Origin of the sequence: Herbidospora galbida (assembly GCF_005233835.1) — a bacterium.
In the GTDB taxonomy this organism is placed as follows: Bacteria; Actinomycetota; Actinomycetes; order Streptosporangiales; family Streptosporangiaceae; genus Herbidospora; species Herbidospora galbida.
This window is the reverse complement of sequence record NZ_SZQA01000032.1, coordinates 1-56,555: the sequence shown is the minus strand read 5'-3', so window position 1 is coordinate 56,555 and position 56,555 is coordinate 1. Positions and strand designations below refer to the sequence as shown.

Here is a 56,555-nt window from a genome sequence, read left to right as displayed (position 1 = left end):
TCGCGAACGGGCTGATCTCCGAGATCGGCGCCGGGCTCGGCGGCGACACCGTCATCGAGGCCGACGGGCTCATCGCCCTGCCAGGGCTCGTCGACCTGCACACCCACCTGCGCGAGCCCGGCCGCGAAGACGCCGAGACCGTCGAGACCGGCACCCGCGCCGCCGCCATCGGCGGGTTCACCGCCGTCCACGCGATGGCCAACACCTCACCCGTCGCCGACACGGCCGGCGTGGTCGAGCAGGTCTGGCGGCGCGGCCAGGAGGCCGGCCACTGCGACGTCCACCCCGTCGGGGCGGTGACGAGCGGGCTGGAGGGCAAGCACCTGGCCGAGCTCGGCGCGATGGCCGACTCCCAGGCCCGCGTACGGGTGTTCTCCGACGACGGCAAGTGCGTCAGCGACGCCGTGCTGATGCGGCGGGCGCTGGAATACGTGAAGGCCTTCGACGGCGTCGTGGCCCAGCACGCCCAGGAGCCGCGCCTGACCGAGGGCGCGCAGCTCAACGAGGGCGAGGTCTCGGGGCGGCTCGGGCTCACCGGATGGCCGGCGGTCGCCGAGGAGGCGATCATCGCGCGTGACTGCCTGCTGGCCGCCCACGTCGGGTCGCGGCTGCACGTCTGCCACGTGTCGACCGCCGGTTCCGTCGAGATCATCCGGTGGGCCAAGTCCAAGGGCTGGAACGTGACCGCCGAGGTCACCCCCCATCACCTGCTGCTGACCGACTCCTGCGCCGAGGCGTCGCCGGTGGGGCCGTACAACCCGATCTACAAGGTCAACCCGCCGCTGCGCACCCACGACGACGTCACCGCCCTGCGCGAGGCCCTCGCCGACGGCACGATCGACTGCGTCGCGACCGACCACGCGCCCCACCCGGTCGAAGACAAGGAGACCGAGTGGGCCGCGGCGGCCATGGGCATGATCGGCCTGGAGACGGCGCTCAGCGTCGTCCAGGAGGCCATGGTCGAGACCGGCCTGCTCGACTGGGCCGGCGTCGCCGACCGCATGTCGACCCGCCCCGCGCGCATCGGCCGCCTGTCGGGCCAGGGCCTGCCCCTGGAGGTGGGCTCGCCCGCGAACATCACCCTGTACGACCCGGCCGTCCGCACCCCGGTCGACCCGACGGCGATGGTGTCCCGCAGCCGCAACACGCCCTACGAGGGCCTCACCCTGCCCGGCCGCGTCGTCGCGACCTTCCTGCGGGGCCGCCCCACTGTTCTGGATGGGAAGCTGGTATGACCGCGCTCTTGGTTCTGGAAGACGGCCGCGTCTTCGAGGGGGCGCCCTACGGCGCCGTCGGGGAGACGTACGGGGAGATGGTCTTCAACACCGGCATGACCGGTTACCAGGAGACCCTCACCGACCCCTCCTATCACCGTCAGATCGTCGCGATGACCGCGCCGCACATCGGCAACACCGGCGTCAACGACGAAGACCCCGAGTCGGGCCGCGTCTGGGTCGCCGGGTACGTCGTCCGCGAGCCCGCCCGCGTCCACTCCAACTGGCGCGCGAACCGGTCGCTCGACGACTACCTGCGCGAGCAGGGCGTGGTCGGGATCGCCATGCGGGGCACCCGTGCCCTCACCCGCCACCTGCGCGAGCGGGGAGCGATGCGGGCCGGGATCTTCTCGGGCGGCGCGCTGCCCCCCGTACCGGAACTGGTCGAGAAGGTGCGGCGCAGCCCCGAGATGACCGGAGCCGACCTCGCGGCCGAGGTCGCGACGACCGAGGCCTACGTGGTCCCGGCGATCGGCGAGAAGAGGTTCACCGTCGCCGCCGTCGACCTCGGCATCAAGGGCATGACGCCGCACCGCATGGCCGAGCGCGGCTGCGAGGTGCACGTGCTGCCCGCCACGGTGACGGCCGAGGCCCTCCTCGCGCTCGACCCCGACGGCGTCTTCTTCTCCAACGGCCCCGGCGACCCCGCCGCCGCCGACCACGCGGTGGAGACCCTGCGAAAGGTCCTGGACGCCGGGAAGCCGTTCTTCGGCATCTGCTTCGGCAACCAGATCCTCGGCCGCGCGCTGGGGCTCGGGACCTACAAGCTCCGCTACGGCCACCGCGGCGTCAACCAGCCCGTCCAGGACCGCCGGACCGGCAAGGTCGAGATCAGCGCCCACAACCACGGCTTCGCCGTCGACGCCCCCCTCGACGGCCCCTTCGACACCCCCTACGGGCGGGCCGAAGTGAGCCACGTCAACCTGAACGACGACTGCGTCGAGGGCCTGCGCCTGCTCGACCGGCCCGTGTTCAGCGTGCAGTACCACCCCGAGGCGGCCGCCGGACCCCACGACGCGGCCTACCTGTTCGACGAGTTCTGTGAGGTCATGGGTGCCTAAGCGGACGGATATCCAGTCGATCATGGTGATCGGCTCCGGGCCGATCGTGATCGGGCAGGCCTGCGAGTTCGACTACTCGGGCACCCAGGCCTGCCGCGTGCTGCGCGCCGAGGGCTTCCGGGTGATCCTGGTCAACTCCAACCCGGCCACGATCATGACCGATCCGGAGTTCGCCGACGCCACGTACGTCGAGCCGATCACCCCGGACATCATCGAGAAGATCATCGCCAAGGAGCGCCCCGACGCGCTGCTGCCGACCCTGGGCGGCCAGACCGCCCTGAACGCCGCCGTCGCCCTGCACGAGAGCGGCGTGCTGGAGCGCTACGAGGTCGAGCTCATCGGGGCCAACTTCGACGCCATCCAGGCCGGCGAGAACCGCGAGAAGTTCAAGGAGATCGTCGCCAAGGTCGCGGCCGAGCGCGGCCTGAACGCCGAGTCGGCCCGCAGCGTCATCTGCCACACCATGGACGAGTGCCTCGCGGGCGCCGAGGTCCTGGGCTACCCCGTCGTGGTCCGGCCGTCGTTCACCATGGGCGGCGCCGGCTCCGGCTTCGCCCACGACGAGGCCGACCTGCGCCGCATCGCCGGGGCCGGGCTCGACGCCTCGCCCACCACCGAGGTCCTCCTGGAGGAGTCGATCCTCGGCTGGAAGGAGTTCGAGCTGGAGGTGATGCGCGACCGGGCCGACAACGTCGTCATCGTCTGCTCCATCGAGAACATCGACCCGATGGGCGTGCACACCGGCGACTCGGTCACCGTCGCGCCCGCGATGACGCTGACCGACCGCGAATACCAGAACATGCGCGACGTCGCCATCGCGGTCATCCGCGAGGTCGGCGTCGACACCGGCGGCTGCAACATCCAGTTCGCCGTCGACCCGGCCACCGGCCGCATGATCGTCATCGAGATGAACCCGCGCGTGTCCCGGTCGTCGGCGCTGGCGTCCAAGGCCACCGGCTTCCCGATCGCCAAGATCGCCGCGAAGCTGGCCGTCGGCTACACGCTCGACGAGGTGCCCAACGACATCACCAAGGAGACCCCGGCCTCGTTCGAGCCCTCGCTCGACTACGTGGTCGTCAAGGTCCCGAGGTTCGCGTTCGAGAAGTTCGCCGGGGCCGACCAGACCCTCACGACCCACATGAAGTCGGTCGGCGAGGCGATGGCCATCGGCCGCTCCTTCCCCGAGGCGCTGCAGAAGGCGCTGCGGTCCCTGGAGAAGAAGGGCTCGCAGTTCTCCTGGACGGGGCCCGTCGCCCCCAAGGAGTCGCTGCTCGCCCAGATGCGCGTCCCGCACGACGGCCGCCTGCGCACCATCCAGCAGGCCATCCGCGCCGGGGCCACCCTGGAGGAGCTCTTCGACGCCACCAAGATCGACCCGTGGTTCCTCGACCAGCTGTTCCTCATCCACGAGGTGGCGACGGAGATCCGGGAGTTCGACGGGCCGACGCTCAAGAACGCCAAGGAGCACGGCTTCTCCGACGTCCAGATCGGCGAGATCCTCGGGCTGGAGGAGTCGCGGGTCCGGGACCTGCGGCACGCCCTCGGGCTGCGGCCGGTCTACAACACGGTCGACACCTGCGCGGCCGAGTTCGCGGCCAAGACCCCCTACCTCTACTCGACCTACGACGAGGAGACCGAGGTCCCCACGGGCGACCGGCCCAAGGTGATCATCCTCGGCAGCGGGCCGAACCGCATCGGGCAGGGCATCGAGTTCGACTACGCGTGCGTGCACGCCTCCTTCGAGCTGGCCGCGGCCGGGTTCGAGACCGTCATGGTCAACTGCAACCCCGAGACCGTCTCGACCGACTACGACACCTCCGACCGGCTCTACTTCGAGCCGCTCACGCTGGAGGACGTGCTGGAGGTCGTGCACGCCGAGCAGGCCACCGGCCCCGTCGCGGGCGTCATCGTGCAGCTCGGCGGCCAGACCCCGCTGGGCCTGGCCCAGGCGCTCAAGGACGCCGGGGTGCCGGTCGTCGGCACGCCCCCCGAGAGCATCCACCTCGCCGAGGAGCGCGGCGCGTTCGGCCGGGTCCTCGCCGAGGCGGGCCTGCCCGCCCCCCGCCACGGCACCGCCCTTTCCGTGGACGAGGCCCGCACCATCGCCGAGGAGATCGGCTACCCCGTCCTCGTGCGGCCCAGCTACGTCCTGGGCGGCGCCGGGATGGCCATCGTGTACGACGACGACACGCTCACGACGTACATGGGCAAGGCCGCGACCGACCACCCGGTGCTCATCGACAAGTTCCTCGACGACGCCATCGAGATCGACGTCGACGCCCTGTACGACGGCGAGGAGCTCTACCTCGGCGGCGTCATGGAGCACATCGAGGAGGCCGGCATCCACTCCGGCGACTCGGCCTGCGCGCTGCCCCCGATCACCCTCGGGAGCTTCGACATCAAGCGCATCCGCACCGCCACCGAGGCCATCGCCAAGGGGGTGGGCGTGCGCGGCCTGCTGAACGTCCAGTACGCCATGGCGGCCAACGTCCTGTACGTCCTGGAGGCCAACCCCAGGGCCAGCCGGACCATCCCGTTCGTGTCCAAGGCCACCGCGGTGCCGCTGGCCAAGGCGGCGGCCCGGGTGATGATGGGCGCCACCATCGCCGGGCTGCGCGAAGAGGGCATGCTGCCCGCCACCGGCGACGGCGGCACCCTGCCGATGGACTCGCCGATCGCGGTCAAGGAGGCGGTCCTGCCGTTCGACCGGTTCCGCGGCGTCGACATCGTCCTCGGCCCCGAGATGCGCTCGACCGGCGAGGTCATGGGCGTCGACGCCGGGTTCGGCTCGGCCTACGCCAAGTCGCAGCAGGCGGCCTACGGAGGCCTGCCCACCAAGGGCAGGGCGTTCGTGTCGGTGGCCAACAAGGACAAGCGGGCGATGATCTTCCCCGTCAAGGCGCTGGCCGAGCTCGGCTTCGAGATCCTGGCGACGGAGGGTACGGCCGAGGTGCTGCGCCGTAACGGCGTCCATGCCAAGATCGTGCGAAAGCAGAGCGACGGTCCGGGCGCCGACGGCGAGCCGACGATCGTGCGGCGCATCCTCGACGGGGAGGTGGACCTCATCGTGAACACGCCCTTCGGCAGCCCTGGCCAGTCGGGGCCGCGGCTCGACGGCTACGAGATCCGCACCGCCGCCGTGCTGCGCGGAATCGCGTGCATCACGACGGTCCAGGGGCTGGCCGCCGCAGTGCAGGGCATCCAGCACATCGTCCGCGGCGACGTGGGCGTGCGGTCGCTGCAGGAGCACGCTCAGCGCCTCAGGGGCTGACAAGGGAGTACGACGTGGCCGGGAGCCCGGTGCAGGTGACGGGGACGGTGCTGACCATGCGCCGGGTCGACGCCTACCACGCGTTGACCGTCGTCGCGCCGGGCATCGCCGACCGCTTCCGGCCCGGCCACTTCGTCACCGTCGCCGTGGGCGGGCCGCGCACCTCCACCCTCACCCGCCGGGCCTTCGCCGTCCACGACGTGAAGCCCGACTACGGCGGCACCGTCGAGCTGGTCTTCACCGTGCGCGGCGCGGGCACCGCCTGGCTGGCCGATCGGCGGGCCCGTGATCCCCTGGATCTCATCGGCCCGCTCGGGCGGCCCTTCCCGCTCCCGCGCGACCCGGCCTCCTGCCTGCTGGTCGGCTCCGAATACGGTGCCGCCGGCCTGTTCGCCCTGGCCGACGCGCTGCAGCAGCGCAACTGCCGGGTCGACTTCGTGCTGGGGGCGGCCTCCTCCGACCGCGTCTTCGGCGCCCTGCGCGCCCGCCGCATGGCCGAGACGGCGACCCTCACGACCCGCGACGGCTCCCTGGGGGTGCGTGGGTCGGTGGTCGACGTCCTGCCCGGAGTGATCGCCGACACGCACGCCGACGTCGTCTACGCCTGCGGGCCGATGGCCACGCTGGGCGGCGTGACCGCCGTGTGCGCCGAGTTCGGCATCCCGGTGCAGGTGAGCGTCGAGGAGCTGATGGCGTGCGGCATCGGGCTCTGCATGACCTGTACCGTTCCCGTGATCGGCGACGACGGCGTCACCCGCATGACCAGGGCGTGCGTCGACGGGCCGGTCTTCCGGGGCGAGCGGGTGCGCTTCGACGACGTCGGCACGATCCCCTTCGACGCCCACGGGGCGCCGGGAGGCGACCGTGCCCGCTGACATGCGCACCTACCTGGCGCACGTCGAGCTGCCCAACCCGATCCTGACCGCCTCGGGCTGCGCCGGGACCGGCCGCGAGCTGGCCCCCTTCGCCGACGTGACCCGTCTGGGGGCCCTGACGACCCGTACGATCACGATGGCCGCCCGGGCGGGTCGTCCCACCCCCCGCATGGCAGAGACGCCCTCAGGGCTTCTCAACGCCGTCGGGCTCCAGGGGCCGGGGGTCGACGTCTTCCTGGCCCGTGAGCTGCCCTGGCTGGCCGAGCGCGGCGCCCGGACCGTCGTGTCGATCGGCGGCGGCAGCGTCGCCGAGTTCTCGGCGCTGGCCCGCAAGCTCACCGACGCCCCCGGCGTGACCGCGCTGGAGGTCAACCTGTCGTGCCCCAACGTCGAAGACCGGGGCCGCGTCTTCGGCCGCGACCCGTCGGCCGCCGGCGAGGTCGTCTCGGCGGTCCGCACCGCCGCCCGCTACGACCTGCCCGTGATCGCCAAGCTCACGCCCGACGTGGCCGACGTCGTGGCCATCGCCAAGGCGTGCGTCGACGGCGGCGCCGAGGCCCTCTCGATGATCAACAACCCGGTCGGCATGGCCATCGACGTCGACCGCATGCGCCCGGCCCTGGCCGCCGGCACCGGCGGGCTGTCGGGCCCCGCGATCCGGCCGCTGGCCGTCAAGTGCGTCTGGCAGGTGCACGCCGCCCTCCCCGGCACCCCCGTCATCGGCATGGGCGGCGTCACGAGCGGGCGCGACGCCCTTGAGCTGGTCCTGGCCGGAGCCTGCGCGGTCGCGGTGGGTACGGTCCTGTTCCACGACCCCTACGCCGGTCACCGCGTGCTCAGAGAGCTGGAGGAACTCCTCCAGGAGCGCGGGTTCGACCGGCTCGCCGACGCGGTGGGTCTGGCCCACCGGCCGTCCCACCGCACCGACCGTGAGGAGAGTTCCCTGTGACGCCCGCACCCATCGCCGTCGCCCTGGACGCGCCCGACCTGGAGACCGCGGCCCGCTGGGCGAGCCTGGTGACCCCCCACGTCTCGACCGTCAAGGTCGGCCTGGAGCTCTACCTCCGCTACGGGCCCGACGTGATCGCCTCCGTCCGGGGCGCCAGCGGCGTGCAGGTCTTCCTCGACCTCAAGCTGCACGACATCCCCAACACCGTCGCCGGGGCCACCAAGGCCGTCGCCCGGCTCAAGCCCGCCTTCCTGACCGTCCACGCGGGCGGCGGGGCCGCCATGATCCGCGCGGCCGTCGAGGCGGCCCCTCAGACGCGCATCGCGGCCGTCACGGTGCTCACCTCGCTCTCGGAGACCGACCTGGCCGTCATCGGCCTCCAGGGGCCGCCTCAGGACGCCGTACGCCGCCTCGCCGCCCTCGCCGTGGGCGCGGGGGCCCAGGCGCTCGTGTGCTCGCCCATGGAGGTCGCGGCCGTCCGGGCCGAGGTGGGGGAGGGCATCACCCTCATCACCCCCGGGGTGCGCCCGGCGGGCGCCGCTTCACAGGACCAGGCGCGCGTCGCGACCCCCGAGAGAGCGCTTGCCGACGGCGCCGACCTCCTCGTGATCGGGCGTCCGATCACCGGTTCGGCCGACCCCGGCGCGAGCGCCGCGGCCATCGCCGCGGCACTGAGGCGCACATCACTGTCCCGCCCCTGATGAGGCCGTTTTCATCGACGGACAGTTAAATTGCGATTACTGGGCGTAGTTTATTTGGATTTCTTTGCTAGAAACAGGTCTTGACGTTGCCGGAAGGGGCAAGGACCAGCTAATTTCCCATCCCGTCCGAGTACATCGACAGAAATTCGAGGTGACCCGGCGTGGCTCTTCCTCCCCTGACCCCCGAGCAGCGCGCCGCAGCACTTGAGAAGGCTGCGAAGGCCCGCAAGGAGCGTGCTGAGGTCAAGAACCGTCTCAAGCATGGCGCGGTGTCTCTTGCCGAGGTGCTCAAGGATGGGCAGACCGACGACGTCATCGGCAAGATGAAGGTCTCGGCTCTGCTTGAGTCGCTCCCTGGCGTGGGCAAGGTCCGCGCCAAGCAGCTGATGGAACGTCTTGGTATCGCCGAATCCCGCCGCGTGCGCGGACTTGGCGCCAACCAGCGCGCTTCCCTGGAGCGCGAATTCGGTGGCGCGGAAAGCTGAGGCGTACGCTTTCGGCCATCCCCCGGGATGGCCGGGGATCGCGTGACACCAGAGGGGCATTGAGTTGACCACGACGTCCTGGTCCGACGGCGGCACGGCTCACGAGGCCGCGGAAACCGGAGGGGACGGGGCGCGATACGGTGGCTCCATGCCTCTGACACGCCTGACGGTCCTGTCCGGGCCGTCCGGCGTCGGCAAGTCCACGGTCGTCGCCGAGCTCCGGCGGGCACACCCAGAGGTGTGGCTGTCGGTCTCGGTGACCACCCGGAAACCCCGCCCCGGAGAGATCCACGGGGTCGAATACTTCTTCGCCGACGACGCCGAGTTCGACCGGCTCATCGCCGGCGGAGACCTGCTGGAGTGGGCCGAGTTCGCCGGCAACCGCTACGGCACCCCGCGTGTCGCCGTCGAGGAACGCCTCGCCAAGGGTGAACCCACCCTGCTCGAGATCGACCTCCAGGGGGCGCGCCAGGTCCGGTCCAGCATGCCCGAGGCCCTGCTCGTCTTCCTCGCCCCGCCGACGTGGGAAGAGCTCGAACGCCGCCTGCGCGGACGCGGCACCGAACCACCCGACGTGATCGCCCGCCGGCTCGAGGCCGGGCGAGTCGAGATGGCGGCCGAGAAAGAATTCGACCTCACCCTTGTCAACACGTCGGTGCAAGAGGTATGTCGGCGGCTGATAGATTTGATGGCCGACGATCCGACTAGCTAGGGGACCCCTACTGTGACCACCAGCTCCGCCTACGCCGAGGGCATCACCAACCCGTCGATCGACTCGCTGCTCGACGTGGTCGACAGCAAGTACAGCCTGGTCATCATGGGCGCCAAGCGTGCTCGTCAGATCAACGCCTACTACTCCCAGCTCGGCGAGGGCCTGCTCGAATACGTCGGCCCGCTGGTCGAGACCCACGCCCAGGAGAAGCCGCTGTCGATCGCGCTCCGCGAGGTGTCCGAGGGCCTGCTGACCTCTGAGCCCATCGAAGGCGCTGTGTAGTCTGCGCGTGCTTCGCACGCGCCGCTCGGGCGCGCCCGAGCGGGCACCATATGAGCGATGCTTGATTGATTGCCGTGGGAATTTTGTGTGGCCTGGGGGATGCGTCCTTCAGGCCCTTTTGCTGTTCCGGTACGTCTTGTTCAGGCCTCAAGCGATGGCTGCTGCCGACGGGATCGTCGAGAAGGTCGCCGTGCCCTGCTGGTGAGCGATGGCCGCATCGCCCGCCCTTGCTGGCCGACGGCGGGGTGTTGGTCAGGTGTGTTGTCGCTGCTCACGGGCTGATTGACCCTGCTGGTCTGAGTCGGCCGAGCTAGCCCGTGTGGTCGGTTTCGTCGCCGTTGTGGTCCGGGTTGGTTGTGCCGGCTTCGGTGATGGCCGGGCGATGCGCGCATCGCCAGAATGGCTCTCTTCGAACTGGCCGCGCGCTGGCTCGTTGCGGCGGGATGGTGGGGCGGGGGTTGCCGCCGGGTGCGGGGCTGGCTGGCGGCGGCGGGGGTGTTGGGGTGGGCGGAGCCGTAATGGAATAGAAGAAGGTTCTTGTTCTTGGGTGGGGGTGCGCTGAATGGTGTGAGGGGGGTCGGTAGGGTTTCTGTGTGGCGAATCGGGTGGTGTTGGGGGTTTCCGCGGGGATCGCGGTCTATAAGGCGTGTGAACTTCTTCGGTTGTTTACCGAATCGGGGCATTCTGTCCGTGTTGTGCCTACGCGGGATGCTTTGCGGTTTGTGGGGGAACCGACGTGGGCGGCGCTTTCCGGGAATCCCGTTTCGGCTGAGGTGTGGGATTCCGTGGAGGAGGTGCCGCATGTGCGGATCGGGCAGAGTGCCGATCTTCTCGTCGTGGCGCCGGCGACCGCCGACATTCTGGCCAAGGCCGCTCATGGGCTGGCCTCCGATCTGCTGACCAACACGTTGCTGACCGCGCGGTGTCCTGTGGTGTTCGCGCCCGCGATGCACACCGAGATGTGGGAGCATCCGGCCACCCAGGCCAACGTCGCGACCCTGCGGGCGCGGGGGGCCATCGTGATCGAGCCCGCCGTCGGGCGGCTGACCGGGGCCGACTCCGGGAAGGGGCGGCTGCCCGATCCCGCCGCGATCTTCCAGGTGTGTCGGAGCGTTCTCGCCGGCGCGGGCGCCGATCTCGCGGGGCGGCGGGTGGTGGTCTCCGCCGGGGGCACCCGGGAGGCCATCGATCCCGTCCGGTTCATCGGGAACCGGTCGTCGGGGCTGCAGGGGTACGCGCTGGCGCGCGTCGCGGCCGCGCGGGGGGCCTCCGTCACGCTCGTGGCGGCCAACGTCTCGCTGCCCGACCCGGCGGGGGTGGACGTGGTCCGGGTCGAGTCGGCGTTGCAGCTCAGGGATGCCGTGATCGACGCCGTGGCCGACGCCGACGCGGTGGTCATGGCGGCCGCGGTGGCGGACTTCCGGCCGGTGGCCCCTCGTCTTACCAAGATCAAGAAGACCGGGGACGAGCCCGAGGCCATTCATCTCACCAAGAACCCGGACATCCTGGCGGAACTCGGAGAGCGGCGCCGGGCGGGGGAGAAGTCGCCCAAGGTGATCGTCGGGTTCGCGGCCGAGACCGACGACGTGCTGGCCAACGGGCAGGCCAAGCTGGCGCGGAAGGGGTGCGACCTGCTCGTCGTCAACCAGGTGGGGGAGAATCTCGCCTTTGGAACCCCCGACAACGCGGCGACCGTCCTAGTGGCGGGGGGCGAGGCGGTCGAGATCCCGCGCGGGCCCAAAGACGACCTCGCCGGGGTCGTCTGGGATCTGATCGCCGCAAGGCTGGTGTAACGCGCCGGTTCGCTGGACAAAGAGGGAATGGGGCCCACAAAAGGCTCGTTTGGCCCTCCGGGACGGGCCCTCGACTCCGGGCACATGAAGGAGATGGCCATGCCCGTGTCCGCCGCGATCCGGGAACGCTGCCGCGCCCTGCTCCCGCCGGGTGAGGACCTGCGGTACGTCTTCCCGGCCCACGCCAACGGCGCCGGCTATCTCGTCGTGGTGACCGACCGGTCGATCACGGTCCTGGCCACCAAGGTGTTCGGGCGGCACGAGCCCGCGTCGGTGTGGGCCCGCCATCCGCGGCGCACCCGGCTCGGTCCGGTCGACTTCTCGCCGTCTCCCGTCATCGAGCTCGGCGGCGTGTCGTTCGAGGTGGCCGACGAGTACGTCGCCGTCGTCGGGGCGGCCGACGCCGAGGCGTTCGCGCCGGGTGACCTGCCGAGGGATCCGCTACCCGACTTGTGACATGAGACGGTTTCGCGGGGGTGACGGTCGTCCGGCTACACTCGGCGAAGCCATTTAGCCGTCAGCAGCCGCTGCATGAGGAGCCACGAGTTGTCCCGTCGCCTGTTCACCTCCGAGTCGGTCACCGAGGGCCACCCCGACAAGATCGCCGACCAGATCAGTGACGCGATCCTCGACGCCATGCTCAAGGACGACCCCAAGAGCCGTGTCGCCGTCGAGACGATGATCACTACCGGCCAGGTCCACGTCGCCGGTGAGGTGACGACGGAGACCTACGTCGACATTCCCGGCGTCATCCGCGAGAAGATCCTCGAGATCGGCTACGACGCCTCCCACAAGGGATTCGACGGCGCCTCCTGCGGCGTCTCGGTCTCCATCGGCGCCCAGTCGCCCGACATCGCTCAGGGCGTCGACGACGCCATCGAGCACCGCGAGGAGCAGCAGGCCGACGACCTCGACCGCCAGGGCGCGGGCGACCAGGGCCTCATGTTCGGGTACGCCTGCCGCGAGACCCCCGAGCTGATGCCGCTGCCGATCACGCTCGCCCACCGCATGGCCCGCCGCCTGTCGGAGGTCCGCAAGAACGGCACCGTGCCCTACCTGCGCCCCGACGGCAAGACCCAGGTCACGATCGAGTACGACGGTGACAAGCCCGTCCGCCTCGACACGGTCGTCGTGTCCACGCAGCACGCTCCGGAGATCGACCTCAAGGAGATGCTGACCCCCGACATCCGCGAGCACGTCGTCGAGCCGATCCTGGCCGACCTCGACATCGTGGTCGAGGGCTACCGCCTCCTGGTCAACCCGACCGGCCGCTTCGAGATCGGCGGCCCCATGGGCGACGCCGGCCTCACCGGCCGCAAGATCATCGTCGACACCTACGGCGGCATGGCCCGCCACGGCGGCGGCGCCTTCTCGGGCAAGGACCCGTCGAAGGTCGACCGCTCGGCCGCCTACGCCATGCGCTGGGTCGCCAAGAACATCGTCGCCGCCGGCCTCGCCGACCGCGCCGAGGTCCAGGTCGCGTACGCCATCGGCAAGGCCCAGCCCGTCGGTGTGTTCGTCGAGACCTTCGGCACCGAGACCGTCGAGATCGCCGCCATCCAGGCCGCCGTGCTCCAGGTCTTCGACCTGCGTCCGGCCGCGATCATCCGCGACCTCGACCTGCTCCGCCCGATCTACTCCGAGACCGCCGCCTACGGCCACTTCGGCCGCGACGGCTTCTCCTGGGAGTCGACCGACCGCGCCGGCGCGCTGCGCGCCGCCGCCGGTCTGTAGTTTTCCCCAGATCCCCGGGCTCCGGCCCGGGGATCTTTTGGTTGCTGCTAGGACTTGGGCCTTGTGAGCGAGGGTTCGCAGGAGGCGCTGATCGCGCTTCCCTCCGACGCGACCTCCCCGGCAGCCCGAGGGAGGGCCGCAGGCGCGCCCACACCCGCTTCCTCTGCGCCGGTGGCGCGGGTCGTGGTCGACAACCCGCTGCCGCACCTGGATCGGCCCTTCGACTATCTCGTGCCCTCTTCGCTTGGCGACGTCGCGCTGCCTGGGGTGCGGGTGCGGGTGCGGTTCGCCGGGAAGCTGACCGACGCCTTCGTGCTGGAGCGGGTGGAGTCCAGCGAGCACCAGGGGGCGCTGCTCTTTCTCGACCGGGTGATCTCGCCTGAGCGGGTGCTGACGGCGGAGATCGCTACCCTCGCGCGGGCCGTGGCCGATCGGTATGCGGGGACGTTGTCCGACGTGCTGCGGCTGGCGATACCGCCTCGGCATGCACGAGCGGAGTCGGGGCGGGAGTCGGCGGCTGCCGGCCGGCGTGCGGGGACGAGTGTGACCGCGCGGGTGGGGGCTGGTGGCGGGGATGCTGAGGGCTCTGATGGCGGCGGGGCGTCCTTGCCTGGCACGGGTGGCGAGATCTCGGGCGGTGTCGGGCGTGCGTTGCTCCCGGGAGCCGGTGGCGCCATTGGAGCTGGCGCTGAGGTCAGCCCCGCGCAGGCCGCAAATCTTGAAATCTCCGGTATGGCGGGTGGCGCGCGTCCAAGCTCACCCGGGGGAGATTCGCCCTTGGCTGGTTCGGCTCCGCTCGCAGGTGGCGTAAGTCGCGAGATTTCGGGTGAGGAGCATGCGCCGTCGGTCGGCTCCACCGAGGTGGGTCGTGAAGGTGATGCTGAGTCTCCTCCCAGCGCCGGCGCGGGTTCTCGGGCATCCGGACAAGGACAGGACGACGTCGCTCCCCTTCCCGCCACCCAGACCTCTGGACAGGTGAAGGGGGAGGTCGCCGCTCACGGGCTGGGCGAGTCCGATGGCCCCGTCAGTGACTACTGGGGTGCCTATCCCGCCGGTCTCTCCTTCCTCGCCGGGCTTCGCGACGGCCGACCGGTGCGGGCCGTCTGGACCGCCCTGCCGGGTGGGCCGCCGACCTGGCCCGGTGCCGTCGCCGAAGCCGTTCGGCAGACCGTCGCGGCCGGGCGGGGGGTCGTCGTGGTCGTCCCCGACGGCAAGGACGTCGCGCTCGTCGGGGCCGCGCTCCAGGACACCCCCCACGTCGCCATCACCGCCGACCTCGGGCCCGCCGAGCGGTATCGGCGGTGGCTCAGGGTGTTGCGGGGAGAGGTCACGGTCGCCGTGGGGAACCGGGCGATGGCGTTCGCGCCCGTACGCGACCTCGGGCTAGCGGTGCTCTGGGACGACGGGGACGACCTGCACTCCGAGCGGCTGGCGCCCTACCCGCACGCCCGGGAGGTCCTGGCCACCCGGGTGCACGCGGCGGGTGCGGCGATGCTGATCGGGGGGTACGCGCGTACCGCCGAAGGGACGCGGCTCATCGCCACCGGGTGGGCCAAGCCCCTGACCGCCGCCCGTGACGAGGTCAGGCGGTGGGCGCCCCGGGTCAGGCCCGCCGGCGACGACGCCGAGCTCGGGCGCGACCAGGCGGCCAAGGCGGCGCGGCTGCCCAGCGTCGCGTGGCGGGCGCTCAAGGCCGGGTTGGAGCGGGGGCCGGTGCTCGTCCAGGTCCCGAGGCGTGGATATCTTCCCGCGCTGAACTGCCAGAACTGCCGGACCCGGGCGCGGTGTACGAACTGCTCCGGGCCGCTGGCGCTGACGAACGGGCACGCGGCGCCCTACTGCCGCTGGTGTGGCCGGATCGCCGGAGACTGGCGCTGCCACAACTGCGGGTCCCCGCGCCTGCGAGCGGCCGTCGTGGGGGCGCGCAGGACGGCCGAAGAGCTGGGGCGGGCGTTCCCCTCGACCAGGGTCACGACGTCGGGGCGCGACGGGGTGTTCGCGTCGGTGCCCGACGCGCCGGCGCTCGTGGTGGCCACGCCGGGGGCCGAACCCGTCGCGGAGGGCGGCTACGCGGCCGCGGCGCTGCTCGACGGGTGGGCGATGCTGAGCAGGCCCGACCTCAGGTCCGCCGAGGAGGCGCTGCGGAGGTGGCTGAACGCGGCGGCGCTGGTCCGGCCGGGCGGGGAGGTCGTCGTGCTCGCCGACGCCCAGGCGACGGTCACCCAGGCCCTCGTCCGGTGGGATCCGGTCACCCACGCCGAACGCGAGCTCCGCGACCGAGCCGAGCTCGGGTTCCCGCCCGTCACCCACGTCGCCACGCTCACCGGGTCGCCGGCCGCGATCAGGGAGATGCTGGCGATCACCGCGCTCCCCGAGGGCGTGGAGGTGCTGGGGCCGGTGCCGGTCGGGCGTACCGAAGAGGAGCGGGCGGTCCTGCGGGCGCCCAAGGCCAAGGGGGCCGACCTGGCCAGGGTCCTCAAGGGCGCCGCCGGGGTCAGGTCCGCCCGGAAGGCCGCCGAGGTGGTCCGGGTGGACGTCGATCCACTGGATCTGTTGTGACCCCTGCCATTCCGGGTGGCACGCGGAGAGTGGTCGATCCATGGGACCTGTGGTGATCCCGCGCGTGCGGCCGGCAAGCGGAGGGCCGCCGAAATCCGCGGGCCCACTCGGGAGCGCCGGCCCGAAAGCGGCCGTCCCGAAAGCCGGCTCGGGTGACCGCGATCTCGCCGCCGCGAAGGTCTCCGAGGTGGTCAGGGTGGGGATCGGGGTGGTTGATCTGCTGTGACCTGATCTAGGGGCGAGGGCGTCGATTCGCGATGCGGTCAGTAACCCGTTAGCGTCTCCCTGTGTCGATCGAATGGGTGAACCGGGCCATCGACGGCCTGCGTGTGTGGGGGCACGAGAACGGCGTCACGCCCGATGCCGATGAGATCAGGCTGCTCTGCGACTACGCCAGTGACTACCTCGAAGTCGGTGCGCCGGGTGATTTCCGGCCCGCCACTTTCGAGGAACTGCTGCTGGAGATCTACCCGCGCAAGGTGATCACCCCGCCCGACAGCGCGGCGGGAACCGTCGCGGCCGCCCACTCGCTCGTCGACTTCCTGGCCTCCACCGACGCGGTCGACGGCCCGACCGCAGCCGAGATGCGGGCCACGCTCGACCGGGTCGGGCCGCTGATGCCGGCGGCGCTGGCCGACTCGTCCAAGTTCGGCATGGCCAAGAGCATTTTCAGTGTCATAGGGGCCGACACCTTCGAGCTCATCGAGCCGGGGGTCGACGACGCCGCGCCGCGGCTCGGGCAGGGGCGCAGCCTCACCCTCGACGAAGACTGCGACTGTCCCGGCTGCGCGCCGCTGCCGCCCGTGCGGCTGGCCGCGCCGGGCGAGGTGGCCAAGATGGTGCGCGAGGTGCCGCTGCTGCGCGACGCCCACACCGTCGTGGCCTGGATGGTCGAGAGCGGGGCCACCGCGACCACCCGCAAGGCCCTCAGGGTCAAAGACGCCAAGGTGCTCGCCGGGCGCGGGGTGGCCCGCCCTTCGGTCGCCTGGGGGCTGGCGCTGGAGCTCGGGCTCGCCGAGCTCGACGGCGTCCAGGTCAGCGCCGAGGCCGGGTTCCGGGCCCTGGAGGAGCGGGCCGACGAAGACGTGCTCGACCTCTGGGTCGGGCTGGTCGAGTTCCTGGGCGAAGACCGCGGCGAGGTGACCGGGTCGGCGGTGGTCGACAAGGAGGTCTACGCCATCCACGACCTGCTCTACCGGCTCCAGGTGCCGGTCCCGGTCGAGGCGGTGGGCGACTACCTCAGCGAGGTGGCCGACGACGGGCCGGTGGGCGACCTGACCGAGGCCCTCGAAGGGCTCGTCGCGGCGGGCACCGTCGCCATCACGGTCGAGGGTCTCATGCTGACCCCTCACGGCATGTGGGGGATCCGGGAGATGTACGCCGAACTCGGCCTCGACGCCCCCATCGCGCCCGACCTGGCCGAGGGCGACGCGAGCGGGCTGATCGCGGGGCTGCTGTCCGACGGGATCACGCCCGAGGCGGCCGAGCCCGACATCGTCCGGTGGCTGGGCGCCCGGTCGCCCGCCGAGGCCGCCGGGGAGCTGCTCGAAGCCGTCGTCGGGGCGCCCGCCGAGGTGCGCGGGGTGGCCGTCACGATCGTCGACCGGCTGGGGTTCGAGGCCGAGCCCGCCGTCCGGCGCTACCTGTCCGACCAGGAGCTGCGCCCTCACGTCATCCACTGGCTGTCGGCCCGCCGGCTGGGGGCGCCGCCGCTGACCGAAGACGAGATGCTCTGGGTCAGCGTCGACATGCTCGCCCTGGCGATCCCGGCGGCCGAGGCCGATCCCGAGTCGTTCGCCGAGAACATGGCCGCCTCCGGGCCCTCGCCCGAGGTGATCGAGGACATGTGGAAGGTGGAGCACCCCGACGTCGTCCAGGTGCTCGAAATGCTCGGGCACACCCTGCCTGACCGCAACGCCGCCAAGGCCGCCAGGAAGGCCGCCTTCAAGGCTCGTTCGCGGGGTATCAGGTAACCACTGTGGAGTAAGTTGCAGGAATGCCAGGTTCAGCGATCCTCGACAGCGACGTGCTCACCTTCCCGCCGGTCGAGCTGGCGCTCGACGACGAGCTCGCCGCTCAGGTGCGGGCGGTCCCCCTGGTACGCGACGCGGCCCGCCTCGCCGCCTGGACCGGCACCCGCCCCGTCGCCGGCGATCACACCCTGCTGCCGGGTGACGCCGCCCAGGTCGTCCACGACCTCGGCCTGAAGGCCGACCGGCTGCGCCTGCTGTGGATCGTGGCGGTCAACGGCCGCCTCATCGAGATCACCCCCGAGGGGGCCCGGCCGGGGCCCGGGGTGCGCGACACGATGGAGTTCTGGGACGGCGTCGTCATGGATGTGCTCGACCGGACCGACGAGCGCCAGACCGACGGGCAGCAGACCGGGGGGCAGGGCCTGACCGGCTCGGCCGTCGTCGACGAGCACCTGACCGAGATCCTGGCCACGATGTACTCGGTGCGCGAGGGCATGGCGATCCCGCTGCTGACGACCGGGATCCTGCAGGCCCACGAGGTCGGCTGCGAGGCCGGGCTCAAGGAGCTGCGGCGGCTGCGCGTGGCGCTGCCCGCCGAGCTCGCCGCGGCGATGGAGCTGCTGGCCTACTGCGGGCTGATCGAACCGGCGGGGGCCGACTCGGTGCGGCTGACCCCGATCGGCGTCTGGGCGGTCCGCCGCGACCTGCTGCGCGAGGGCCACGACGCCCCCTCGCTGAGCGAGATCGAGGGCCTGGCCCTGCTGACCGCCGGCGAGCTCATCGACGCGCTGATCGCCGGGAAGGCGTCGGCCAGCGCGGCCAGTCTGTGGCTGGAGCGGCGGGCCCCCGAGGAGGCCGCCCGCGACCTCATCAAGATCGCCGCGACCGGCAACGCCGCCCAGCGCGGCACCGCCGGCACCATCCTGGAGGAGCTCGGCCCCGAGGCCGCCCCCGCCGTGCGGGAGGCGCTCGACGAGCCGCTGATGTGGCGCTACGCCGCCGCCTGGCTGGGCGTGCGCGACTTCGACGCCCCGGCCCTCGGCGAGACCGACGGCGCGTGGGTGGCCGTCGACACCCTGGCCGCCCTGCTCTACCTGGGCGCCCCGGCCAAGGGCGGCGACCTCGACGTGCTCGGCGACGACCTGCTCAGCCTGGTGCCGATCATGGGCGCGGCCGACCATCCCGACGCCCTGGCCGTGCTCGAACTGCTCGGCAAGAACCACCCCGACGTCGTGGTCGCCAAGGCCGCCCGCAAGGCGGCGATGAAGACCCGGTCGCGCTGAGAGCGCCCTTAAACTGGGCTGATCCCTAGTCGAAGGAGCCCTCTGGTGGCAGTTCAGCCGATCCGCCTGTTCGGCGACCCCGTGTTGCGCACTCCGGCGGAGCCGGTGAAGACCTTCGACAAGGAACTGCGCAAGCTCGTCAAAGACCTGACCGACACGATGATGGACGCCCCGGGCGCCGGCCTCGCCGCCCCGCAGATCGGCGTCGGGCTCCGCGTGTTCACCTACAACATCGACGACGTGGTCGGCCATCTGGTGAACCCGGTCCTCGACCTGGGCGCCGAGTGCGACGAGGAGGGCGAGGAGGGCTGCCTGTCCTTCCCCGGCCTGGCCTTCCCGACGCCGCGCGCGATCCGCGCGGTCGCCAAGGGCTTCAACATGCACGGCGACCCGGTCACGATCGAGGGCACCGACCTGATGGCCCGCTGCCTGCAGCACGAGACCGATCACCTCGACGGCATCCTGTTCATCGACCGCATGGACCAGCGCCAGCGCAAGCTCGCCATGAAGGCGGTCCGCGAGGCCGAGTGGAGCGGCCTGGCCGCCCCGGTCGTGCGGTTCTCGCCCCACGCGACCGGCGGGAGGGCCATCTAGTGCGTCTCGTCTTCGCGGGCACCCCCGAGACCGCGCTCCCGTCGCTGCGGGCCCTGCTGGCCTCCCGCCACGAGGTGGTGGCCGTGGTGACCCGGCCCGACGCCCAGTCGGGGCGCGGCCGCCGGCTGCACCCCAGCCCGGTCGCCGAGCTCGCCGCCGAGGCGGGCGTCGAGGTGCTGAAGCCCGCGAAGGTTGGCGACCCGGCGTTCCTCGACCGGCTGCGGGAGATCGCGCCCGACTGCTGCCCGGTGGTCGCCTACGGTGCGCTGCTGCCGCAGGCGGCGCTCGACATCCCGGTCCACGGCTGGGTCAACCTGCACTTCTCGCTGCTGCCGGCCTGGCGCGGCGCGGCCCCCGTCCAGCACGCCGTGCTGCACGGCGACGAGATCACCGGCGCCGCCACCTTCCGCATCGTCAAGGAGCTCGACGCCGGTCCGGTGTTCGGCGTGGTCACCGAGGAGATCCGGCCCTCCGACACCAGTGGCGAGCTGCTGGCGCGGCTGGCCGAGTCGGGGGCGGGCCTGCTGGCCGCCACGATCGACGGCATCGAAGACGGCGAGCTCGAAGCCCGTCCGCAGCCCGCCCAGGGGGTCAGCCTGGCGCCCAAGATCCAGGTCGACGACGCCCGGGTCGACTGGACCGCCCCCGCCCTCCGGGTCGACCGGCTCATCCGGGCCTGTACGCCCAATCCCGGCGCCTGGACCGAGTTCCGAGGTCACCGCCTGAAGCTCGGGAGGGTCGAGCAGGCCCCCGACGCCGAGAAACTGGCGCCGGGGGAGATCCGCGTCCAGAAGAACCGGATCTGGGTCGGCACGGCCAGTCACCCCGTTCTGCTCGGCGAGGTGAGGGCCGAGGGGAAGAAGCCCATGACGGCGGGCGATTGGGCCCGTGGTGCCCGAATCGGGGAAGGCGACCACCTCAGCTGAGCTACCCTGAATGATCGCTCGCCACCACCAACCAAAGGCAACCGCCAGATGACGAACCGGGGCAACAACCCCTCAGGACGGGCCCGCTCCACCGGTCGGCGCGGCGGCCCTCCGAGGCCCCCCAAGCCCGTCCGTGACGAGGCGAGAAACGCGGCGTACGACCTGATGAGGGCCGTCGACGAGCGCGACGCCTACGCCAACCTGCTGCTGCCGCAGATGTTGCGGCAGCGTGACATCTCCGGCCGCGACGCCGCCCTCGCGACCGAGCTGGCCTACGGCACCCTGCGGGGTCTGGGCACCTACGACGAGGTGATCGCCGCCTGCAGCGACCGCCCGCCGGAGGAGATCGACCCGCCGCTCCTCGACGCCATGCGCCTGGGCGTCCACCAGCTGCTGCGCACCCGCATCCCGGCTCACGCCGCCGTCTCGGCCACGATCGACCTGGTCCGGCTGCGGGTCGGCCAGGGGCCGTCGCGGTTCGCCAACGCGATCCTGCGCAAGGTCAGCCAGCGCTCGCTCGACGAGTGGCTGAAGGCCGTCGCGCCGCCGGTCGAAGACGACCCGATCGGCCACCTCGCCGTCACCTACAGCCACCCGAAGTGGATCGTCACCGCCCTGCGCGACGCCATCGGGGGGTCGATCGACGAGACCGCCAAGGCGCTCGAAGCCGACAACGAGCGGCCCCGCGTGGCCCTCGTGGCGCGGCCGGGCCGGGCCACGATCGACGAGCTCGTCGACGCCGGGGCCGAGCCCGCGCCCTACTCGCCCTACGGCGCCTACCTGGTCGACGGTGACCCCGGCCGGCTGAAGGCGGTCGGGGAGGCCCGCGCGGCGGTGCAGGACGAAGCGAGCCAGCTCGTCGCCCTCGCGCTGACCCGGGTGCCGCTCGACGACCGCGACGGCACCTGGCTCGACATGTGCGCGGGTCCCGGCGGCAAGGCGGGCCTGCTCGACGCGGTGGCCGCCCAGACGGGCGCCCGGCTGCTCGCGGGCGACGCGCAGGAGCACCGGGCCCGGCTGGTCTGGCAGGCGACCAAGGAGGCCACCGTCGTGGTGGCCGACGGCACCAACCCGCCGTGGCGCGAGGGCGTGTTCGACCGGGTCATGCTCGACGCGCCGTGCACCGGCCTAGGGGCGCTGCGCCGCCGTCCGGAGGCGCGGTGGCGGCGTGATCCGCGCGGCATCCCCGAGCTGACCGCGCTCCAGCGGGCGCTGCTGAAGTCTGCCCTGCGGGCGGTCCGTCCCGGCGGCGTGGTCGCCTACGTGACCTGCTCGCCCCACATCGCCGAGACGCGGGCCGTCGTGGGCGACGTGGGCGACCTGGCCGAGACGCTCGACGCCCGCTCCTACCTGCCCGAGGTCCCGGGGCTCGGCGACGGTCCCTACGCGCAGTTCTGGCCGCACCGCCACGGCACCGACGCGATGTTCCTGGCGCTGCTCAGACGTCGCGACGCCTGAACAGGACGAAGGCGACCACGAGCACCAGGGCCGTGTAGCCCGCGAAGACGCCGAACCCCTCCCACGGAGGCAGGGTGACCGGCGTCTCGCGGGTGGTCAGAATGGCGCTGCCGGCCGCCGGGGGCAGGAACTTCTGGACGGTACGCCCCCAGTCCTCCGGCAGGAACACTCCGAAGATCGGCGCCACGAACAGCACCCCGAGCACCGACGTGATCGCCCCGGCGGTGTGCCGCACGATCGCCCCCGCGCCGAGCGAGATCAGCGCGATCAGCGTGAGGTAGAGCCCGCCGCCGGTGACCGCGCGCAGCACCTCGGGGTCGCCGATCCCGACGCCGAGCCGCCGCATCGAGAAGATCGCCTGCGAGGCGAAGAACGCCGCGAACGACGAGATCAGCCCCACGACCAGCGCGATCACGGCCAGCACGACGGCCTTGGCCGCCAGCAGCCGCGAGCGGCGCGGCACGGCCGACAGGGAGGTCCGCATGAGCCCCGACGAGAACTCGGTCGAGACCACCAGCACCCCGAGCACGCCCAGGGTGATCACCCCGAAGTTCAGCCCGGCCAGCCCGTAGGCGACCGGGTCGAAGGCCAGCCGGGCCCGGAAGCCGAGCCGGTCGTACGACAGCGCGTACGCCAGCGACAGCAGCGACGACAGCCCCACGGTCACCACGACGGTGGAGAACATGCTCCACAGCGTCGACCGCACGGTCCAGATCTTGATCCACTCTCCGGCCACGGCTCCCGCGAAGGTGGCCTTCCGGAGGGCCATCAACCGCCCCCGTGGAACTCGACGCTGTCGGCCGTCAGGCGCATGAACGCCTCCTCCAGCGACGGGTGGACGGGCGACAGCTCGTGCACCCGGATCCCGTTCCGGTGGGCGAGGTCGCCGACGTCGGCGGGCGTCACCCCGTACACGAGAAGGGCGCCGTCGGCGGCGCGGGCCCGCCAGTTCTCGGCGGCGACGGTCCGGCCCAGAGCCTGGAGGTCGGGGGAGCGGACCCGCACGTGGCTGGGCGGGATGAAGTCGGCCATCGGGGTGTCGGCCAGGATCCGGCCCCGGCCGATCACGATCAGGTGCCCGGCGGTGACCGCCATCTCCGACATCAGGTGGCTGGAGACGAACACGGTGCGTCCTTCGGCGGCCAGCGACTGCATCAGCCGGCGGATCCACAGGATGCCCTCGGGGTCGAGCCCGTTCACCGGCTCGTCGAACATCAGGATCGAGGGGTCGCCCAGCAGGGCGGCGGCGATGCCGAGCCGCTGGCCCATGCCGAGGGAGTAGCCCTTGGCGCGCTTCCCGGCGACGTCGTGGAGGCCGACGATGTCGAGCACCTCGCGGACGCGGGCCTTGGGGATGCCGTTGGTGAGGGCCAGGAAGCGCAGGTGGTCGTACGCCGACCGCCCGCCGTGCCACGCCTTGGCCTCCAGCAGCGCGCCGACCTCGCGCAGCGGCGCGGGCAGGTCGCGGTAGCACCGCCCGTTGACGGTGACCGAGCCGGAGGTCGCCCGGTCGAGACCCAGGACCAGCCGCATCGCGGTCGACTTGCCCGCCCCGTTCGGGCCGAGGAAGCCCGTCACCACACCCGGCCGGACCGTGAAGTCGGCGTGGTCTACGGCGGTCTTGCTTCCGTAGACCTTGGTCAGGCCGGATGCGCTGATCATGGTTCGAGGCTAGTTCGCGCTGATCATCCGCAGGTTCATGAGGGGACAAAACCTTGCCGCGTAGACTGCGGCGTCATGGCCGTACAGATCTCGCCCAGCATTTTGTCCGCCGATTTCGCCCGCCTGGCCGACGAGGCCGCCCGGGTCGCCGGGGTGGCCGACTGGCTCCACGTCGACGTGATGGACAACCACTTCGTGCCCAACCTCACGCTCGGCCTGCCCGTGGTGGAGGCGCTGCTGAAGGCGGTCTCGACGCCGGTCGACTGCCACCTCATGATCGAAGACCCCGACCGGTGGGCCGTCGGCTACGCCGAGGCGGGCGCGAAGAGCGTGACCATCCACGCCGAGGCGGCCAAGGCGCCCGTACGCACCCTCCGGGCGATCAGGAAGGAGGGCGCGCGGGCGGGGTTCGCGCTGAACCCGGCGACGGCCGTCGACGCCTACGAAGACCTGCTGCCCGAGATCGACATGCTGCTGCTGATGACCGTCGAGCCGGGGTTCGGCGGGCAGCCGTTCCTCGACGGGGTGCTGCCGAAGATCCGCCGGGCCCGCTCGCTGGTCTCCAAGCACGGCCTGGAGGTCTGGATCCAGGTCGACGGCGGGGTGGCCGACGAGACCATCGAGCGCTGCGCCGAGGCGGGCGCCGACGTCTTCGTGGCCGGGAACGCCGTCTACGGCCGCGACGACCCCGCCGGGGCGGTGCAGGCCCTTCGTGCGCTCGCCGAGGGGGCGTAGCGTGAGGTCATGAACCAAGACGGGCTGTTCGGCCCCGGTTCGGTCACCTGGCGGGTGATGGCGGAGCCGGTGCTGTTCGTGGGCGGCTTCCGGGCCCTGCTGATGCAGGGCCTCCATCCGCGGGCGATGCGCGGGGTGATCCAGAACTCGGCCCTGTTCGACCCCTCCGAGGCGTGGGCGCGGTTCCTGCGCACGACCGAGTTCGTCCGGGTGCGCACCTACGGGACCGCCGCCGAGGTCGAGAAGGCCGCGAGCCGGGTCCGCAAGATCCACGCCACCCTGACCGCCTACGATCCCGACGTCGGCGACCGCTACCACCTCGACGAGCCCGACGCGCTGCGCTGGGTGCACGTCGGCGAGGTCGACTCCTACCTGTCCACGGCCCGCCGCGCCGGGGTTCCCCTGACCGACGACGAGGCCGATCAGTTCGTGTACGAATGGCGCCGCGCCGCCGAGGTCGTCGGCCTGTCACCCGGCGACGTGCCCCACACGGTGGCCGAGATGCGCGACTACATCGACGCCGAACGGCCGAAGCTGCGGTTCGTCCCCGAGGCGCCCCACCCGCTGCTGATGTCGCTGAACCCGCCGCTGCCGGCCCGGCTCACCCTGATCAAGCCGATCTTCCCGTGGATCACCGCCGTGGCCTTCGCCAGCCTGCCCCGGTGGGCCAGACGCCTCTACGGCCTGCCCGCCACCCCGTTCGGCGACGTGTGGGCGACCATGACGCTGCGCACCGTCCGGACCGGCCTGAACGCCGTCCCGAGGGCACTGCGACCGGCGCCACATTGACGCCGCCCGGAACCCTCGTGGCAGACTGGGAATAACTTGCGTAGGCAACAGCCTTTACGCACATCGGAAGCGAGATGCGGTCGGCCGAAGGCCAGCCGTGGCTCGCGTTCGTGAATCTGCCGTAAGAAACAAGCAATGCGTGCTCCGGGGTCGGTGAAAGTCCGAACCGGCGGTGACAGTCCGCGACCCGGCCGAATCCATCGGCCGGTTGACCTGGTGGAATTCCAGGACCGACGGTGAAAGTCCGGATGGGAGGCAGCACGCGGCGGACGAGGTCCCTCTTTCGGGGCGCGTCCGTCTTTGGGCGCTTCCATGCCCATGCCCCGGAGCCCTGATTTTTGGGAAGGGACCGGGGTGGACGACCACTTCATGCGCCGGGCGATCGACCTCGCCGCGCGCGGGCTGGGCACGACGAGCCCGAATCCGGTGGTCGGGTGCGTGATCACTTCCGCCGGGGGCTCCGTCGTCGGCGAGGGCTTCCACGCCGCCGCCGGCGGCCCGCACGCCGAGATCTGGGCGCTGCGCGAGGCCGGTGAGCTGGCCCGGGGCGGCACCGCCTACGTCACCCTCGAACCCTGCGACCACCACGGCCGGACCGGCCCGTGCTCCGAGGCCCTGCTGAAGGCCGGGATCGCGCGGGTCGTCGTCGCGGTGCCCGACCCCAACCCCGTCGCGGCCGGCGGCCTGAAGAGGCTGCGTCACGAGGGCGTCGCCGTCGAGAGCGGGCTCCTGCGGGCGGAGGCGGAGCGGGGGAACGCCCACTGGCTGACGTACACGCGGCTGCGGCGGCCGTTCGTCACGTGGAAGTTCGCCGCGACCCTCGACGGCCGGTCGGCCGCCGCCGACGGCACCAGCCAGTGGATCACCTCGCCCGAGGCCCGCGCCGACGTCCACCGCCTGCGCGGGCAGCACGACGCGATCATGGCGGGGATCGGCACCGTGCTGGCCGACGACCCCCATCTCACGGTCCGGCCCGGACCGGCCACGCCGCTGCGGGTGGTGGTCGACAGCGAGGGGCGTACACCCCCCGGCGCGAAGGTGCTCGACGGCGCCGCGCCGACGCTGCTCGCCGTCGGGGCCGACGTCCCCCGCGAGGACGCCCTGCGCGTCCCGCGCGGCCCTCATGGCCTCGACCTGCCCGCCCTGCTGACCGAACTCCACCGGCGTCAGATCGTCAGCGTCTTCCTCGAAGGCGGCCCCACCCTCGCCGGAAGCTTCCTGCGCACCGGTCTGGTCGACCGGGTCGTCGCCTACCTGGCGCCCGCGTTCCTCGGCTCGGGGGCCGCCGCCCTCGGCGACGCCGGGGTGACGGGCGTCGGCGGCATCCACCGCTGGGAGTTCGAAGACGTCGTCCCCATTGGACCGGACCTGCGCGTGACCGCGCGGCCGGCGCCCCCGAAGGAGAACTGAGCATGTTCACCGGAATCGTCGAGGAACTCGGCGAGGTCGTCGCCGTCGACCCCCTCCCGCAGGCGGCCCGGCTGGCCTTCCGCGGCCCCACGGTCACCGAGGACGCCGGGCACGGCGACTCGATCGCCGTCAACGGCGTCTGCCTGACGGTCGTCGAGGTGCGTGACGACGTCTTCACCGTGGACGTCATGAAGGAGACCCTCGACCGCAGCAGCCTCGGCGCGCTGACCGTGGGCTCGCCGGTGAACCTGGAGCGCGCCGTCCGCGCCGACCAGCGGCTCGGCGGGCACATCGTGCAGGGCCACGTCGACGGCACCGGGGTCCTGCTGAAGAGGGAACCCGACGAGCACTGGGAGGTCGTGACCATCTCCCTGCCCGCCGACCTGGCCCGCTACGTGGTGCACAAGGGCTCGATCACCGTCGACGGGGTGTCGCTGACCGTGGCGTCGGTCTCCGACGCGGAGTTCACGGTGAGCCTGATCCCCACCACCCTCCAGCTCACCACGCTCGGCCGGAAGGTCGCCGGCGACCCGGTGAACCTGGAGGCCGACGTCATCGCGAAGTACGTCGAGAAGCTGGTGGCCCGATGAACGCCGGCTTCGAGGTCCTCGGGACGACCGTCCTGTGGACCGACCTCATCGGCAACATCCTGGCCCTGGCCACGGTCGTGTTCGCCATCCGCAGGTCGCTGTGGACCTGGCCGGTCCAGCTCAGCGCGTCGGTGCTGCTGCTGGCCGCGTCGGTCGACGCCGGGCTGACCGGCAACGCGCTGAAGCAGGTCCTGTTCGGCGTGCTGGCCGTCTACGGCTGGGTGCGCTGGAAGAGCCAGGGCGAGGAGCTGGCCGTGCGGCCCGCGACGTACGGCGAGCGGCTGTTCCTGGCCGGGACCGTCGTCGTCGGGACCGCCCTGGTGGGCTGGTTCTTCTTCGTCACCGGGCTCTCGTGGGGCGCCCACGCGCCGCTGCCCGAGGGGTACTTCCTGGTGGCGGCCGACGCCTACATCTTCGTCGGCAGCGCGGTCGCGACCTGGGCCCAGGGCCGGGCGCTGACCGACTTCTGGCTCGTCTGGATCGCCGTCGACCTCGTCGGGGTGCCGCTGGCCTTCCGGTCGGGGCTCGTCGTCTCCGGGGCGGTGTACGCGGTGTTCTTCGTCCTGGTCCTCACCGGATTCGTGAACTGGCGCAAGCAGTGGCAGCAGAAGGAGGCCGTCGCAGTATGAACGACATCAGGCTCGACCCGATCGAACGGGCCATCGCCGACATCCGCGACGGCAAGCCGGTCGTGGTCGTCGACAACGAGAACCGCGAGAACGAGGGCGACCTCATCTTCGCCGCGTCCAAGGCCACGGCCCAGACGCTGGCCTTCACGATCCGGCACACCTCGGGCGTCATCTGCGTCGGCATGCGGGGCGACGACCTCGACCGGCTCGGGCTGCCGCTGATGGTGAACGACAACCGGGAGCGCATGCGGACGGCGTACACGATCAGCGTCGACGCCCGTGACGGGGTCAGCACCGGCATCAGCGCCGCCGACCGGGCACGCACCATCCGCACCCTGGCCGACTCGGCCACCGAGCCGTTCGAGCTGGTCCGGCCCGGCCACATCTTCCCGCTGCGCTACCGCGACGGCGGCGTGCTGGTCCGGCCCGGCCACACCGAGGCCGCCGTCGACCTGGCCCGGCTGGCCGGGCTGACCCCGGCCGGCGCGCTGGCCGAGGTGACCAACGACGACGGCACCATGGCCCGGCTGCCCGAGCTGCGCGCCTTCGCCGACGAGCACGACCTCGCGCTGGTCTCCATCGAGCAGCTCATCGAGTTCCGCCGCCGCACCGAGCGCGTGGTGACCCGGGTCGCCGAGACGTCCATCCCCAACCGCTACGGCATGTGGAAGGCCTACGGCTTCGCCAGCTCCCTCGACGGCGGCGAGCACGTCGCGCTCGTCTACGGCGACCTCGACGACGGCGAGAACGTGCTGGTCCGGGCCCACTCCGAGTGCATGACGGGCGACGTGCTCGGCTCGCTGCGCTGCGACTGCGGCGTGCAGCTCGACCACGCCATGGCCGCCATCGCCGGAGAGGGCCGCGGCGTGGTCGTCTACCTGCGCGGCCACGAGGGCCGCGGCATCGGTCTGCTCGCCAAGCTGCGCGCCTACGCCCTCCAGGACGACGGCCACGACACCGTCGACGCCAACCTCGAACTCGGCCTGCCGGTCGACGCCCGCGAGTTCTCCAACGCGGGGCAGATGCTCGGCGACCTCGGGGTCAAATCGGTGCGCCTGCTGACCAACAACCCCGCCAAAATGCGGGGGATGGACGGATACGGCATCAAGGTGCTCGGCCGCGAGCCGATGCCGATCGCCGTGAACCCGTACAACGAGAAGTACCTGTACGCCAAGCGTGACCGACTTGGTCATGAGATCCCCGAGCGAGACGCGGACGGCCGAAGGCCGGCCGTGGCTCGCGTCGAGAATCTGCCCGAGAATTAAGGAGAGAGCATGAGTGGCGGCGGACGGCCGGAGACGTGGCCGGTCGAGGCGCAGGGCCTGACGGTGGGCATCGTCGCGGCCCGGTGGCACGAGAAGATCACCGACCAGCTGGTCGAGCGGGCCGTCGCGGCGGCCAAGGACTGCGGCGCGACCCCGACCGTGGTCCGGGTGGCCGGATCGCTGGAGATCCCCGTGGTGGCCCAGGCGCTGGCCCGCACCCACGACGCCGTGGTGGCGCTGGGCGCGGTCATCCGGGGGAGGACGGCGCACTTCGACTACGTGTGCGACTCGGTGACCAGCGGCCTGACCAGGGTCTCCCTCGACGAGTCGACCCCCGTCGGCAACGGCGTGCTGACGTGTGACAGCGTCCACCAGGCCGTCGAGCGGTCGGGCCTGCCCGGTTCGAAGGAGGACAAGGGCTACGAGGCGACCGTCGCGGCCCTGGAGACGGCGGTCCTGTTGCGCGGCCTCACCCCCGGATCGCGCTAACGTTCGGTCTCATGTTCCCGAGTGTTCCCGCGCCGCCCCTCCCTGTCGTCTGGCGTCCGAAGAGGGCCCGCGTCGTGGCCTACACGCTCGCGGCGATCATGGTGGGCGGCGCCCTGATCCTGGCGGTCGTGCTCCCGGAGCAGTTCCACCTGCCCGACCGCATCGGGGTCTTCGTCTTCGGCTGCGCCGTCGCCTTCATCCTCCACCTGCTGGGCCGCCTGCGGGTGGTGGCCGACGACGACGGCGTGACCGTGGTCAACGCCGTGCGGGTGCACCGCTACGAGTGGGCCGAGATCCTCGGCGTCTCCCTGCCGGACGCCGAGCCCTGGCCCCGCCTCGACCTCGCCGACGGGAGCGTCGTGGGGGCGATGGGGATCCAGGGCTCGGAGAAGGCGCGGGCGGCGCGGGCGGTGGCCGAACTGAACGCGTTGATCAAGATCAAGAGCGAGGCGCCCGACCACTAGGCCCGGTCAGGCCGCCTTCTCGACCAGGCCCCTCCTGCGCAGCTCGGGCAGCACGCCCTCGCCGAACCAGTAGGCCTCCTCCAGGTGCGGGTAGCCCGACAGGATGAACTCGGACGCCCCGTGGGCGGCGTACTCCTCCAGCAGGTCGGCGACCTCCGCGTGGCTGCCCACCAGCGCGGTCCCGGCGCCGCCGCGCACCAGGCCCACGCCGGCCCACAGGCCGGGGTGGATCTCCAGGTCGCGGGCCTTGCCGCTCTTGAAGCCCTCGTGCAGGGCCAGCATCCGCTTCTGGCCGACCGACTCGCTGGTCGACAGCAGCGTGCGGGCCTTGGCGATGTCGCCGCTCGGGATGCGCTCCAGCAGGCGGCCGGCTTCGGCCCAGGCCTCCTCGGCGGTGTCTCTGGTGATGACGTGCAGGCGGACGCCGTACCGCAGCGTCCGCCCTTCGGCGGCAGCCAGGTCGCGGATCCAGCCGAGCTTCTCGCCCACCTGCGCGGGCGGTTCGCCCCAGGTCAGGTAGACGTCGGCGTGCTTGGCGGCCACGGGGCCGGCCGCGCCGGAGGAGCCGCCGAAGTAGATCTCCGGGGTCGGCTCCGGCGGGGCGGCGACGCGGGCGTCGGTCACGTCGTAGTAGGTGCCGGAGAAGTCGAAGCCGCCCTGCCAGGCGCCCCGGACGACGCTGAGGAACTCGTCGGTGCGGGCGTAGCGCTCGTCCTTGCTCAGGTGGTCGCCGAACCGGGCCTGTTCGGCCGCCTCGCCGCCGGTCACCACGTTCAGCAGCAGCCGACCGTTCGAGACGCGCTGGTAGGTCGCGGCCATCTGGGCGGCCAGCGTCGGGGAGAGCAGGCCCGGACGGAAGGCCACCAGGAACTTCAGCCGGGTCGTCACCTGGGTGAGGGCCGCCGTGATGAGCCAGGCGTCCTCGCACCAGGTTCCGGTCGGGGTGAGCACCGCCTCGAAGCCGACCTGCTCGGCCGCCTTCGCGATCTGGCCCAGGTATTCGACCGTCGGCGGGCGGTATTCGGCGTCGCCGTGGGTGCGGCCCAGGCCGTGGCCGCCGGCCACGATCGAGCGGCCGTCGCCGGTCGTCGGCAGGAACCAGTGGAACCTCATCGCGCCGCCCCCACGATGTCGTTGAACCGCTGGTCGACGAAGTCGGCGAACTTCAGGCCGCCCGGGATGAGGCCCTCGGCGGCGAAGGCGTCGGCCATCTCCTGCTCCGAGGTGACCACCGCGTCGTCGATGACGATCGGCGAGGAGACCGCGTTGTCGACGGCCGCGTCGGCGACCTCCTGCGGCAGGCCGGTCTCGGCGGCCCACACCTTGGCCCATTCCGGCTTGTGGGTGAGCGCCCACTCACGGGCCTTGGCGAGCCGGGTGAGGTAGTCGCGGACCGCGTCGGCCTTGGTCTCGACGGCCTCCGGGGCGGCGACGGTGAAGTTCAGGCCGTTGACGTAGCCGGTGCCGTCGACCAGCACCTTCGCCTTGTGCTGCAGGATCGCCTGCGAGGTGAACGGCTCCCAGATCGTCCAGGCGTCGACGGTGCCGCCGGAGAAGGCGGCCAGCGCGTCGGCGGGCTGGAGGTACTGCGGCTGGATGTCGGAGAACTTCAGGCCCTCCTTCTTCAGCACCGACAGCAGGTGGTGGTGGGAGGAGCTGCCCTTGGCCACCGCGATCTTCTTGCCCCTGAGGTCGGCCGGGCTGGTCAGGGTCGAGTTCGCCGGTACGACCACCGCCGCCCCCGTGACGTTCTGCTTGTAGGCCGCCACGATCTTGATCTTCGAGTCGGCCGCCGCCGCGAAGATCGGGGGCGTGTTGCCCACGCCGCCGATGTCGACGGCCCCGGCGTTGATCGCCTCCAGCAGCGGCGGCCCCGACGTGAACTGGGCGAACGTGATCTTGTACGGGGCGCCGTCGAGCAGCCCGGCCGCCTTCAGCAGTGCCTGCGACCCGGCCTTCTGGTCGCCCACGCGCAACGTGATCGTCCCTTCGGAGGCGCCGCCGGCGTCGGTGGACGGGGCGCCGCACGCGGCGGCGGCCAGCAGCAGGACGGCGGCCAGCAGTGCGCGTTTCATGATCTTCCTTCGGGTGAGACGCCGAGCGCGGCGAGCAGGATGGTTCGCAGGGTGACCAGGTCCGGGTCCTCGCGGTGGCGGGGACGGTCGGCCGTGATGGAGATGTCGTGGGCGATGCGGCCCTCGTCGAGCACCAGCACCCGGTCGGCCAGCAGCAGCGCCTCGTCCACGTCGTGCGTGACGAGCAGCACGGCGGGGCGGTGCCGGGCCCACAGCTCCAGCACGAGCTGGTGGATGGTGATCCGGGTGAGGGCGTCGAGGGCGGAGAACGGCTCGTCCAGCAGCAGCAGTTCGGGTTCGCGGACCAGCGCGCGGGCCAGGCTGGCGCGCTGCGCCTCCCCGCCCGAGAGGGTGAGCGGCCAGGCGTCGGAACGTTCCGTCAGCGCGACCTCGGCCAGCGCCGCCTTCGCCTTGTCGGCGGGGGCGTCGAGCCCGAGGGTGATGTTGGCCAGCAGCCGCTTCCACGGCACCAGCCGGGGCTCCTGGAAGGCCACCGCGACCGAGTCGGTGACGTCGATCTTCCCGGTGACCTCGTCGTCGAGCCCGGCCAGGGCCCGGAGCAGGGTGGACTTGCCGGAGCCGCTGCGGCCCAGCAGGGCGGTGAACTCGCCGTCGCGCAGTTCCAGGTCGAGCGAGTCGAGCACGACCCGGTCGCCGAACGCGCGCGCTACGCCAGAAAGCCGCGTCGCCATGCCAGCGCCCTCCTCTCCAGCAGCCGGACGATCGCGTCGGTGGCCAGGCCCAGCGCGCTGTAGACGAGCAGCCCGACCACGATCACGTCGGTGCGCAGGAACTCCCGGGCGTCGTTGATCATGTAGCCGAGGCCGGTGGTCGCGTTCACCTGCTCGGCCACGATCAGCGCCAGCCAGGCCACGCCGAGGGCCTGCCGCAGCCCGACGAGCGTCTGGGGGAGCGCGCCCGGCAGCACGATGTGCCTGATCAGCTGGCCGCGCGACAGCTTCAGCGTCTTGGCGACCTCGGCGAGCTTGCCGTCGACGCCCCGGATGCCGGAGAAGGTGTTCAGGTAGAGGGGGAACGACACCGCCAGGGCCACCAGCAGGATCTTCGGCTCCTCGCCGATGCCGAACCAGAGGATGAACAGCGGGATGAGGCCGAAGAACGGCAGCGCCCGCAGCGCCTGCATGATCGGGTCGACCGCGTTCTCACCCGCCCGGCTCAGCCCCGCGACCAGGGCCAGCAGGATTCCGGCCGCGCCGCCGACCAGGAAGCCGATCAGCACCCGCTGGAGCGAGACCCCGATCGCGGTCGGCAGCGTCCCCGCCTGGGTCAGTTCGACGGCGGTGGAGGCGATAGTGGCCGGTGCGGCCAGCAGGCGTTCGGGGAGCAGGCCGGTCGCGCTGGCGATCTGCCAGATCACGAGCAGGGCGAGCGGGCTCAGCCAGCGATGCCACGCGGTGACGCGGCGCCGCGGCCCTTTCGGCGTGGCGCGCGGTTTCCCAACCGGGCGCGCCAGCTCGACGACGGACATACGGGAACCTCGCAGAGAGCGGTGAGTGGACCGCCCTCAGAGTTACCCATATTTCCTACCAAGTCAATCGGTAATATGCCGAAGCTCCCGGGCCAGGTTGTGCCTCGCCTGGTCCTCCCACAGGTCACGGGCCATTCGGGTGCCGTAGAGAGGGCTGTCGAGCAGCCGCCTGAGCACCTCGGCCCGCCCCACCCGGAACAGCGGGTCGGGGACGTGGCGGTACTCCTGCCGGATCGCGCGGGCGTAGACGTCGTAGTCGCCGGAGGGCTGCCCCAGCACGGCCAGATCGGCGTCACAGAGCACCGCCGCGTTGGCGTCGCCCTCCTCGTACGCGTGCGTCGCCGTCACCCGGACCAGCCGCGCCACCTCGTGGGCGACCTCCCGGCCGAACGGCGGCCGCAGGGCGGCCAGGCGCGACTGGGCGAGCTGGGCGCTGCGCTCCTCGTCGAGACCCGGCCGGCCGTCGTAGACGGCGTCGTGGAACCAGGCCGCCAGCCGTACCGCCCGCACGTCGTGGGCATGGTCCTGCAGCGTGTCGACCGCCGCCAGGACCTCGGTCAGGTGGCGGGTCGTGTGGTAGCGGCGGTGGGGTTCGGCCCAGCGTGCGGACAGCTCCGCGACCAGGGCGCGCCCCGCGGGGGAGTGGGGGAAATCCTGCGTCACCCGGCGAACCTACCAAGGGCGATCGCCGCGTGATCACGCTCCGAAGTAGCCTGGACAGGTGGAAATCGACTCCCCGGAGACCCTCCGGGACCTCCTCGAACAGCACGACTACCTGGCCGGCCCCGGCCTGGCGACCGCCGCCTACCTGGCCCTGCGCATGGGCCGGCCGCTGTTCCTGGAAGGGGAGGCCGGAGTCGGCAAGACCGAGCTCGCCAAGACCCTCGCCGCCGTGCTGGGCGCCCCGCTGATCCGGCTGCAGTGCTACGAGGGCCTCGACGCCGCCCAGGCCCTCTACGACTGGGACTTCGCCCGCCAGCTGCTGCATCTGAAAGCCGCAGAAGCGGCCGGGATCACCGACCTGAAAGCCCTCGAAGGCGAGATCTACGACCGCAGATTCCTCATCGCCCGGCCGTTGCTGCGGGCGATCGAATCGCAGCCCGCCGTCCTTCTCGTGGACGAGATCGACCGCGCCGACGACGAATTCGAGGCGTTTCTCCTGGAGGTGCTCTCGGATTTCACCATCTCCATTCCGGAACTCGGCACCATTCGCGCCGAGTCGCCGCCCTTGGTGGTGCTGACCTCGAACCGCACCCGCGAAGTCCACGACGCGCTGAAAAGGCGCTGCCTCTACCACTGGCTCGACCATCCGGGATTCGACCGCGAGGTCGCCATTCTGCTGCGCCGCCTGCCGTCCTGTACGTCGGCCCTCGCCGAGCAGGTCGCCCGCGCGGCGGCCCGCCTCAGGGCCGCCGACCTGCTGAAACCACCCGGCATCGCCGAGACGATCGACTGGGCCGAGGCGCTGCTGACCCTGGGGGCGAACCGGCTCGACCCGGAAACGGCCGCGGTGACGCTGGGGGCCGCGCTGAAATACCGCGAAGACCAGCAGGCCGCCATTCGCGACGGGCTTCTCGATGTCTGACGTCGTTCCGTTGATGGTGGGATTCGTCCGTACGCTCAGGGCCGCCGGAGTGGCGGCCGACCATGAACGGACCCGGGGTTTTCTCACCGCCCTGGAGAATCTCGACGCCGGAGACCGGAAAGACGTCTATTGGGCCGGCCGGCTCACCCTGTGTGCCGGCCCCGACGACCTTCCCCGATACGACCGCTGTTTCGCCGCCTATTTCGACGGCCGCGAATCGCCGAGACCGGCGACGCCGGGCGTCACCGTCGCCCGGTATGTCGCCTCACCCGACGGCGGGCCGGAAGAGGGGGGCGAGCAGACCACCGCCGCGACCGCGAGCACCCTGGAGGTCCTCCGCTCCCGCGACGTCGCCGGGCTCACCCCCGGGGAGCGCGCCGAGATCAACCGCCTGCTGTCCCTCATGCGGACCGCCCGTGAGACGCGGCTCTCCCGCCGCCTGGCCGCCTCCAAGCGCGGCTCACTCGACCCCCGGCGCATCGTCAGGGAGGCGGTTAAGCGCGGCGGCGAACCGGCCCGGCTGAGGTTCCGCGACCGGCGGCGCAAGCCCCGCAGGGTGGTGCTGCTGATCGACGTGAGCGGCTCCATGAAGGCGTACGCCGACACCCTGCTGCGCCTCGCCCACGCGGTGGTCCGGTCGGCGCCGCGCGCCACCGAGGTCTTCTCCGCCGGGACCCGGCTGACCCGGCTGACCGCCGAACTGCGGGTCAGGGACGCCGCCCGCGCCATGGACCAGGTCTCGGCCGCCATCCCCGACTGGAGCGGCGGCACCCGGCTGGGGGAGGAGCTGCGGGCCTTCCTCCGGCTGCCCGACGCGCGGGGCGCGATCGTGGTGATCGCCTCCGACGGCTGGGAACGGGGTGATCCGTCGCTGCTCGGCGCGCAGATGGAGCGCCTGGGCCGGATGGCCCACCGGGTCATCTGGGTTAACCCCCATAAGGGGGATCCGGCGTACCGGCCGCTCACCGGGGGGATGCGGGCGGCGCTGCCCCATGTCGACGACTTGGTGGCCGGGCACAGCCTGGCCGCCTACGAGGAGCTGGCCGGGCTCCTCGCGGGAAGGAGAGCCGGTCATGCGTGACATCCTTTCGCAGGTCAACCGCTGGTGGACGGCCGACGGAGGCGTGTTCGGCCTGGCCACGGTCGTCGGCACCTTCCGCAGCGCCCCACGCCAGCCCGGCGCGGCCATGGCCGTCCTGGGCGAGGAGGCGGTCGGCAGCGTGTCGGGCGGCTGCGTCGAGGGCGCCGTCTACGAACTGGCCCAGGAGGTCGTCGCCTCCGGGAAACCCGTCCTGCAGCGGTACGGCGTGAGCGACGACGACGCCTTCGCCGTGGGCCTGACCTGCGGGGGGATCATCGACATCTTCGTCGAACCGGTCTCCAGAGACGCTTACCCCGAGCTGGGGGAGATCGCCGCGTCGATCGAGAAGCGCGTCCCGGTGGCGGTGGCGACCATACTGTCCGGCCCCGGCAGGGTCGGCGCCCGGCGCGTGGTGTGGGACGACCACGTGTCCGGCACGCTGGGCTCGCCCCGGCTCGACGCCGCCGTCGACGACGACGCCCGGGGCATGCTGGCCCAGGGCGTGACCGGCGTCCGGCGCTACGGCCGGAACGGCGAACGCCGCCTCGACGACCTGCAGGTATTCGTCCAGTCGTTCGCGCCGCCGCCCAAGATGCTGGTGTTCGGCGCGATCGACTTCGCGGCGGCGGTGGCCCGGGTGGGCAAGTTCCTCGGCTACCACGTGGTCGTCTGCGACGCCCGGCCGGTGTTCGCGACCTCCAAGCGCTTCCCCGACGCCGACGAGGTCGTGGTGAAGTGGCCGCACGACTACCTGTCCAACGCGGCGGTCGACGAGCGCACCGTCATCTGCGTGCTGACCCACGACCCCAAGTTCGACGTCCCGCTGCTGGAGGTGGCGCTGCGCACGCCCGCCGCCTACGTGGGCGCGATGGGCTCGCGCCGCACCCACGACGACCGCATGGCCCGGCTGCGCGAGATCGGCCTGACCGACGTGGAACTCGCCCGGCTCCGCTCGCCGATCGGCCTCGACCTCGGCGCCCGGACCCCCGAGGAGACGGCCGTGTCGATCGCGGCCGAGCTCATCCAGCTGCGCTGGGGCGGCTCGGGCCGCCCGCTGACCACCACCGAGGGCCGCATCCACGGAGAGTTCGCATGATCGCCGGAGTCCTGCTGGCGGCCGGCGCGGGCCGCCGGTTCGGCCGCCCGAAGGCCCTGGTCGAGTACCAGGGCGAACGCCTGGTCGACCGGGGGGTGCGGCTGCTCGAAGAGGGCGGCTGCCATCCGGTCGTCGTCGTGCTGGGGGCGGCGTGCGCCCAGGTCCGGGGCGCGGTGACCGTTCTGAACCCCGACTGGGCGACCGGCATGGGCTCCTCGCTCCGGGTCGGCCTGGAGGCGGTCCCACCCGACGCGCCGGGCGTGGTGGTCGCCCTGGTCGACCAGCCGCTCATCCGTCCCGAAGCGGTCGAACGGCTCATCGCCGCCTTCCAGGCCGGGGCCGAACTCGCCGTCGCCACCTACGGGGGAGCGCAGCGCAACCCCGTGCTGATCGGCCGCGACCACATCGCCGACGTGGCCGCCTCGCTGGAGGGGGACGTGGGCGCCCGGCCCTACCTGAAGCGCAACCGGCATCTGGTGACCGAGGTGCCCTGCGATGAGGCGGGAGACCCGGCCGACATCGACGAGCCGGGCGACCTGCCCGTGGGCTAGAACCTCAGGTCGGCGACGGCCGCGCGGTGGTCGCTGCCGGTGGCCTCGCGGACCTCCGCCAGGGTGGCCTCCATGCCGCGGTAGAGGATGTGGTCGGGACGGGTGATCGGGAAGCCCGACGGCCAGGTGAAGCCGAAGCCCTGGCCCGCGTCTTCCTGGGCGTCGCGCAGCGGCGGCACCAGGTTGGCCCGGTTGCGGTCGGTCGTGGCGGTGTTCAGGTCGCCGAGCAGGACGAGCCGGCGGCTCTTGTCCTTGGCGATCACCTCGCCGGCCTCTTTCAGCGTCTTGTCACGGAAGGAGGTCTCGCCGGGGCGGGCGGAGGCGAGGTGCATGACGTACACGGTCACGTCGCCTTTGTCGGTCTTGACGACGGCGCGCAGCGCCCTGGCCCAGCCGAGCCCGACGTCGACGCGTTTGGCGCCGTCGAGCCGGTATCTGCTCCACAGCCCGACCGTGCCGACCTGGAAGCGGTGGGGGAAGATGCGGTTCAGCTCCTTGGCGGCCGGCCCGCCGGGGGTCAGCTCCTGCGCCGCCACCACGTCGCGGCCCTCGGCCGCCGCCTGCACCGCCTCGCCGGACAGCTCGTTGGCCACCCCGACGTTGAGCGTCGCGACCGCGAAGTCACTGGCCCCGCCGGCCGGCTGCCGCAGCACGCTCGGCCCGAACATCACGCCCCACACGACGGCCGGGGTCAGCGACGCCACGATCGCCCCCCGCGACCGGGCCACCGCCGCCAGCGCCACCAGCGGGACGATCGCCACCCCGAGCCAGGGCAGCACGCTCTCGAGGACCGGCGTCACCCCGCCCAGTTCGGGCAGCAGACGATGCCCGGCCAGGATCGCGGCGAGCGCGACCGCGAACACCGACACCACACGAGCAAGCAAGATCCCTCCCCCTGCCGGGAAAGTGTACGGCTCCCCGTATACGGAGGGCGTGAGCCGACATGTACCCTCGGAATCCCGTACTACCGGAACAACATTCGGTCCAGGAGGATCTATGCGGATCGGGATGGCCCTGAGCTATTCCGGCGGTTTCAAGGAGACCGTCGCCGAACTGGCCGACTACGAGAAGGCCGGCCTCGACATCGTGTTCGTCGCCGAGGCCTACAGCTTCGACGCGGTCAGCCAGATGGGGTACATCGCCGCCCGGACCGAGCGCCTGGAGATCGCCTCCGGCATCCTCCCGGTCTACTCCCGCACCCCCGCGCTGCTGGCCATGACGGCGGCCGGCCTCGACTACGTCTCCGACGGCCGCTTCACCCTGGGCCTCGGCGCCTCGGGCCCGCAGGTGATCGAGGGCTTCCACGGCGTGCCCTACTCGGCCCCGCTGGGCCGCACCCGCGAGGTCATCGAGATCGCCCGCAAGGTGTGGAAGCGCGAGCGCCTCGAATACCAGGGCAAGCACTACACGATGCCCCTCCAGGGCGGCACCGGCCTCGGCAAGCCGCTGAAGCTGATCAACGCGCCGGTCCGCGAGCGCATCCCGATCGTGGTGGCGGCCATCGGCCCCAAGAACGTCGAACTGGCCGCCGAACTGGCCGAGGGCTGGCTGCCCATCTTCTACATGCCGGAGAAGGCCGCCGACGTGTGGGGCCCGTCCCTGGCGGCCGGCGCGGCCAAGCGCTCCGGGGAACTCGGCACCCTGGACGTCATCGCCACCGCCCACCTCGCCATCGGCGACGACGTGGCGGGCTTCCTGGAGTTCGGCCGCCCGATGGCGGCGCTCTACATCGGCGGCATGGGCGCCAAGGGCAAGAACTTCTACAACGACCTGGCCGTCCGCTACGGCTACGAGAAGGAGGCGGCCGAGATCCAGGACCTCTACCTGGCGGGCAAGAAGGACGAGGCCGCCGCCCGCGTGCCCCACGAGCTGCTGGAGAAGATGTCGCTGATCGGCAGCGAGGGCTTCGTCCGCGACCGGCTGGCCGCGATGCGTGAGAGCGGCGTCACGACGATCAACGTGACCCCGATCGCCTCGACCCACGAGGAGCGCGTGCGCCTGATCGAGAAGGTCAGGGAACTGGCGGGCTGAAATGTCGTCGGCGACCCCTAGGGTCGCCGACCATGGAATCCCCCTTCGCGTGGTCCGGCGTCTTCCCGCCAGAGGACCCGCCGTCCCCGGAAACCGCCGACTATCCCTTCCCTCCCGACCACGGTCTCCACACTGCCGCCGGTGAGCCGCAGGTGCGCCTGCTGGAAGAGCGGCTGGGCCTGCCGCTGCCGCCCAGCTACCGCGCCCTCCTGCGGTACGCCGACGGCTACGGCGACGCGGACGAGGAGGAGTACTGCCTGTTCCGGACGGAGCGGGTCGGCTGGCTGCGCGACCTGGAACCCGAGTGGTGCCAAATCTGGGGCCCCCAGGAGGGCGACAAGGTCCCGAGCGTGCCCGACGACCTCTACTTCGTCTACGGGCCGGGGCAGAACGGATTCGTCCGCAGCGAGTACGTGCCGCACACCCTTCTCGTCGGCCACTGGGACGGGCTGCTCCTCCTCAACCCCCTGATCGTCACCGCCGACGGCGAGTGGGAAGCCTGGCATCTCGCGTCGTGGCGGGCGGGCGCGGCCCGGGAGCGGTCGTTCTGGGAGCTCATGAACAGGCTGTGAGGCGCTCAGGGGCGCAGGGAGATCTCGAACATCGCGCGCAGCCGGGCCTCGACCTCTTCCGCGTCGACCGCCTCGATCACGCCCGGCCCGAAGAGGCGGCGTACCGAACCCGTGCCCAGGATCATCGTGGCGGCCAGCAGGGCCCGCTGTTCGGGGTGCGGCCCGTCGAGCTGGGCGGCGATGCGCTTGACGACGGTCGCCTCGACGTGGGCGCGGAGGATGGCCTGGATCTCGGGGCTGGTGCCCGCGCGGTCGACCATGCGCGTGACCGGCTCGGTCGCGCCGCTCTGCAGCCGGACCGCCAGCCGGTGGGCGAGGCGGGAGGCCAGGCCCGCCGGGTCGCCGGCGATGACCGACTCGATCGTCGAGCCCGTCGCCAGGGCCTCGGCGAACAGGGCCGCCTTCGTGCCGAAGTAGCGGTTGACGAGGGCCACGTTGGCCCCGGCCTCGGCGGCGATCATCCGCATCGTCACCTGGTCGTAGCCGTGGGCCGCGAACAGGTCGCGGGCCGCTTCCAGGATCCGCCTGCTGGTCGCCTCCCGATCTCTCGTCACCTGACGAATATTAGCTGCGTTTGACAAGTAAACAAGCGTCTACTAACTCTGTTGAGGAGCATTCTTTACACGGGGGGACGCCGGCTTTGACTCTCTTGGACGCACCACAACGCACCTACAGCCACCGTCAGGTACTGGAGATCCTCTCCGGCCTCCTGCTCGCCCTCATGACCTCGATGCTCTCCACGTCGGTCGTCGGCACCGCCCTCCCCACGATCGTCGGCGACCTGGGCGGCCAGGAGCAGCTCTCCTGGGTGGCCAGCGCGACCCTCCTCACGATGACCGTGTCCACCCCGCTCTGGGGCAAGCTGTCCGACATCTTCGGCCGCAAGCGCCTCTTCCAGATCGCCCTCGGCCTGTTCGTGGCCGCCTCGGTGGTGGCGGGGCTGTCGCAGAACATCGGCATGCTCATCGCGGCCCGCGCGGTCCAGGGCCTCGGCACGGGCGGCCTGTCGGCCCTGACCCAGGTCATCCTGGGCGACATCGTGCCGCCCCGCGAGCGGGGGCGTTACTCCGGCTACGTCGGCGCGGTGTTCGGCATCTCGACCGTCGCCGGCCCGCTGCTGGGCGGGTTCATCGTCGACACCGACTGGCTGGGCTGGCGCTGGTGCTTCTACGTCTGCGTGCCGCTCGCGGTCGTGGCCTTCGCGGTGGTCCAGCGGGTGCTCCGGTTCGACCACGAGAGCCGCGACGCCCGCATCGACTGGTGGGGCGCCACCACGCTGACCGGCGGCGCGACCGCCCTCATGCTGCTGCTGTCGTTCGGCGGCCACGAGTTCGAGTGGAACTCGGCGTGGACGTACATCCTGGGCGCGATCACCGTGGTCCTGGTCGCGGGGGCCGTCGTGGCCGAGCGGGCGGCGGCCTCGCCGATCCTGCCGCCCCGGCTGTTCCGCGACCGCACGTTCGTGCTGGCGAGCATCGCCTCGCTCCTGGTCGGCGTCGCCCTGTTCGGCGCGATGATCTACTTGCCGCAGTACCTCCAGATCGTCAAGGGCATGTCGCCCACCGAGTCGGGCCTGATGACCCTCCCGATGGTGATCGGCCTGTTCCTCAGCTCGATCGTCTCGGGCAAGGTCGCCTCGTCGACCGGGCGGTGGAAGGCCTTCCCGGCCGTCGGGCTGGTGCTGGTCGCGATCGGGCTGTTCCTGCTGTCGCGGCTGCACGTTGACTCCACGCCGGTCGAGATCGGGGCGTACATCACGATCATGGGCGCGGGGCTCGGCATGACGATGCAGATGCTCGTGCTCGCCGCCCAGAACGCCGCCTCCCGGCAGGACATGGCGGTCAGCACCTCCGGCGTCACGTTCTTCCGCAGCCTGGGCGGCGCGGTCGGCGTCGCGGCGTTCGGGGCGATCCTCACCAACCGGGTCAAAGACGAACTGGCCGCCCGGCTCGGCGGCGTCGCCGCCGCGCCCCAGCTGGGCACCCCCGAGGCCATCCACGGGCTGCCGCCGCAGGTGGTGAAGGCGGTGCTGGAGTCGTACACGGAGGCGATGCAGACCGTGTTCCTGGTCGGGGTGCCCGCGGCGGTGCTGGGGGTGGTCGCGGTGCTGTTCCTCAAGGAGGTGCCGCTGCGCGGCGGCGGAGCCCCGGAGGCCGAGCCCGGACGGCACGGCCGCCACGGCCGGCACGAGCGCTCCCGCCGCAAGCAGCCGGTCTAATCCGTTGCGCGTGGCCGCGCCCGCGTGAACCATGGCCGGGTGACGTCAATCGACTCGCACGACGCCCGCGCCCTGGCCGAAGGCCTCCGCCGGGTCTATGACGCGGTCGCGGAACGAGTGACGGAGGAGAACGCCGCCTCGCCCCTCGCCATCAAGGTCACCGGCCACCTGGGCCGCCCCATCGGCGAGGTGGTCGTGGTCGAGGAGAAGTACCGCCTCTTCGAGCACGCCGCCCTCCAGCTGGCCGCCGACCGCTACCTGAGCGAGCACAGCCCCGGAGCCGAGTGGTTCGGGGTCGTCGGCTCCGACCGGCGCTGGGAGAGCCTGATCAACATGATCACCAGCGCCATGAAGTCGGGCGGCGTGCTCCTCGGCCGCCCCGACTACGCGGTCGCCTCCATCGGGCCCGACGACACCATGGACGTGATCCAGCTCGGCATGGTGTGCACCCACGCCCCCGACGGCACCCCGGTGATCCTGGCGGTCAGCAACCGCGAGGACTACAACAAGTTCGCCCTCCTCACGGTGCTCGCCACGGAGAGGGGCGCGGCGACCGCCGTACGCGAGGAGATCGACCGCCTGAAGGACGCGCTCGACCCGCTGCGCGGCCAGGTCGTGAGCTTCGGCTTCTCCGAGCACCGCGAGAACGAGCTGCTCACCTTCATCCCGAGGGCCGGCCTCGGCCCGGAGGAGGTGGTGCTGCCCGAGGGCCGCCTGGAGGCGCTCGAAGACCACGTCGTCGGCATCGGCCGGGAGGCCGACCGGCTCCGTGAGGCCGGTCAGCACCTGCGCCGGGGCCTGCTGCTCTACGGCCCGCCCGGCACGGGCAAGACCCACACCGTCCGCTACCTGATCGGCCGGCGGCCCGAGAGCACCGCGATCCTGATGACCGCCGAGGGCATGTCGAAGATCGACTTCGCGGTGGCGCTGGCCCGGCGGCTCCAGCCGTCGATCGTGGTCATCGAGGACGTCGACCTCATCGCCGAAGACCGCTCCCAGTTCGAGACCAGCCCCCTGCTGTTCGCCCTCCTCGACGCCATGGACGGCGTCACCGGAGACGCCGACGTGACCTTCCTCCTCACCACCAACCGCGTGGAGACCCTGGAGGCGGCGCTGGTCCAGCGGCCCGGCCGGATCGACCTGGCCGTCGAGGTCCCGCCCCCGGACGCCGCCGCCCGCGACCGCCTGATCCGCCTCTACGCCCGCAACCGTCCCGTCGAGGCCGACGTGGCCGCCGTGGTCAAGGCCACCGAGGGGGTCACCGCCTCCTTCATCAAGGAACTGCTCAGGAGGGTCGTCCTCACGGCGCTGCGACGCGACGAGCACGCCCTCACCGACGACCACTTCGCCACGGTCCTGACCCGGATGGCCGACGACGGCGAGTCCCTCACCCGCGCCCTCCTCGGCGGCGCCGCCGAGCCCAGGGAGCACCGCGCAAAGCCCCGCCTCGAACCGCCCAAGTGCTGATATGTCCTAGATTCTGACCATGAGTTTCGCGGAACGCCGGGCCCGCCTGGCCGCTCTCCTCGCCGAGGGCGGCCACGCCTCCCTGCTGGTCACCCGGCCGGTCAACGTCCGTTACCTGACCGGCCTGGCCAGCTCCAACGCCGCCGTGATCGTCAGGGCCGACGCGACCGCCACGCTCGCCACCGATTCCCGCTACATCGAGACGGCCAGGGGGCTCGACGGCGACGTACGGCTGAAGGAGACCCGCGACGTCGCCGGCGACCTCCTGGAGCCCGGCGCCGCCGTCGAGGCCCACCACCTGACGGTCAGCGAATACCGCCGCCTCGGCGGCGGGGCGCCCCTCACCGAAGGCCTCGTCGAAGACCTCAGAAGGGTCAAGGACGACGCCGAGATCGCCGCCCTGGCCCGCGCCTGCGCCCTCACCGATGAGGCGTTCTCCCTGGTCGTCGGCCAGATCAGGGCTGGAATGACGGAACGCGAGATCGCCCGGATGCTCGAACTGCGGATGACGGAACTCGGAGCCGACCGCCCGGCCTTCGAGACGATCGTCGCGAGCGGCCCCAACGGCGCCGTCCCGCACCATTCGCCCGGGGATCGCCCGGTCGTCGAGGGCGACCTCATCACCATGGACTTCGGCGCCCTGTACGCCGGCTACCACGCCGACATGACCAGGACCGTGGCCCTGGGCGAGCCGTCGGCCTGGCAGCGCGAGATCTACACCCTCGTCCACGACGCCCAGGCGGCGGGACGCGCCGCCGTCCGCCCGGGGGCCACGGCGGCCGGGATCGACGCCGCCGCGCGCGACATGATCGCCGCCGCGGGCTACGGCGACCGCTTCGGCCACGGCCTGGGGCACGGCGTGGGCCTGGAGATCCATGAGGAGCCGTTTCTCGGCCCCGGCAGGACCGGTAGACTAGAGGATCGAGTTCCGATCACCGTCGAACCCGGGGTCTACCTGCAGGGGTTGGGCGGTGTGCGCATCGAGGACACGCTCGTGACGCGTGACCCATTGCCGGAACTGCTCACACTCACCACCAGGGAGCTGCTCGTCCTGTGAGCGGCCCGCACGCAGGAGAAGAGACTTCACGTGGCGACCACGAACGACCTGAAGAACGGACTCGTGCTCAAACTCGACGGTGGCGACCTCTGGTCGGTCGTCGAGTTCCAGCACGTCAAGCCCGGTAAGGGCGGCGCGTTCGTGCGCACCAAGCTGAAGAACGTGAAGTCGGGCAAGGTCGTCGACAAGACCTTCAACGCCGGCGTCAAGGTCGAGGTGGCGACCGTCGACCGTCGTGAGATGCAGTTCTCCTACATGGACGGCGACGAGTTCGTCTTCATGGACACCGAGACCTACGACATGATCAACGTCTCGCGGGTGGCCGTCGGCGACGCCGCCAACTACCTGCTCGAGAACATGACCGCCACGGTCGCGATCAACGAGGGCAACGTCCTCTACGTCGAGCTCCCGGCCGCCGTCGAGCTGATCATCTCCGAGACCGAGCCGGGCCTGCAGGGCGACCGCTCGACCGGCGGCACCAAGCCCGCCACCCTCGAGACCGGCGCCGAGATCAAGGTGCCGCTGTTCATCACGACCGGCGAGAAGGTCAAGGTCGACACCCGGACCGGCGACTACCTCGGTCGCGCTTGATGTCTGCCCGGGGGAAGGCGCGCCGCCGCGCGCTCGACATCCTCTTCGAGGCCGAGGCACGTGACACCAACCCGCTCGACATCCTCGCCGAGCGGGTCGAGCGGGCCGAGCCTCCGGTCAACGAATACACGATCAGCCTGGTCGAGGGCGTGGCCGGGCGGCTGGGCCGCATCGACGAGCTGATCTCCACCTACTCGGAGGGGTGGACGATGGAGCGCATGCCCGCCGTCGACCGCAACATCCTCCGGGTCGGCACCTACGAGATGCTCTGGGTCGAGGAAGTGCCTGAGGGCGTCGTGATCAGCGAGTGGGTGGCCCTCGCCGGTGAGCTGTCGACCGACGAGTCGCCCCAGTTCGTCAACGGGCTGCTGGCCCGTTTCAAGCAGCTCAAGCCGTCCCTGACGCTCTGAGCTCCGGCGGCGGCGTAGGCTGGCGTGCCTACGTCGTCGTCGACTTTTCGGAGGATCACCGTGCGTGACGCCACGCGGCAGGCCGTCGTCTGGGAGTCGCTCCAAGCGGTCATCGCCGGCAGATCCGCGCTCGACATCCTCGACGCCGGCGGCGGCACCGGCGGGTTCGCGGTGCCGCTGGCCCGCCTGGGCCACTCGGTGACCGTGGTCGACCCCACGCCCGACTCGCTCGCCGCGCTGGAGCGCCGCGCCGCCGAGGCGGGCGTGTCCGTCACCGGCCTCCAGGGCGACGCCGGCGACCTGGCCGACCTCCTCCCGCCCGCCAGCGCCGACCTGGTGCTCTGCCACAGCGTGCTGGAATACGTCGACGACCCGTCGGCCGCCCTCGCGTCGGTCCACACGGTCGTCCGCCCCGGGGGAGTGGTCAGCGTCCTGGCCGCCAACCCCGTCGCGACCGCCATCCACCGCGCCCTGGCGGGCAACTTCGCCGAGGCCCGCGACGTCCTGGAGACGGGCACCTGGGGCGAGAAGGACCCGACCCCCCGCCGTTTCACCGGCGAGGCCCTGGCCACCCTCCTGACCAAGGCCGGCTTCACCGTCGACGAGGTCCAGGGCGCCCGGATCTTCACCGACCTGGTCCCCAGCCGCTTCGCCGAAGACGACCCGGATGGCTTGATCGAGCTTGAAAGGGCCGCCACCGCCCACCCCGTCCTGAGGGACATCGCGACCAGGATCCACCTTTTGGCCCACCGGTAACGGCCTTAAAAGCTCACAAGCCCTTTCTGCCGTTACGGCTCTGCCTACCCTGACACCGCCCGCCGCCCTCGGATCCCGCCGTATCCGGCGCCGACCACCCGCTCACCCTTCGCGCCCAACGAGCGGGTCGGGCGAAGAGAGCGAGCCCGCCCGGGGTTCGGCCCAGGCCGGCATGTTCGGCCGACCTCTCAGGTCCGCCGTTCCGGTCGAACCTCTGTTCGGTTAGACTCGCGCCATGTCGAGGAAACAGGTGTTGCCGCAGGTCACCACCCCTACTGGGAAGGCCGATGACACCGGCTGCCCGATCCTCCACGTCGACATGGACGCGTTCTTCGCGGCGGTCGAGCTGATCGACCGGCCGGAGCTCACGGGCACCCCCGTGATCGTCGGCGCCGCCGGGGCGCGGGGCGTGGTGCTGAGCGCCACCTACGAGGCCCGCCGGTTCGGGGTCCACTCGGCGATGCCGATGACCCGCGCGATGCGCCTGTGCCCGCAGGCGACGGTCATCCCGCCCTCCCACGGCAAATACGGCGCGATCTCCAAGGGCGTCTTCGAGATCTTCCACGCGGTCACCCCGCTCGTGGAGCCGCTCTCGGTCGACGAGGCCTTCCTCGACGTCGGCGGCGCCCGCCGCAGGCTGGGGTCCCCGGTTCAGGTGGCGGCGGCGATCCGGGCCCAGGTGGCCGAGCGCTTCGGGGTGACCTGCTCGGTCGGGGTCGCGTCCACCAAGTTCGTGGCCAAGCTCGCCTCCCGCCAGTGCAAGCCCGACGGCCTCCTGGTCGTCCCGGCCGACGGCGTGGTCGACTTCCTCCACCCGCTCCCGGTGGCCGCCCTGTGGGGCGTGGGCGAACGCACTGAGCAGGCCCTGACGCGGCTGGGCATCAAGACGGTGGGAGACCTTGCCCGGGTGCCGGTTGCCACGCTCCAGCGCGAGTTCGGGGCCGCGGGGAGCCATCTGGCGGCGCTGGCGTGGGGCCGTGACGAGCGCCGGGTGACCGCCCACGTCCCCGACAAGAGCATCGGCAACGAGGAGACCTTCGCCCACGACGTCGACGACCCCGAGACGATCATGCGGGAGCTGCTCCGGCTCTCGGAGCGGGTCGCCGCCCGGCTGCGCGCCGCCGGCTACGTCGGCCGGACCGTCAGCGTGAAGCTGCGCCGGTCCGATTTCACGACCATCACGCGGTCGCGTACCCTCCGAGAGGCCACAGATGTGGCGAAAGAGATACATACCACCGCTTGCGACCTCTACAGGGCCGCAGGTCTCGATAGAGTGCGGCTGCGACTCGTAGGCGTCCGGATGGAGAACCTCCGCCCGGCAGACACGGCGACCAGGCAAATCGGCCTGGGAGACCGCGAGATCGGCTGGCGGGAGGCGGAACAGGCCATGGACAAGGCGATCCGGAGGTTCGGACCGGATGCGGTCCGCCCCGCCTCGCTCGTCCGAAAACGGTTTGGTCCAATGGATCTATGACGTCACCTCCGCATTGGACCGCGCTTGTGGACGTTCTGACCGTTTTCTTTCGCCCACGTCTACAGACTCGTATTCTGGGGATAACCGACCGCAGGGTTCGGACATCCTTCGTTCGTTGCCGTCTTCCCCGTCTTGGGGCCGTCCTTGGGAGGCGCCGTGCCGCTGTCTGAGCACGAGCAGCGCTTGCTCGACCAGATCGAGCAGGCCCTCTATGCCGAGGACCCGAAGTGGGCCAATACCGTCCGGATCAGTGACCCACGCAGCCATTACAAGCGCCGCCTGGTGAAGGCCTCCATCGGCTTCGCACTCGGCGTCGTCCTGCTGATGGTCGGCGTCGTGTCCACCGTCATCTGGCTCGGGGTCGCCGGCTTTGTGGTCATGCTCGCGACGTGTCTGTGGGGTCTGTCCAGCTGGAAACGCATGAACGGTTTCCACGGCGACAGCCGCTCCGCCACGTCCACGCAGCAGCAGGGGCCGGCCGCCCGCCGTGGGCGCCGTCCCGGCTTCATGGAGCGCATGGAGGAGCGCTGGCGCCGTCGTAACGACGAGCGCTAGCCGCCGCATCACACGCCACAGTAATCGTGGAAAGACGACGGGCCCGGGGCTGACACGCCCCGAGCCCGCTCGTTTGTTCCGGTATTACCGCCGCGACCCGACCTGTGACTCCAGCACGTCGTCGGTGGTCGCGGTCTCGGGTTCCTTTCGCGCTGGCCGCAGCCGGATGTTCTCCAGCCGGTCGAACCCGTCGAGCACCCGCTCGCCGAGGCCGCGCACCCGCAGCAGCGACGACATGGGCGCCAGCACCGCCGCGACCCGCCGCCCCCGCGACACCGACGCCGCCAGGCCGCGCCTGATCGCCTTCAGGTCGTCGACCAGAGGCGTGACCTCGCCGGGCGTGCGGGCGTACCGCAGCTTCTCCTCGCTGGTGGCGATCTTGTTCAGCGCCTTGGCCGCCTCGGTGTCGAGGGGGTAGGCCGCCGCCAGCCGCCGGCCCAGCGCCCGGGGCGTCTCGCTGCCCGCCTTGGGCATGCCCAGGTCGACCAGCGTGTCGCAGAGCTCGGCCCAGGCGGCCTCCACGGCCGGGGCCGCGAAGGTGTTCTCCTGCTTCGGCGGCGCCACCGGCTCCTCGGCGACGGCCCAGACCGACAGGGGCTTTTCAGCGGGCTCCCCGCCGATCACCTCGCCGCCGCTCCAGCCGTCGTCGTCGTCCTTCTTCGGCTTGACGACGGGCACCTCGTCGTCGGGCACGGCCGCGGCCCGGTTGAGCACCCGCCGCCGCCACAGCCACAGCACCGCCCGCATGACCGCGGGGATCAGCGACAGCAGCAGCGCCACGGCGACGCCGATGCCGACGTTCACCCAGATGGACCTCTCCTCGACCGCCGGCAGACCGGTCGGCCCGAGCTCCCGCTCGGCGTTGTTGACGCCGCGCGCCGGGTTGCTCGCCCCCGGCGAGGACGCCGGGTCGCTCGACGGCCTCGCCGACGCCCCCGACGAGGGCTCGGCGGAGTCGGACTGCGGCAGCGTGTACGACGGCACCCGCGCCGTCGCCTGCCCGAACCCGCCCGCCGGCGTCGGCTCGAAGGTCAGCCATCCGGCGCCCTCGAAGTAGAGCTCCGGCCAGGCGTGCGCGTCGTGGGTCCGGACGATCCACCGGCCCTCCGACTTGGTGCCGCCGGTGTAGCCGATCGACACCCGCGACGGGATGCCCAGCACGCGCGCCATCACCGCGAAGGCGCTGGCGAACTGCTCGCAGTAGCCCGACTTGCCGACCAGCAGGAAGTCGGTCAGCGCGTCGAGCCCCGACCCCTTGGTCTGCAGGTCGTAGGTGAACCCGCCGGTCCGGGTGAACCACTCCTGCAGCTTCACCGCCATCTGGTACTTGGTGGCCGCGCCCCGGGTGACGTCGTCGGCCAGCGCGACGACGGCGGGGTCGATGTCGGCGGGCAGCGTCAGGAAGCGGCCCTGCACCTCGATCGGCGCCATCGGGGCGTTGTCCAGCAACTCGGGCGTGGGCCGCACGTCCTTGCCGATGACCTGGTATTCGAGCCCGGCCGCGTCGTCCTCGGTGGAGAACACCATGAGGGTGTTGCGGTCGGCCCGCCAGTCGCCGTCGGCGATGACGCGGGTGGCCGGGTAGGGGAGCGGCAGGAACCGCAGCTCCTCGATGTCCTCGCTGACCGTGATGGTCTGGTCGATGGGCGTCCCCGGCGTCATGGGCGACAGGCCCGGCGCGGGCGGCATGACGCTCTCGCTCACCCGGTCTTCGGGACGCCCGCGCAGCGAGCTCGACTTGAACTGCTGCCCGTCGAACTCGTCGAGGGAGTAGATGCGCAGGTAGCGCGGCACGTCGTCTTTGGACGTGTAGGTCAGCACCGGCGCGTTCACCGGGTGCGACAGCTGCCCGCTGAGCTTGGCGATGGCGTCGGGGATGCCGACGTTGCGGCCGCCCGGCCCCAGGCCGTTGCCGACCCCGAACCCGAACGGCGGGTTGGGCGTCAGCGTGGGGATCAGCGCCGGGATGCCGATGGCCAGCGCCACGGCGGTGACCCCGATGCGCTTGCCCGACAGGACGAGCTTGCCCGCGTCGGGGGTGGTGGTGGTCGTACGCGAACGCCGTACCAGCACGGCCCGGCCCCAGTGGGACACCCGTTCGCGCCCGTCGGAGACCAGCAGGCCGACGAACCCGAGCGCGCCGATGATGAACGCGGGCCAGGCGATCGGCTCGTTGAGCACGGCGGCCGGGACGGTGAACAGCCCGAGCAGCGGCAGGCCCGCCAGGGCCGCCCGGCGCACCCGCACCGCGAACGCGTCGACCAGGATCGCGATGAACGCGACCCCGCCGGCGGTCAGCAGGCTGATGCCACCGGTCGACGGCACCGGCGCGGCGAACTTCTGGATCTCGTCCCAGCCCTCGGCCATCGTCTGGGCGATCCGGGCGGTGGAGTCGAAGTTGGGGATGAACCCCCACCACGCCTCGTCGCGGGCGAAGGTGACCGTCATGAAGACGATCGCCGCCAGCGCCATCCCGACCGGCGCCGCGAACGCGGGCTGCGCGTAACGCGACACCAGCGCCGCCGCCAGCGTCGTGCACAGCAGGATGCCGAGCGTCGCCCAGAACCACGAGCCGTCGGCGAACAACGGATAAAGGGTGAGCGCGACGGCCCCGGTGGCCGCCCCCGAAGCGATCGGCAGTCGCATCACGCGGCACTCCTCTTGTACGCGGCGTCGGGCCAGATGGAGGCCAGCGACACCCCGGCGGGCAGCCGCAGCACCCGCCAGCCGCTCGCGGCCAGCACCGCCTGCGCCTGCTCGTGTTCGGGGGAGACCTCGCCCTCCGAGCCGCCCTCCCAGGTCGCGACGTCGAGCAGCACCGCGACGCCGGTCATGTGGCCGTGCCGCAGCCGCGCCAGCGACTGGGCGTCGTCGAGGTCGAGCGCCCCGAGGACCGCCACGATCAGCCCTTCGCCGCCGCCCTGCCGCAGCCCGGCGATGCCGTTGGACAGCGAGCGGGCCTGGCTGTTGCGGACCACCGCGAGCGTGTCGAGCAGCGAGGCCTGCACGCCGCCCTCCATGAGCTGCTGCGGCCCCTGGTCGGTGACCAGCCGCAGCCCGAGCCCCTCGTGCGCGAGGTGCACGCCGATGGAGGCCGCCGCCGAGACCGCGACCTCGAACGACGAACGCGGCCCCTCGCCCCGGTGGGCGGGCCGCCGCGTGTCGAGCAGGAGCGCGCCGCGGCTCTGCCACTGCTGCTCCTCGCGCCGCACCATCAGCTCGCCGTACCGGGCGGTCGAGCGCCAGTGCACCCGGCGCAGGTCGTCGCCCTGCCGGTAGTCGCGCGGGGCGACGTCGTCGTCGCCCGCGGCCGCCACCGATCGGGTACGGCTGTCGCCCCCGCCCGCCCACTCTCCGGACAGGCGCACGTAGGGCAGCGGGATGACCTGCGGGGTCACCACGAGGGAGTCGGTCGCGGTGAACGTGCGGGCCAGCTCGACCAGGCCGAACGGGTCGGTGATGCGCACCGACAGCGGCCCGATGGAGTAACGCCCGCGCAGGTCCGACCGCACCTTGTAGTCGATCTCGCGGATCCCCTTGGCCTCCACTCGGTCGAGCACGAACCGGGGGCGGGTGCCGAGGGCGTACTGGAGCGTGTCCTCGATGAGGAGCAGGCCGGTCGGCAGCCGGGTCACGTTCTCCAGCCGCAGCGTGACCGTGCTGTCGTTGCCGGCCTCGACCCGCGAGGGGTCGAGGCGGCGCGCGCAGCTCAGCCGGTAACGGGTCCGCGCCACGACCATCACGGCCAGCAGCGGCAGCGCGACGATCAGGATCGCCACCCGGATGAGGTCGTGCTCCCCGAGCAGGAACGCGCACACCAGGGCGGCGATCCCAGAAGCGAGGAACGACCTGCCCCGGGCGGTGAGCGCCCTGAGTCCGGTCATAGAGAGGAGTCCTACTTCGTGTCGGGCACCGGGATGCGGCGCACAAGCTCGGCGAGCGACTGCTCGGGCGTCCGCCGCTGGCCCTGCGCCTCCATGCTGGGCAGCAGGCGGTGGGCCAGGACCGGCACCGCGAGGTCCTGGAGGTCGTCGGGGATCACGTAGTCACGGCCCGAGAGCGCGGCGTGCGCGCGGGCCGCCCTGACCAGCTGCAGCGTGGCGCGCGGGGAGGCACCGAGCCGCAGGTCGGGGGTCTGGCGGGTGGCGGTGACCAGGTCGATGGCGTACTTCTTCACCGGCTGTGAGACGTAGACCGCGCGGACCGCCTCGATCAGCGACTTCACCTCGGCGGTGGTGGCGACCGGCTCCAGCTTGTCGAGCGGCTGCGAGGCGCCGTGCACGTCGAGCATCTCAAGCTCGGCCACCGGCTCGGGGTAGCCCATGGCGATCTTCGCGGTGAACCGGTCGCGCTGCGCCTCGGGGAGGGGATAGGTGCCCTCCATCTCGATGGGGTTCTGGGTCGCGATGACCATGAACGGCGCGTCGAGCCGGTGGGTGAGGCCGTCGACGGTCACCTGCCGCTCCTCCATGCACTCCAGGAGGGCCGACTGGGTCTTCGGCGAGGCCCGGTTGATCTCGTCGCCGACCACGATGTTGGCGAACACCGGACCGGGCTTGAACTCGAACTCCCGGGTCTGCTGGTTGTAGGCGCTCACGCCGGTGATGTCGGAGGGGAGCAGGTCGGGGGTGAACTGCACGCGGCGCATGGGGCAGTCGATCGACTTCGCCAACGCCTTGGCGAGCATCGTCTTTCCCACACCCGGTACGTCTTCGATGAGAAGGTGACCTTCCGCGAGCAATACGGTCAGCGTCAGCCGAACCACGTCGCTCTTGCCTTCGATGACGGATTCGATCGCGTCCCGGATCCGGTGCGCGGTCTCGACCAGCTCGTTGAGACTCTCCGAGCCGGCTTTGTCACCGACGCCGTGAGTTACTGCCACCGGGCCTCCAAGGGCGTGCCGTATTGCTGGGGGTTTGCCATTTCTTATCCATTGTGAGTACCGAGACTATGCCGCACGTGGTTCTCCGGCGACTTTGTGCAGAAAGAAGCGTGAACTGCCCACAGTGTCGTGCTAGCCGGTCCGGATCGTGTGGTACGCCAGTCTGGATTCCGTGACACGCCGGGCCCGCGCCTTGACGCCTTCGCATTGACGCCGGTGAGCGCGACACGCCCGCGCCGCTCCGGCGCCCCACTTCGCACCACCGCATTTGACCTGCGAAAACGCCCGATAAACGAGATCGTCATACCGTTTGAATCAGTTGACGGTGGAGAGAAGTGGAGTATGGTGGAGCCCAATGGAGGACCGTGGCTGTAGGGCTTCGTGTTCCCCATGGCACGGGAGGTGGCGCCGGTGTTCCTCGGCACTCACCACCCGCGCCTCGATGACAAAGGACGGCTGTTCCTGCCGGCGAAGTATCGCGAGGAGCTGGCGGAGGGTCTTGTGATCACCAAAGGCCAGGAGCGCTGCCTCTACGTCTTCCCCGTAGAGGAGTTCCAGCGCATCACTGAGGCTTTGCGCACCGCGCCGGTGACCGCCAAGGCCGTCCGCGACTACAGCCGCGTCTTCTTCGCCAGTGCCTCCGATGAGACCCCCGACAAACAGGGGCGCGTCACCATCCCGTCCGGCCTGCGCCAGTACGCCGGGCTCGATCGTGACTGCGTGGTCATCGGCGCCAACACCCGGCTGGAGATCTGGGCCGCCCCGGCGTGGGAGGCCTATCTCGCCGACCAGGAGCAGGCATTCGCCGACCTGTCCGAGGAGGTGTTGCCAGGGATCCTGTGACTTTCGAAATGACCCGTCGGTGACGTTCGGCGAGGTCTCCACCCGCCCGCCGGGTACCTGATGCACCTTCCCCGGTGTCAGGTGCCACGAGACGCGGTCTGCGGATGGGGACCTGGCCGGACGGGTCGGCTCTCCGCCATAGTTCTCGGCGGCGGTCGACCGAGGGTGGGGACTGTCTAGCCGACGGGGCGCCGCGCGACCGCGAGCCCAGAAGCGGCAATTGTTCGAGGCAGATTCGCAGCGCGAGCCACGGCCTGCCTTCGGCAGTCCGCGTCTCGCTTCTCATGGGGGTGTACGACAATGACCGACCAGAACACCGGTGGGCACGTTCCGGTGCTGCTTGGCCGTGTGCTGGAGCTGCTGGCTCCCGCGCTCACCGGGCCGTCCCCGGTGGTCGTCGACGCCAACCTGGGCCTCGGGGGTCACGCCGAGGCGATCCTCGCCGCACATCCCAACGTGCACCTCATCGGCATCGACCGTGACCCGTTCGCCATCGAGCACTCCACCGCACGGCTGGCGCCCTACGCCGCCCGCACGACCATCGTCCGCGCCGTCTCCAGTGAGCTGGAGGAGGTGCTCGCCGACAGCGGGCACCCCGTCATCGACGGCGCGCTGTTCGACCTCGGCGTCTCCTCGCCGCAGCTCGACGAGGCCGACCGCGGGTTCGCCTACTCCTACGACGCGCCCCTCGACATGCGCATGGACCGCGACCAGGAGCTGACCGCCGCCGACGTGGTGAACACCTACGCGCCCCGCGACCTGGCCCGGGTGCTGCGCGACTTCGGCGAGGAACGCTTCGCCGCGCGCATCGCCGAACGGGTCGCGAAGGAACGGGCCATCGAGCCGATCACCTCGACCAAACGCCTCGCCGACCTCGTACGCGAGGCGATCCCCGCCGCGACCCGCCGCACCGGCGGCAACCCGGCGAAACGAACCTTCCAGGCGTTGCGCATCGAAGTGAACGCGGAGCTGGCCGCCCTCGACGCGGCCCTGCCCGCCTCGCTCGACGCGCTCGCGGTGGGCGGGCGCGTGGTCGTGCTCTCCTACCACTCCTTGGAGGACCGGCTCACCAAGCAGGTCCTCGCGGCGCGAACCAGGGAAACCGGCCCTCCGGGGCTGCCGGTCCCGTTGGAGGCTCACCAGCCCCGGTTCCGTCACCTGACGAGGGGGGCCGAGCTCCCCGACGACGACGAGCTGGCCCGCAACCCGCGGGCCGCCTCGGCCCGGTTGCGGGCGGCAGAGAGGATCCGCCAGGGATGAGGCCAACGATGAGCCCACTGAAAGACCCGAAGACCGGCGCGAAGCCCGGCGCCAAGCCCGACGTCCGCCGTCGTCCGCGCGGCCCCGTCACGCACGCCCGCCCGGTCGAGCGGCCCGAGGTCCCGGTCGCCCGCCGCGCGCCGCAACCGCCGTCCGAACGGCGGCGCCCGCCCAGGGCGCCCTTCGTCATGCTCGTCGTCGGCCTGCTCGGCGGCGGTCTCGTCAGCCTGCTCCTGCTCAACACGGTGCTGGCGCAGGACTCGTTCAAGCACAACGAGCTGCGCCGCGTGAACGAGCAGCTGCGTCAGCAGGCCGACGCCGAGAAGGGCCGCATCCGCGACGCCCGCCAGCCCGACGCCGTCGCCAAGGGCGCCGTCCAGCACGGCGTCTCGCCCGACGAGTCGGCGCCGAAGTGGGTCGGCGGCGGTCACACGCCGTCGGCGCCCGGCGCCGAGCCCACCACGTCGGGCCGCACCGAGCCCGGCGGCGCGGCGGAGGCTTCGGAGACGGGGAGCAGCGAGCAGTGAGCAGTGGCGGCGGCCGCCCACCGTCCCCGGGCCGGCCGGGTGGCCCCGGCGACCGGGGCCCACGCGACGGCC

55 protein-coding genes, 1 pseudogene and 1 riboswitch (1 of these 57 running past the window's edge) are annotated in these 56,555 nt (G+C 71.7%); of the genes and pseudogenes, 44 read left to right on the top strand and 12 right to left on the bottom strand.

The window, feature by feature from the left end:
* From FDA94_RS28190 to FDA94_RS28100, 19 genes and pseudogenes are all read left to right on the top strand, one after another.
* A protein-coding gene (locus FDA94_RS28190; RefSeq protein WP_137250097.1) for a dihydroorotase crosses the window boundary here: on the top strand, window positions 1-1,235 show its 3' portion. It extends 55 nt beyond the left edge of the window; the window shows 1,235 of its 1,290 coding nt (coding positions 56-1,290); its start codon lies beyond the left edge, outside the window; it ends in the stop codon at window positions 1,233-1,235.
* Entirely contained in the window at window positions 1,232-2,335 is a 1,104-nt protein-coding gene (gene carA, locus FDA94_RS28185; RefSeq protein WP_137250096.1) for a glutamine-hydrolyzing carbamoyl-phosphate synthase small subunit, read from the top strand. The genes FDA94_RS28190 and carA overlap by 4 nt, the downstream gene beginning before the upstream one ends.
* The gene (gene carB, locus FDA94_RS28180; protein WP_137250095.1) at window positions 2,328-5,606 is read left to right on the top strand and encodes a carbamoyl-phosphate synthase large subunit; all 3,279 of its coding nucleotides are present in this window, start codon (window positions 2,328-2,330) and stop codon (window positions 5,604-5,606) included. The genes carA and carB overlap by 8 nt, the downstream gene beginning before the upstream one ends.
* Before the next feature lie 56 nt (window positions 5,607-5,662).
* On the top strand, window positions 5,663-6,481 hold the full coding sequence (locus FDA94_RS28175) for a dihydroorotate dehydrogenase electron transfer subunit (RefSeq protein WP_062443493.1): 819 nt from the start codon (window positions 5,663-5,665) through the stop codon (window positions 6,479-6,481).
* Window positions 6,471-7,430: a dihydroorotate dehydrogenase gene (locus tag FDA94_RS28170; protein ID WP_212735547.1), complete on the top strand. Its 960-nt coding sequence runs from the start codon at window positions 6,471-6,473 to the stop codon at window positions 7,428-7,430. The genes FDA94_RS28175 and FDA94_RS28170 overlap by 11 nt, the downstream gene beginning before the upstream one ends.
* Complete coding sequence (pyrF, locus tag FDA94_RS28165; protein WP_137250094.1) at window positions 7,427-8,131, top strand: orotidine-5'-phosphate decarboxylase; 705 nt, start codon at window positions 7,427-7,429, stop codon at window positions 8,129-8,131. The genes FDA94_RS28170 and pyrF overlap by 4 nt, the downstream gene beginning before the upstream one ends.
* 161 nt (window positions 8,132-8,292) lie before the next feature.
* Window positions 8,293-8,616 carry an integration host factor, actinobacterial type gene (gene mihF / locus FDA94_RS28160; RefSeq protein ID WP_030450375.1) on the top strand — a complete coding sequence of 108 codons (324 nt, stop codon included), beginning with the start codon at window positions 8,293-8,295 and terminating at the stop codon, window positions 8,614-8,616.
* Between the two features lie 148 nt (window positions 8,617-8,764).
* Window positions 8,765-9,328: a guanylate kinase gene (gmk, locus tag FDA94_RS28155; RefSeq protein WP_137250093.1), complete on the top strand. Its 564-nt coding sequence runs from the start codon at window positions 8,765-8,767 to the stop codon at window positions 9,326-9,328.
* 12 nt (window positions 9,329-9,340) lie between these two features.
* A complete protein-coding gene (gene rpoZ / locus FDA94_RS28150; RefSeq protein WP_030450373.1) occupies window positions 9,341-9,610 on the top strand; it encodes a DNA-directed RNA polymerase subunit omega in 270 nt (89 codons plus the stop codon).
* Window positions 9,611-10,215: 605 nt separating this feature from the next.
* Window positions 10,216-11,403: a bifunctional phosphopantothenoylcysteine decarboxylase/phosphopantothenate--cysteine ligase CoaBC gene (coaBC, locus tag FDA94_RS28145; protein WP_212735552.1), complete on the top strand. Its 1,188-nt coding sequence runs from the start codon at window positions 10,216-10,218 to the stop codon at window positions 11,401-11,403.
* Between the two features lie 99 nt (window positions 11,404-11,502).
* Entirely contained in the window at window positions 11,503-11,859 is a 357-nt protein-coding gene (locus FDA94_RS28140) for a hypothetical protein (protein ID WP_137250091.1), read from the top strand.
* A 90-nt stretch (window positions 11,860-11,949) separates the two neighbouring features.
* Window positions 11,950-13,137: a methionine adenosyltransferase gene (gene metK / locus FDA94_RS28135; protein WP_062342651.1), complete on the top strand. Its 1,188-nt coding sequence runs from the start codon at window positions 11,950-11,952 to the stop codon at window positions 13,135-13,137.
* 63 nt (window positions 13,138-13,200) lie between these two features.
* Window positions 13,201-13,602, top strand: a pseudogene (locus tag FDA94_RS40075) (primosomal protein N' family DNA-binding protein); the annotation flags it as partial.
* A gap of 510 nt (window positions 13,603-14,112) precedes the next feature.
* The gene (locus tag FDA94_RS40070) at window positions 14,113-15,696 is read left to right on the top strand and encodes a primosome assembly protein PriA (protein ID WP_342778556.1); all 1,584 of its coding nucleotides are present in this window, start codon (window positions 14,113-14,115) and stop codon (window positions 15,694-15,696) included.
* Between the two features lie 287 nt (window positions 15,697-15,983).
* On the top strand, window positions 15,984-17,669 hold the full coding sequence (locus FDA94_RS28120) for a hypothetical protein (protein ID WP_137250090.1): 1,686 nt from the start codon (window positions 15,984-15,986) through the stop codon (window positions 17,667-17,669).
* A gap of 23 nt (window positions 17,670-17,692) precedes the next feature.
* Window positions 17,693-18,952 (top strand): hypothetical protein, encoded by a 1,260-nt coding sequence (locus FDA94_RS28115; protein ID WP_137250089.1) that lies wholly within the window; start codon window positions 17,693-17,695, stop codon window positions 18,950-18,952.
* A 45-nt stretch (window positions 18,953-18,997) separates the two neighbouring features.
* Window positions 18,998-19,546, top strand: coding sequence for a peptide deformylase (gene def / locus FDA94_RS28110; RefSeq protein WP_137250088.1), 549 nt, complete (start codon window positions 18,998-19,000; stop codon window positions 19,544-19,546).
* Window positions 19,546-20,472, top strand: a complete 927-nt coding sequence (fmt, locus tag FDA94_RS28105; RefSeq protein WP_137250087.1) for a methionyl-tRNA formyltransferase — start codon at window positions 19,546-19,548, stop codon at window positions 20,470-20,472. The genes def and fmt overlap by 1 nt, the downstream gene beginning before the upstream one ends.
* 48 nt (window positions 20,473-20,520) lie before the next feature.
* The gene (locus FDA94_RS28100; protein ID WP_137250086.1) at window positions 20,521-21,930 is read left to right on the top strand and encodes an RsmB/NOP family class I SAM-dependent RNA methyltransferase; all 1,410 of its coding nucleotides are present in this window, start codon (window positions 20,521-20,523) and stop codon (window positions 21,928-21,930) included.
* On the opposite strand, the gene FDA94_RS28095 is transcribed toward FDA94_RS28100, so the two are convergent.
* Together FDA94_RS28095 and FDA94_RS28090 are read right to left on the bottom strand one after the other, a co-directional pair.
* Window positions 21,911-22,699, bottom strand: a complete 789-nt coding sequence (locus FDA94_RS28095) for an ABC-2 transporter permease (RefSeq protein WP_137250085.1) — start codon at window positions 22,697-22,699, stop codon at window positions 21,911-21,913. The two genes, FDA94_RS28100 and FDA94_RS28095, sit on opposite strands and share 20 nt — an antisense overlap.
* Window positions 22,699-23,592: an ATP-binding cassette domain-containing protein gene (locus FDA94_RS28090; RefSeq protein WP_137250084.1), complete on the bottom strand. Its 894-nt coding sequence runs from the start codon at window positions 23,590-23,592 to the stop codon at window positions 22,699-22,701. The genes FDA94_RS28095 and FDA94_RS28090 overlap by 1 nt, the downstream gene beginning before the upstream one ends.
* Window positions 23,593-23,667: 75 nt before the next feature.
* Between FDA94_RS28090 and rpe the strand changes: the two genes are divergently transcribed.
* The 8 genes from rpe (at window position 23,668) to FDA94_RS28050 (ending at window position 29,963) form a co-directional block, all read left to right on the top strand.
* A complete protein-coding gene (gene rpe, locus FDA94_RS28085; RefSeq protein ID WP_137250083.1) occupies window positions 23,668-24,327 on the top strand; it encodes a ribulose-phosphate 3-epimerase in 660 nt (219 codons plus the stop codon).
* A gap of 9 nt (window positions 24,328-24,336) precedes the next feature.
* The gene (locus tag FDA94_RS28080) at window positions 24,337-25,116 is read left to right on the top strand and encodes an oxygenase MpaB family protein (RefSeq protein WP_137250082.1); all 780 of its coding nucleotides are present in this window, start codon (window positions 24,337-24,339) and stop codon (window positions 25,114-25,116) included.
* Window positions 25,117-25,251: 135 nt separating this feature from the next.
* Window positions 25,252-25,382, top strand: a riboswitch (FMN riboswitch).
* Window positions 25,383-25,470: 88 nt separating this feature from the next.
* Window positions 25,471-26,526 carry a bifunctional diaminohydroxyphosphoribosylaminopyrimidine deaminase/5-amino-6-(5-phosphoribosylamino)uracil reductase RibD gene (gene ribD / locus FDA94_RS28075; protein WP_246060203.1) on the top strand — a complete coding sequence of 352 codons (1,056 nt, stop codon included), beginning with the start codon at window positions 25,471-25,473 and terminating at the stop codon, window positions 26,524-26,526.
* Between the two features lie 2 nt (window positions 26,527-26,528).
* Window positions 26,529-27,116, top strand: a complete 588-nt coding sequence (locus tag FDA94_RS28070) for a riboflavin synthase (RefSeq protein ID WP_137250081.1) — start codon at window positions 26,529-26,531, stop codon at window positions 27,114-27,116.
* Window positions 27,113-27,745 (top strand): nicotinamide mononucleotide transporter family protein, encoded by a 633-nt coding sequence (locus FDA94_RS28065; protein ID WP_137250080.1) that lies wholly within the window; start codon window positions 27,113-27,115, stop codon window positions 27,743-27,745. Before FDA94_RS28070 ends, FDA94_RS28065 begins: the two co-directional genes overlap by 4 nt.
* Window positions 27,742-29,010 (top strand): bifunctional 3,4-dihydroxy-2-butanone-4-phosphate synthase/GTP cyclohydrolase II, encoded by a 1,269-nt coding sequence (locus tag FDA94_RS28060; protein WP_137250079.1) that lies wholly within the window; start codon window positions 27,742-27,744, stop codon window positions 29,008-29,010. Before FDA94_RS28065 ends, FDA94_RS28060 begins: the two co-directional genes overlap by 4 nt.
* A 9-nt stretch (window positions 29,011-29,019) precedes the next feature.
* Window positions 29,020-29,499: a 6,7-dimethyl-8-ribityllumazine synthase gene (gene ribH, locus FDA94_RS28055; protein WP_137250078.1), complete on the top strand. Its 480-nt coding sequence runs from the start codon at window positions 29,020-29,022 to the stop codon at window positions 29,497-29,499.
* 11 nt (window positions 29,500-29,510) lie between these two features.
* Window positions 29,511-29,963, top strand: a complete 453-nt coding sequence (locus FDA94_RS28050) for a PH domain-containing protein (protein WP_137250077.1) — start codon at window positions 29,511-29,513, stop codon at window positions 29,961-29,963.
* 6 nt (window positions 29,964-29,969) lie between these two features.
* On the opposite strand, the gene FDA94_RS28045 is transcribed toward FDA94_RS28050, so the two are convergent.
* The 5 genes from FDA94_RS28045 to FDA94_RS28025 form a co-directional block, all read right to left on the bottom strand.
* Window positions 29,970-31,076, bottom strand: a complete 1,107-nt coding sequence (locus FDA94_RS28045; RefSeq protein ID WP_137250076.1) for an LLM class flavin-dependent oxidoreductase — start codon at window positions 31,074-31,076, stop codon at window positions 29,970-29,972.
* Window positions 31,073-32,038, bottom strand: a complete 966-nt coding sequence (locus tag FDA94_RS28040) for an ABC transporter substrate-binding protein (RefSeq protein WP_137250075.1) — start codon at window positions 32,036-32,038, stop codon at window positions 31,073-31,075. Before FDA94_RS28040 ends, FDA94_RS28045 begins: the two co-directional genes overlap by 4 nt.
* Window positions 32,035-32,730, bottom strand: coding sequence for an ABC transporter ATP-binding protein (locus FDA94_RS28035; protein ID WP_137250074.1), 696 nt, complete (start codon window positions 32,728-32,730; stop codon window positions 32,035-32,037). The genes FDA94_RS28040 and FDA94_RS28035 overlap by 4 nt, the downstream gene beginning before the upstream one ends.
* Window positions 32,706-33,527, bottom strand: a complete 822-nt coding sequence (locus FDA94_RS28030) for an ABC transporter permease (RefSeq protein ID WP_137250073.1) — start codon at window positions 33,525-33,527, stop codon at window positions 32,706-32,708. Before FDA94_RS28030 ends, FDA94_RS28035 begins: the two co-directional genes overlap by 25 nt.
* 63 nt (window positions 33,528-33,590) lie before the next feature.
* Window positions 33,591-34,190 carry an HD domain-containing protein gene (locus FDA94_RS28025; protein WP_137250072.1) on the bottom strand — a complete coding sequence of 200 codons (600 nt, stop codon included), beginning with the start codon at window positions 34,188-34,190 and terminating at the stop codon, window positions 33,591-33,593.
* 58 nt (window positions 34,191-34,248) lie between these two features.
* Here FDA94_RS28025 and FDA94_RS28020 point away from each other — a divergent pair, with 58 nt between their 5' ends.
* The 4 genes from FDA94_RS28020 to FDA94_RS28005 are packed head-to-tail and all read left to right on the top strand — an operon-like array spanning window position 34,249 to window position 37,840.
* Complete coding sequence (locus FDA94_RS28020) at window positions 34,249-35,112, top strand: AAA family ATPase (protein ID WP_137250071.1); 864 nt, start codon at window positions 34,249-34,251, stop codon at window positions 35,110-35,112.
* On the top strand, window positions 35,105-36,193 hold the full coding sequence (locus FDA94_RS28015) for a vWA domain-containing protein (RefSeq protein WP_137250070.1): 1,089 nt from the start codon (window positions 35,105-35,107) through the stop codon (window positions 36,191-36,193). The genes FDA94_RS28020 and FDA94_RS28015 overlap by 8 nt, the downstream gene beginning before the upstream one ends.
* Window positions 36,186-37,289, top strand: coding sequence for an XdhC family protein (locus FDA94_RS28010; protein WP_137250069.1), 1,104 nt, complete (start codon window positions 36,186-36,188; stop codon window positions 37,287-37,289). Before FDA94_RS28015 ends, FDA94_RS28010 begins: the two co-directional genes overlap by 8 nt.
* Complete coding sequence (locus FDA94_RS28005) at window positions 37,286-37,840, top strand: nucleotidyltransferase family protein (RefSeq protein WP_137250068.1); 555 nt, start codon at window positions 37,286-37,288, stop codon at window positions 37,838-37,840. Before FDA94_RS28010 ends, FDA94_RS28005 begins: the two co-directional genes overlap by 4 nt.
* Here FDA94_RS28005 and FDA94_RS28000 read toward each other — a convergent pair.
* Entirely contained in the window at window positions 37,837-38,724 is an 888-nt protein-coding gene (locus tag FDA94_RS28000) for an endonuclease/exonuclease/phosphatase family protein (RefSeq protein ID WP_246060202.1), read from the bottom strand. The two genes, FDA94_RS28005 and FDA94_RS28000, sit on opposite strands and share 4 nt — an antisense overlap.
* A gap of 112 nt (window positions 38,725-38,836) precedes the next feature.
* Here FDA94_RS28000 and FDA94_RS27995 point away from each other — a divergent pair, with 112 nt between their 5' ends.
* Both FDA94_RS27995 and FDA94_RS27990 read left to right on the top strand, forming a co-directional pair.
* Window positions 38,837-39,871, top strand: a complete 1,035-nt coding sequence (locus tag FDA94_RS27995) for an LLM class F420-dependent oxidoreductase (protein ID WP_137250067.1) — start codon at window positions 38,837-38,839, stop codon at window positions 39,869-39,871.
* Between the two features lie 32 nt (window positions 39,872-39,903).
* Window positions 39,904-40,443 (top strand): SMI1/KNR4 family protein, encoded by a 540-nt coding sequence (locus FDA94_RS27990; protein ID WP_137250066.1) that lies wholly within the window; start codon window positions 39,904-39,906, stop codon window positions 40,441-40,443.
* 5 nt (window positions 40,444-40,448) lie between these two features.
* Here FDA94_RS27990 and FDA94_RS27985 read toward each other — a convergent pair whose 3' ends face one another.
* Window positions 40,449-40,997 (bottom strand): TetR/AcrR family transcriptional regulator, encoded by a 549-nt coding sequence (locus FDA94_RS27985; RefSeq protein WP_246060201.1) that lies wholly within the window; start codon window positions 40,995-40,997, stop codon window positions 40,449-40,451.
* Between the two features lie 95 nt (window positions 40,998-41,092).
* Here FDA94_RS27985 and FDA94_RS27980 point away from each other — a divergent pair, with 95 nt between their 5' ends.
* The 8 genes from FDA94_RS27980 (at window position 41,093) to FDA94_RS27945 (ending at window position 48,971) form a co-directional block, all read left to right on the top strand.
* Window positions 41,093-42,661 (top strand): MDR family MFS transporter, encoded by a 1,569-nt coding sequence (locus tag FDA94_RS27980; protein ID WP_246060200.1) that lies wholly within the window; start codon window positions 41,093-41,095, stop codon window positions 42,659-42,661.
* Window positions 42,662-42,700: 39 nt separating this feature from the next.
* Window positions 42,701-44,128 (top strand): AAA family ATPase, encoded by a 1,428-nt coding sequence (locus FDA94_RS27975; RefSeq protein WP_212735546.1) that lies wholly within the window; start codon window positions 42,701-42,703, stop codon window positions 44,126-44,128.
* A gap of 19 nt (window positions 44,129-44,147) precedes the next feature.
* A complete protein-coding gene (locus tag FDA94_RS27970; protein ID WP_137250063.1) occupies window positions 44,148-45,185 on the top strand; it encodes a M24 family metallopeptidase in 1,038 nt (345 codons plus the stop codon).
* A gap of 30 nt (window positions 45,186-45,215) precedes the next feature.
* On the top strand, window positions 45,216-45,776 hold the full coding sequence (gene efp / locus FDA94_RS27965; protein ID WP_137250062.1) for an elongation factor P: 561 nt from the start codon (window positions 45,216-45,218) through the stop codon (window positions 45,774-45,776).
* Window positions 45,776-46,186, top strand: a complete 411-nt coding sequence (gene nusB, locus FDA94_RS27960) for a transcription antitermination factor NusB (protein ID WP_137250061.1) — start codon at window positions 45,776-45,778, stop codon at window positions 46,184-46,186. Before efp ends, nusB begins: the two co-directional genes overlap by 1 nt.
* Window positions 46,187-46,246: 60 nt before the next feature.
* Complete coding sequence (locus FDA94_RS27955; RefSeq protein WP_137250060.1) at window positions 46,247-46,942, top strand: methyltransferase domain-containing protein; 696 nt, start codon at window positions 46,247-46,249, stop codon at window positions 46,940-46,942.
* Window positions 46,943-47,177: 235 nt separating this feature from the next.
* Window positions 47,178-48,416, top strand: a complete 1,239-nt coding sequence (locus FDA94_RS27950) for a DNA polymerase IV (RefSeq protein WP_137250059.1) — start codon at window positions 47,178-47,180, stop codon at window positions 48,414-48,416.
* A gap of 156 nt (window positions 48,417-48,572) precedes the next feature.
* A complete protein-coding gene (locus tag FDA94_RS27945; RefSeq protein ID WP_030450334.1) occupies window positions 48,573-48,971 on the top strand; it encodes a DUF3040 domain-containing protein in 399 nt (132 codons plus the stop codon).
* An 84-nt stretch (window positions 48,972-49,055) separates the two neighbouring features.
* On the opposite strand, the gene FDA94_RS27940 is transcribed toward FDA94_RS27945, so the two are convergent.
* The 3 genes from FDA94_RS27940 to FDA94_RS27930 are packed head-to-tail and all read right to left on the bottom strand — an operon-like array spanning window position 49,056 to window position 53,853.
* Window positions 49,056-51,617, bottom strand: a complete 2,562-nt coding sequence (locus FDA94_RS27940; protein ID WP_137250147.1) for a transglutaminase TgpA family protein — start codon at window positions 51,615-51,617, stop codon at window positions 49,056-49,058.
* Window positions 51,617-52,855, bottom strand: coding sequence for a DUF58 domain-containing protein (locus FDA94_RS27935; RefSeq protein WP_137250058.1), 1,239 nt, complete (start codon window positions 52,853-52,855; stop codon window positions 51,617-51,619). Before FDA94_RS27935 ends, FDA94_RS27940 begins: the two co-directional genes overlap by 1 nt.
* Window positions 52,856-52,866: 11 nt before the next feature.
* Window positions 52,867-53,853, bottom strand: coding sequence for an AAA family ATPase (locus FDA94_RS27930; protein WP_137250057.1), 987 nt, complete (start codon window positions 53,851-53,853; stop codon window positions 52,867-52,869).
* A gap of 411 nt (window positions 53,854-54,264) precedes the next feature.
* On the opposite strand from FDA94_RS27930, the gene mraZ reads away from it, so the two are divergent.
* From mraZ to ftsL, 3 genes are all read left to right on the top strand, one after another.
* On the top strand, window positions 54,265-54,696 hold the full coding sequence (mraZ, locus tag FDA94_RS27925) for a division/cell wall cluster transcriptional repressor MraZ (RefSeq protein ID WP_030450330.1): 432 nt from the start codon (window positions 54,265-54,267) through the stop codon (window positions 54,694-54,696).
* A 300-nt stretch (window positions 54,697-54,996) separates the two neighbouring features.
* Window positions 54,997-55,956 (top strand): 16S rRNA (cytosine(1402)-N(4))-methyltransferase RsmH, encoded by a 960-nt coding sequence (gene rsmH / locus FDA94_RS27920; RefSeq protein WP_137250056.1) that lies wholly within the window; start codon window positions 54,997-54,999, stop codon window positions 55,954-55,956.
* 8 nt (window positions 55,957-55,964) lie between these two features.
* Window positions 55,965-56,483 carry a cell division protein FtsL gene (ftsL, locus tag FDA94_RS27915; protein ID WP_137250055.1) on the top strand — a complete coding sequence of 173 codons (519 nt, stop codon included), beginning with the start codon at window positions 55,965-55,967 and terminating at the stop codon, window positions 56,481-56,483.
* Window positions 56,484-56,555: the final 72 nt, after the last annotated feature.

Coding starts and splice junctions, on each gene's coding strand:
- FDA94_RS28015 (WP_137250070.1), top strand. CDS start 35,105: ATGTCTGACGTCGTTCCGTTGATGGTGGGATTCGTCCGTACGCTCAGG.
- ftsL (WP_137250055.1), top strand. CDS start 55,965: ATGAGCCCACTGAAAGACCCGAAGACCGGCGCGAAGCCCGGCGCCAAG.
- FDA94_RS28115 (WP_137250089.1), top strand. CDS start 17,693: ATGCCAGGTTCAGCGATCCTCGACAGCGACGTGCTCACCTTCCCGCCG.
- FDA94_RS27990 (WP_137250066.1), top strand. CDS start 39,904: ATGGAATCCCCCTTCGCGTGGTCCGGCGTCTTCCCGCCAGAGGACCCG.
- FDA94_RS28035 (WP_137250074.1), bottom strand. CDS start 32,730: ATGGCGACGCGGCTTTCTGGCGTAGCGCGCGCGTTCGGCGACCGGGTC.
- FDA94_RS28080 (WP_137250082.1), top strand. CDS start 24,337: ATGAACCAAGACGGGCTGTTCGGCCCCGGTTCGGTCACCTGGCGGGTG.
- rsmH (WP_137250056.1), top strand. CDS start 54,997: ATGACCGACCAGAACACCGGTGGGCACGTTCCGGTGCTGCTTGGCCGT.
- FDA94_RS28175 (WP_062443493.1), top strand. CDS start 5,663: ATGCGCCGGGTCGACGCCTACCACGCGTTGACCGTCGTCGCGCCGGGC.
- FDA94_RS28095 (WP_137250085.1), bottom strand. CDS start 22,699: ATGGCCCTCCGGAAGGCCACCTTCGCGGGAGCCGTGGCCGGAGAGTGG.
- FDA94_RS28070 (WP_137250081.1), top strand. CDS start 26,529: ATGTTCACCGGAATCGTCGAGGAACTCGGCGAGGTCGTCGCCGTCGAC.
- ribH (WP_137250078.1), top strand. CDS start 29,020: ATGAGTGGCGGCGGACGGCCGGAGACGTGGCCGGTCGAGGCGCAGGGC.
- rpe (WP_137250083.1), top strand. CDS start 23,668: ATGGCCGTACAGATCTCGCCCAGCATTTTGTCCGCCGATTTCGCCCGC.
- FDA94_RS28100 (WP_137250086.1), top strand. CDS start 20,521: ATGACGAACCGGGGCAACAACCCCTCAGGACGGGCCCGCTCCACCGGT.
- FDA94_RS27995 (WP_137250067.1), top strand. CDS start 38,837: ATGCGGATCGGGATGGCCCTGAGCTATTCCGGCGGTTTCAAGGAGACC.
- nusB (WP_137250061.1), top strand. CDS start 45,776: ATGTCTGCCCGGGGGAAGGCGCGCCGCCGCGCGCTCGACATCCTCTTC.
- FDA94_RS28010 (WP_137250069.1), top strand. CDS start 36,186: ATGCGTGACATCCTTTCGCAGGTCAACCGCTGGTGGACGGCCGACGGA.
- FDA94_RS28045 (WP_137250076.1), bottom strand. CDS start 31,076: ATGAGGTTCCACTGGTTCCTGCCGACGACCGGCGACGGCCGCTCGATC.
- FDA94_RS27950 (WP_137250059.1), top strand. CDS start 47,178: ATGTCGAGGAAACAGGTGTTGCCGCAGGTCACCACCCCTACTGGGAAG.
- FDA94_RS28060 (WP_137250079.1), top strand. CDS start 27,742: ATGAACGACATCAGGCTCGACCCGATCGAACGGGCCATCGCCGACATC.
- FDA94_RS28140 (WP_137250091.1), top strand. CDS start 11,503: ATGCCCGTGTCCGCCGCGATCCGGGAACGCTGCCGCGCCCTGCTCCCG.
- carA (WP_137250096.1), top strand. CDS start 1,232: ATGACCGCGCTCTTGGTTCTGGAAGACGGCCGCGTCTTCGAGGGGGCG.
- gmk (WP_137250093.1), top strand. CDS start 8,765: ATGCCTCTGACACGCCTGACGGTCCTGTCCGGGCCGTCCGGCGTCGGC.
- FDA94_RS27940 (WP_137250147.1), bottom strand. CDS start 51,617: ATGCGACTGCCGATCGCTTCGGGGGCGGCCACCGGGGCCGTCGCGCTC.
- FDA94_RS28090 (WP_137250084.1), bottom strand. CDS start 23,592: ATGATCAGCGCATCCGGCCTGACCAAGGTCTACGGAAGCAAGACCGCC.
- FDA94_RS28005 (WP_137250068.1), top strand. CDS start 37,286: ATGATCGCCGGAGTCCTGCTGGCGGCCGGCGCGGGCCGCCGGTTCGGC.
- FDA94_RS28065 (WP_137250080.1), top strand. CDS start 27,113: ATGAACGCCGGCTTCGAGGTCCTCGGGACGACCGTCCTGTGGACCGAC.
- FDA94_RS27970 (WP_137250063.1), top strand. CDS start 44,148: ATGAGTTTCGCGGAACGCCGGGCCCGCCTGGCCGCTCTCCTCGCCGAG.
- FDA94_RS28030 (WP_137250073.1), bottom strand. CDS start 33,527: ATGTCCGTCGTCGAGCTGGCGCGCCCGGTTGGGAAACCGCGCGCCACG.
- FDA94_RS28050 (WP_137250077.1), top strand. CDS start 29,511: ATGTTCCCGAGTGTTCCCGCGCCGCCCCTCCCTGTCGTCTGGCGTCCG.
- FDA94_RS28040 (WP_137250075.1), bottom strand. CDS start 32,038: ATGAAACGCGCACTGCTGGCCGCCGTCCTGCTGCTGGCCGCCGCCGCG.
- FDA94_RS27935 (WP_137250058.1), bottom strand. CDS start 52,855: ATGACCGGACTCAGGGCGCTCACCGCCCGGGGCAGGTCGTTCCTCGCT.